This is a genomic window from Thioclava sp. (assembly GCF_048263065.1).
Classification (GTDB): domain Bacteria; phylum Pseudomonadota; class Alphaproteobacteria; order Rhodobacterales; family Rhodobacteraceae; genus Thioclava.
Genome location: NZ_JBLXEM010000003.1, coordinates 281,022 through 337,034, shown reverse-complemented (window position 1 = coordinate 337,034; position 56,013 = coordinate 281,022). Strand labels below are relative to the sequence as shown.

54 protein-coding genes and 1 tRNA gene (2 of these 55 running past the window's edge) are annotated in these 56,013 nt (G+C 61.2%); 31 read left to right on the top strand and 24 right to left on the bottom strand.

Going from position 1 to position 56,013, the window contains the following annotated elements; translation table 11 throughout:
- Positions 1–30: the 3' end of a hypothetical protein gene (locus ACN0SD_RS06990; RefSeq protein ID WP_417807501.1), read on the top strand. It extends 894 nt beyond the left edge of the window; the window shows 30 of its 924 coding nt (coding positions 895–924); the start codon falls outside the window, past its left edge; it ends in the stop codon at positions 28–30.
- Between the two features lie 16 nt (positions 31–46).
- Here the strand turns inward: ACN0SD_RS06990 and ACN0SD_RS06985 are convergent, their stop codons facing one another.
- Genes ACN0SD_RS06985 through atpD form a run of 9 tightly spaced genes read right to left on the bottom strand, consistent with a single transcriptional unit; the run spans position 47 to position 6,558 of the window.
- Positions 47–892: a F0F1 ATP synthase subunit gamma gene (locus tag ACN0SD_RS06985; RefSeq protein WP_417807500.1), complete on the bottom strand. Its 846-nt coding sequence runs from the start codon at positions 890–892 to the stop codon at positions 47–49.
- Positions 889–2,412 (bottom strand): F0F1 ATP synthase subunit alpha, encoded by a 1,524-nt coding sequence (locus tag ACN0SD_RS06980; protein ID WP_417807499.1) that lies wholly within the window; start codon positions 2,410–2,412, stop codon positions 889–891. The genes ACN0SD_RS06985 and ACN0SD_RS06980 overlap by 4 nt, the downstream gene beginning before the upstream one ends.
- Positions 2,402–3,136 (bottom strand): hypothetical protein, encoded by a 735-nt coding sequence (locus tag ACN0SD_RS06975; protein WP_417807498.1) that lies wholly within the window; start codon positions 3,134–3,136, stop codon positions 2,402–2,404. The genes ACN0SD_RS06980 and ACN0SD_RS06975 overlap by 11 nt, the downstream gene beginning before the upstream one ends.
- A gap of 4 nt (positions 3,137–3,140) precedes the next feature.
- Positions 3,141–3,386, bottom strand: coding sequence for a F0F1 ATP synthase subunit C (locus ACN0SD_RS06970; RefSeq protein WP_038132238.1), 246 nt, complete (start codon positions 3,384–3,386; stop codon positions 3,141–3,143).
- Positions 3,386–4,099 carry a F0F1 ATP synthase subunit A gene (locus tag ACN0SD_RS06965; RefSeq protein ID WP_417807497.1) on the bottom strand — a complete coding sequence of 238 codons (714 nt, stop codon included), beginning with the start codon at positions 4,097–4,099 and terminating at the stop codon, positions 3,386–3,388. The genes ACN0SD_RS06970 and ACN0SD_RS06965 overlap by 1 nt, the downstream gene beginning before the upstream one ends.
- Positions 4,096–4,386 carry an ATP synthase subunit I gene (locus tag ACN0SD_RS06960; RefSeq protein WP_417807496.1) on the bottom strand — a complete coding sequence of 97 codons (291 nt, stop codon included), beginning with the start codon at positions 4,384–4,386 and terminating at the stop codon, positions 4,096–4,098. Before ACN0SD_RS06960 ends, ACN0SD_RS06965 begins: the two co-directional genes overlap by 4 nt.
- Positions 4,383–4,691, bottom strand: coding sequence for an AtpZ/AtpI family protein (locus ACN0SD_RS06955; protein WP_417807495.1), 309 nt, complete (start codon positions 4,689–4,691; stop codon positions 4,383–4,385). Before ACN0SD_RS06955 ends, ACN0SD_RS06960 begins: the two co-directional genes overlap by 4 nt.
- A complete protein-coding gene (locus ACN0SD_RS06950; RefSeq protein ID WP_417807494.1) occupies positions 4,688–5,098 on the bottom strand; it encodes a F0F1 ATP synthase subunit epsilon in 411 nt (136 codons plus the stop codon). Before ACN0SD_RS06950 ends, ACN0SD_RS06955 begins: the two co-directional genes overlap by 4 nt.
- Positions 5,095–6,558 (bottom strand): F0F1 ATP synthase subunit beta, encoded by a 1,464-nt coding sequence (atpD, locus tag ACN0SD_RS06945; RefSeq protein ID WP_417807493.1) that lies wholly within the window; start codon positions 6,556–6,558, stop codon positions 5,095–5,097. The genes ACN0SD_RS06950 and atpD overlap by 4 nt, the downstream gene beginning before the upstream one ends.
- A 353-nt stretch (positions 6,559–6,911) precedes the next feature.
- Between atpD and ACN0SD_RS06940 the strand changes: the two genes are divergently transcribed.
- Genes ACN0SD_RS06940 through ACN0SD_RS06930 form a run of 3 tightly spaced genes read left to right on the top strand, consistent with a single transcriptional unit; the run spans position 6,912 to position 9,810 of the window.
- A complete protein-coding gene (locus ACN0SD_RS06940) occupies positions 6,912–7,931 on the top strand; it encodes an efflux RND transporter periplasmic adaptor subunit (protein WP_417807492.1) in 1,020 nt (339 codons plus the stop codon).
- The gene (locus ACN0SD_RS06935; protein WP_417807491.1) at positions 7,931–9,136 is read left to right on the top strand and encodes an ABC transporter permease; all 1,206 of its coding nucleotides are present in this window, start codon (positions 7,931–7,933) and stop codon (positions 9,134–9,136) included. Before ACN0SD_RS06940 ends, ACN0SD_RS06935 begins: the two co-directional genes overlap by 1 nt.
- Positions 9,133–9,810, top strand: a complete 678-nt coding sequence (locus ACN0SD_RS06930; protein WP_417807490.1) for an ABC transporter ATP-binding protein — start codon at positions 9,133–9,135, stop codon at positions 9,808–9,810. Before ACN0SD_RS06935 ends, ACN0SD_RS06930 begins: the two co-directional genes overlap by 4 nt.
- Before the next feature lie 6 nt (positions 9,811–9,816).
- Here ACN0SD_RS06930 and ACN0SD_RS06925 read toward each other — a convergent pair whose 3' ends face one another.
- Positions 9,817–10,668, bottom strand: a complete 852-nt coding sequence (locus ACN0SD_RS06925) for a hypothetical protein (RefSeq protein ID WP_417807489.1) — start codon at positions 10,666–10,668, stop codon at positions 9,817–9,819.
- A 305-nt stretch (positions 10,669–10,973) separates the two neighbouring features.
- Between ACN0SD_RS06925 and ACN0SD_RS06920 the strand changes: the two genes are divergently transcribed.
- Positions 10,974–11,906, top strand: coding sequence for a phosphoadenosine phosphosulfate reductase (locus ACN0SD_RS06920; RefSeq protein WP_417807488.1), 933 nt, complete (start codon positions 10,974–10,976; stop codon positions 11,904–11,906).
- Between the two features lie 30 nt (positions 11,907–11,936).
- Here ACN0SD_RS06920 and ACN0SD_RS06915 read toward each other — a convergent pair whose 3' ends face one another.
- The 3 genes from ACN0SD_RS06915 to ACN0SD_RS06905 form a co-directional block, all read right to left on the bottom strand.
- Positions 11,937–13,877 carry a DEAD/DEAH box helicase gene (locus ACN0SD_RS06915; protein WP_417807487.1) on the bottom strand — a complete coding sequence of 647 codons (1,941 nt, stop codon included), beginning with the start codon at positions 13,875–13,877 and terminating at the stop codon, positions 11,937–11,939.
- Between the two features lie 185 nt (positions 13,878–14,062).
- Positions 14,063–14,989, bottom strand: coding sequence for an MYG1 family protein (locus tag ACN0SD_RS06910; RefSeq protein ID WP_417807486.1), 927 nt, complete (start codon positions 14,987–14,989; stop codon positions 14,063–14,065).
- Between the two features lie 97 nt (positions 14,990–15,086).
- On the bottom strand, positions 15,087–15,398 hold the full coding sequence (locus tag ACN0SD_RS06905) for an ETC complex I subunit (protein WP_417807485.1): 312 nt from the start codon (positions 15,396–15,398) through the stop codon (positions 15,087–15,089).
- A 350-nt stretch (positions 15,399–15,748) separates the two neighbouring features.
- Here ACN0SD_RS06905 and uvrB point away from each other — a divergent pair, with 350 nt between their 5' ends.
- Positions 15,749–17,932: an excinuclease ABC subunit UvrB gene (gene uvrB / locus ACN0SD_RS06900; protein ID WP_417807484.1), complete on the top strand. Its 2,184-nt coding sequence runs from the start codon at positions 15,749–15,751 to the stop codon at positions 17,930–17,932.
- A gap of 82 nt (positions 17,933–18,014) precedes the next feature.
- Here the strand turns inward: uvrB and ACN0SD_RS06895 are convergent, their stop codons facing one another.
- Positions 18,015–18,446 (bottom strand): Fur family transcriptional regulator, encoded by a 432-nt coding sequence (locus ACN0SD_RS06895; protein WP_417807483.1) that lies wholly within the window; start codon positions 18,444–18,446, stop codon positions 18,015–18,017.
- A 183-nt stretch (positions 18,447–18,629) separates the two neighbouring features.
- Between ACN0SD_RS06895 and ACN0SD_RS06890 the strand changes: the two genes are divergently transcribed.
- From ACN0SD_RS06890 to ACN0SD_RS06875, 4 genes are read left to right on the top strand one after another with little or no spacing between them, the layout of a single operon-like run.
- On the top strand, positions 18,630–19,460 hold the full coding sequence (locus ACN0SD_RS06890; RefSeq protein ID WP_417807548.1) for a metal ABC transporter substrate-binding protein: 831 nt from the start codon (positions 18,630–18,632) through the stop codon (positions 19,458–19,460).
- On the top strand, positions 19,457–20,308 hold the full coding sequence (locus tag ACN0SD_RS06885) for a manganese/iron ABC transporter ATP-binding protein (protein WP_417807482.1): 852 nt from the start codon (positions 19,457–19,459) through the stop codon (positions 20,306–20,308). Before ACN0SD_RS06890 ends, ACN0SD_RS06885 begins: the two co-directional genes overlap by 4 nt.
- Positions 20,305–21,162, top strand: a complete 858-nt coding sequence (locus ACN0SD_RS06880; protein ID WP_417807481.1) for a metal ABC transporter permease — start codon at positions 20,305–20,307, stop codon at positions 21,160–21,162. The genes ACN0SD_RS06885 and ACN0SD_RS06880 overlap by 4 nt, the downstream gene beginning before the upstream one ends.
- On the top strand, positions 21,159–21,992 hold the full coding sequence (locus ACN0SD_RS06875; RefSeq protein WP_417807480.1) for a metal ABC transporter permease: 834 nt from the start codon (positions 21,159–21,161) through the stop codon (positions 21,990–21,992). The genes ACN0SD_RS06880 and ACN0SD_RS06875 overlap by 4 nt, the downstream gene beginning before the upstream one ends.
- Positions 21,993–22,176: 184 nt before the next feature.
- On the opposite strand, the gene ACN0SD_RS06870 is transcribed toward ACN0SD_RS06875, so the two are convergent.
- From ACN0SD_RS06870 to pdxH, 6 genes are all read right to left on the bottom strand, one after another.
- On the bottom strand, positions 22,177–22,425 hold the full coding sequence (locus ACN0SD_RS06870; protein WP_417807479.1) for a hypothetical protein: 249 nt from the start codon (positions 22,423–22,425) through the stop codon (positions 22,177–22,179).
- Between the two features lie 78 nt (positions 22,426–22,503).
- Positions 22,504–26,175, bottom strand: coding sequence for a vitamin B12-dependent ribonucleotide reductase (locus tag ACN0SD_RS06865; RefSeq protein ID WP_417807478.1), 3,672 nt, complete (start codon positions 26,173–26,175; stop codon positions 22,504–22,506).
- 515 nt (positions 26,176–26,690) lie between these two features.
- Positions 26,691–26,767: transfer RNA gene (locus tag ACN0SD_RS06860), tRNA-Pro, on the bottom strand.
- A 42-nt stretch (positions 26,768–26,809) separates the two neighbouring features.
- Positions 26,810–27,349: a DUF192 domain-containing protein gene (locus tag ACN0SD_RS06855; RefSeq protein WP_417807477.1), complete on the bottom strand. Its 540-nt coding sequence runs from the start codon at positions 27,347–27,349 to the stop codon at positions 26,810–26,812.
- Entirely contained in the window at positions 27,319–27,873 is a 555-nt protein-coding gene (locus ACN0SD_RS06850; RefSeq protein WP_417807476.1) for a cold-shock protein, read from the bottom strand. The genes ACN0SD_RS06855 and ACN0SD_RS06850 overlap by 31 nt, the downstream gene beginning before the upstream one ends.
- A 116-nt stretch (positions 27,874–27,989) precedes the next feature.
- The gene (gene pdxH / locus ACN0SD_RS06845) at positions 27,990–28,613 is read right to left on the bottom strand and encodes a pyridoxamine 5'-phosphate oxidase (protein WP_417807475.1); all 624 of its coding nucleotides are present in this window, start codon (positions 28,611–28,613) and stop codon (positions 27,990–27,992) included.
- Between the two features lie 138 nt (positions 28,614–28,751).
- Between pdxH and fabI the strand changes: the two genes are divergently transcribed.
- From fabI to trpE, 7 genes are all read left to right on the top strand, one after another.
- Positions 28,752–29,573 carry an enoyl-ACP reductase FabI gene (gene fabI / locus ACN0SD_RS06840; protein WP_417807474.1) on the top strand — a complete coding sequence of 274 codons (822 nt, stop codon included), beginning with the start codon at positions 28,752–28,754 and terminating at the stop codon, positions 29,571–29,573.
- Positions 29,574–29,588: 15 nt separating this feature from the next.
- Positions 29,589–30,206: a LysE family translocator gene (locus ACN0SD_RS06835; protein ID WP_417807473.1), complete on the top strand. Its 618-nt coding sequence runs from the start codon at positions 29,589–29,591 to the stop codon at positions 30,204–30,206.
- A gap of 27 nt (positions 30,207–30,233) precedes the next feature.
- Positions 30,234–30,740 carry a xanthine phosphoribosyltransferase gene (gene gpt / locus ACN0SD_RS06830; protein ID WP_417807472.1) on the top strand — a complete coding sequence of 169 codons (507 nt, stop codon included), beginning with the start codon at positions 30,234–30,236 and terminating at the stop codon, positions 30,738–30,740.
- The gene (locus ACN0SD_RS06825; RefSeq protein ID WP_417807471.1) at positions 30,712–31,257 is read left to right on the top strand and encodes a DUF2127 domain-containing protein; all 546 of its coding nucleotides are present in this window, start codon (positions 30,712–30,714) and stop codon (positions 31,255–31,257) included. The genes gpt and ACN0SD_RS06825 overlap by 29 nt, the downstream gene beginning before the upstream one ends.
- Before the next feature lie 98 nt (positions 31,258–31,355).
- Positions 31,356–32,540, top strand: coding sequence for an aminotransferase (locus ACN0SD_RS06820; RefSeq protein ID WP_417807470.1), 1,185 nt, complete (start codon positions 31,356–31,358; stop codon positions 32,538–32,540).
- Positions 32,541–32,575: 35 nt separating this feature from the next.
- Positions 32,576–34,420 carry a SurA N-terminal domain-containing protein gene (locus tag ACN0SD_RS06815; RefSeq protein ID WP_417807469.1) on the top strand — a complete coding sequence of 615 codons (1,845 nt, stop codon included), beginning with the start codon at positions 32,576–32,578 and terminating at the stop codon, positions 34,418–34,420.
- A 10-nt stretch (positions 34,421–34,430) separates the two neighbouring features.
- Positions 34,431–35,942, top strand: coding sequence for an anthranilate synthase component I (trpE, locus tag ACN0SD_RS06810; RefSeq protein WP_417807468.1), 1,512 nt, complete (start codon positions 34,431–34,433; stop codon positions 35,940–35,942).
- Positions 35,943–35,977: 35 nt separating this feature from the next.
- Here trpE and ACN0SD_RS06805 read toward each other — a convergent pair whose 3' ends face one another.
- Positions 35,978–37,897, bottom strand: coding sequence for a divergent polysaccharide deacetylase family protein (locus tag ACN0SD_RS06805; RefSeq protein ID WP_417807467.1), 1,920 nt, complete (start codon positions 37,895–37,897; stop codon positions 35,978–35,980).
- 195 nt (positions 37,898–38,092) lie between these two features.
- On the opposite strand from ACN0SD_RS06805, the gene ACN0SD_RS06800 reads away from it, so the two are divergent.
- The 6 genes from ACN0SD_RS06800 (at position 38,093) to lexA (ending at position 42,946) form a co-directional block, all read left to right on the top strand.
- The gene (locus ACN0SD_RS06800; protein WP_417807466.1) at positions 38,093–38,686 is read left to right on the top strand and encodes an anthranilate synthase component II; all 594 of its coding nucleotides are present in this window, start codon (positions 38,093–38,095) and stop codon (positions 38,684–38,686) included.
- Entirely contained in the window at positions 38,683–39,705 is a 1,023-nt protein-coding gene (gene trpD, locus ACN0SD_RS06795; RefSeq protein ID WP_417807465.1) for an anthranilate phosphoribosyltransferase, read from the top strand. The genes ACN0SD_RS06800 and trpD overlap by 4 nt, the downstream gene beginning before the upstream one ends.
- Entirely contained in the window at positions 39,702–40,499 is a 798-nt protein-coding gene (trpC, locus tag ACN0SD_RS06790) for an indole-3-glycerol phosphate synthase TrpC (protein ID WP_417807464.1), read from the top strand. The genes trpD and trpC overlap by 4 nt, the downstream gene beginning before the upstream one ends.
- Entirely contained in the window at positions 40,496–40,966 is a 471-nt protein-coding gene (moaC, locus tag ACN0SD_RS06785; protein ID WP_417807463.1) for a cyclic pyranopterin monophosphate synthase MoaC, read from the top strand. Before trpC ends, moaC begins: the two co-directional genes overlap by 4 nt.
- 3 nt (positions 40,967–40,969) lie before the next feature.
- Positions 40,970–42,154 (top strand): gephyrin-like molybdotransferase Glp, encoded by a 1,185-nt coding sequence (gene glp / locus ACN0SD_RS06780; RefSeq protein WP_417807462.1) that lies wholly within the window; start codon positions 40,970–40,972, stop codon positions 42,152–42,154.
- Between the two features lie 90 nt (positions 42,155–42,244).
- Positions 42,245–42,946, top strand: a complete 702-nt coding sequence (gene lexA / locus ACN0SD_RS06775) for a transcriptional repressor LexA (protein ID WP_417807461.1) — start codon at positions 42,245–42,247, stop codon at positions 42,944–42,946.
- A gap of 124 nt (positions 42,947–43,070) precedes the next feature.
- Here lexA and ACN0SD_RS06770 read toward each other — a convergent pair whose 3' ends face one another.
- Positions 43,071–45,185, bottom strand: a complete 2,115-nt coding sequence (locus tag ACN0SD_RS06770; RefSeq protein WP_417807460.1) for a ComEC/Rec2 family competence protein — start codon at positions 45,183–45,185, stop codon at positions 43,071–43,073.
- Positions 45,186–45,296: 111 nt separating this feature from the next.
- Between ACN0SD_RS06770 and gltX the strand changes: the two genes are divergently transcribed.
- The 6 genes from gltX to ACN0SD_RS06740 all read left to right on the top strand — a co-directional run bounded on the left by gltX (position 45,297) and on the right by ACN0SD_RS06740 (position 51,726).
- Positions 45,297–46,712, top strand: a complete 1,416-nt coding sequence (gene gltX, locus ACN0SD_RS06765; RefSeq protein ID WP_417807459.1) for a glutamate--tRNA ligase — start codon at positions 45,297–45,299, stop codon at positions 46,710–46,712.
- An 80-nt stretch (positions 46,713–46,792) separates the two neighbouring features.
- The gene (gene gltA, locus ACN0SD_RS06760) at positions 46,793–48,088 is read left to right on the top strand and encodes a citrate synthase (RefSeq protein WP_417807458.1); all 1,296 of its coding nucleotides are present in this window, start codon (positions 46,793–46,795) and stop codon (positions 48,086–48,088) included.
- Between the two features lie 202 nt (positions 48,089–48,290).
- Positions 48,291–48,953 carry an SDR family NAD(P)-dependent oxidoreductase gene (locus ACN0SD_RS06755; RefSeq protein WP_417807457.1) on the top strand — a complete coding sequence of 221 codons (663 nt, stop codon included), beginning with the start codon at positions 48,291–48,293 and terminating at the stop codon, positions 48,951–48,953.
- Between the two features lie 66 nt (positions 48,954–49,019).
- Positions 49,020–49,805: a 5'/3'-nucleotidase SurE gene (surE, locus tag ACN0SD_RS06750; protein WP_417807456.1), complete on the top strand. Its 786-nt coding sequence runs from the start codon at positions 49,020–49,022 to the stop codon at positions 49,803–49,805.
- Positions 49,802–50,458 (top strand): protein-L-isoaspartate(D-aspartate) O-methyltransferase, encoded by a 657-nt coding sequence (locus ACN0SD_RS06745; RefSeq protein ID WP_417807455.1) that lies wholly within the window; start codon positions 49,802–49,804, stop codon positions 50,456–50,458. Before surE ends, ACN0SD_RS06745 begins: the two co-directional genes overlap by 4 nt.
- 62 nt (positions 50,459–50,520) lie before the next feature.
- On the top strand, positions 50,521–51,726 hold the full coding sequence (locus ACN0SD_RS06740; RefSeq protein ID WP_417807454.1) for a LysM peptidoglycan-binding domain-containing protein: 1,206 nt from the start codon (positions 50,521–50,523) through the stop codon (positions 51,724–51,726).
- Between the two features lie 89 nt (positions 51,727–51,815).
- Here the strand turns inward: ACN0SD_RS06740 and ACN0SD_RS06735 are convergent, their stop codons facing one another.
- Both ACN0SD_RS06735 and gatB read right to left on the bottom strand, forming a co-directional pair.
- On the bottom strand, positions 51,816–52,787 hold the full coding sequence (locus ACN0SD_RS06735; RefSeq protein ID WP_417807453.1) for a DUF808 domain-containing protein: 972 nt from the start codon (positions 52,785–52,787) through the stop codon (positions 51,816–51,818).
- Between the two features lie 114 nt (positions 52,788–52,901).
- Positions 52,902–54,419: an Asp-tRNA(Asn)/Glu-tRNA(Gln) amidotransferase subunit GatB gene (gene gatB, locus ACN0SD_RS06730; protein ID WP_417807452.1), complete on the bottom strand. Its 1,518-nt coding sequence runs from the start codon at positions 54,417–54,419 to the stop codon at positions 52,902–52,904.
- A gap of 319 nt (positions 54,420–54,738) precedes the next feature.
- Between gatB and ACN0SD_RS06725 the strand changes: the two genes are divergently transcribed.
- Both ACN0SD_RS06725 and ACN0SD_RS06720 read left to right on the top strand, forming a co-directional pair.
- Positions 54,739–55,923, top strand: a complete 1,185-nt coding sequence (locus tag ACN0SD_RS06725) for a sugar ABC transporter substrate-binding protein (protein ID WP_417807451.1) — start codon at positions 54,739–54,741, stop codon at positions 55,921–55,923.
- A 6-nt stretch (positions 55,924–55,929) separates the two neighbouring features.
- On the top strand, positions 55,930–56,013 hold the 5' end (the start) of the coding sequence (locus ACN0SD_RS06720; protein WP_417807450.1) for an ATP-binding cassette domain-containing protein. The gene runs 2,007 nt beyond the window's last position; the window shows 84 of its 2,091 coding nt (coding positions 1–84); the start codon lies at positions 55,930–55,932; its stop codon lies beyond the right edge, outside the window.

The following is a 56,013-nucleotide window of genomic DNA, read 5'->3' as shown; positions in this document are numbered from 1 at the left end:
GATTTGTCGGGCTATGACGGGATCGGGTAAACTTAATCATGCCCGCTCAGCTACCCTCGCGCGCGGTGCTCACACCGGTGCCGAGTTCGATGATTTCGGCGGTGATGGCCTCTTGGCGCACGCGGCGCAATGTGGCCTCGAACACGTCAAGTTCGCGCGCGATCTGGGTGGCCGCCGAGGTCATCGCCTCCATGCGCGCCTCGTTTTCGGCGGCAAAGGCATGTAGCGCCGCTTTGCTGATGCGCGCATGAATGTAATCCGCACCCAGACTGGCCAGCAGCGCCGCCGCAGGCAGTTGCGTCAGGGGCGGCGTGGTAGTTGGGGCGTGTATATCTGACAGGTCAATCGGGAACAGCGCGCGGCGAATGATCTGCGTGCGCCCGCCCTCCCAGCGGGCGTAGACAACATCAAGGCGGTTGAACCGCCTTGCATCTAGCCCACGGTAGATCGCCTGCGTGATCGCATCGGCGAGCTTGGGGATGCCGGGCGAATGCGAGGGCATCGGCGCGCTCCAATACGGAGTAATCTCGCGCGAATGGACAATCGACAGCCCGCGCGTTCCGATCACCAATAGATCGGACGTGCCCAGCGCGTCGTGAACGCTTTCCAGCACCCTTTCGCTGAACGCCCCGGCAAAGCCCTGCTCCGCGAGAAACACCAATAGACCGGTGCGCCCTTCCTCCTGAGCCATTGCGGCGGGGCCTGCGGACTCTGCAGGAAGGATGCGCGCCATGGCGGTGCAAATCGTAGCGGCGTAGCTGTCTACCGCCTCCATCTGCGAGCGGGCACTGCGCGCGCGCGCAGCGGCGATGCCCTTCATCGCGTTCACCACCGCGCCCAATTGGCGCACCCCGGCGATTCGCGCGCTGACTTCGGCGAGGCGCTCGGTCATGGGGCAGGCTCGGCAGGGGCCAGCGAGGCAATGAGACGGGTCATCGCGCCGCTCAAAGCGGTTTTTGTCGCGTCATCCAGCGTGCTGCCGCCGGTGATCGCCTGCACGGCTTTGGCCGCGTCGTGATCCAGCGCAGCGGGCAACCTCGTGCGAAACTCTGCCACAATCGGCGCGGGCAGCGCGTCAAGCAGCCCCGTTTGCACTGCCAGCATCAGCGCGACCTCATCGACAAGGCGAAAGGGCTGGTGCTGGGGCTGGCGCAACGCCTCGCGGATGCGCTCTCCGCGTGTCAGTTGCTGGCGCACCCGGTCATCAGGCATACCGCCAAAACGGGTAAAGACCTCAAGCTCCAAGAATTGCGCATAATCCAGACGCAGCGTGCCCGCCGCCTTGCGCAACACCGGGGCCTGCGTTTTGCCCCCGACCCGGCTGACACTCAGCCCGACATCCACGGCGGGTTTCTGGCCCTGATGAAACAGCGCCTGATCCAGCACGATCTGCCCGTCGGTGATCGAGATCAGGTTGGTCGGGATATACGCGGACAGGTTGCCCTGATCGGTCTCGGCAATTGGCAACGCAGTCAGCGAGCCACTGCCGCGTTCAGGAGACAGTTTTGCGGCGCGTTCAAGCAAGCGGGCATGGATGTAGAACACATCGCCCGGATAGGCCTCGCGCCCCGGGGATTGGCGGGTCAGCAGCGCGATCTCACGATGGGTGGCAGCATGTTTGGACAGATCGTCGATCACGATTAGCGCGTGCTGGCCCTTATCGCGGAAATATTCCGCCATCGTCATGCCCGCATACGGCGCGATCCATTGCAGCCCCGGCGCGTCGGACGATCCCGCCACCATCACGATGCAACGCGCGAAATTACCCTGCGCCTGTAAAGCGTCGATGGCGCGGCGCACGCTGGAGGTTTTCTGCCCCACCGCCACGTAGATGCAGATCATGTCGCTGTCGCGCTGTGCGATCAGTGCGTCGATCCCCAGCGTGGTCTTGCCAGTGGAATGATCGCCCACGATCAGCTCGCGTTGCCCGCGACCAAGCGCAAATAGCGTATCCACCACGACGATGCCCGTCTGTACGGGTTCAGTGACAAGATCGCGCTCGATGATCGAGGGCGCGGGGCGCTCAATGGGCCAGTGATCCTGCGCCTCAATCGGGTCTTTGCCATCAAGCGGGCGGCCAAGCGGGTCGACGATCCGCCCCAGCAGCGCCTCGCCCACCGGCACGTTGACCACCTCGCCCGTGCCGCGCACCGTATCGCCCGCCTCGACATCACTCGTGCCATCCAGAAGCACGCAGCCGATCCGGCCTGCATCAAGGACGCGCGCGAACCCGACCTGACCGCCGCCAAAATGCAGCACCTCATCAAGGCGCACGTCGCGCAAGCCCGAGATTAGCGCCACACCGTCGCCGATTTCTTCGACAACGCCCTGATGCTCGGCGCGCGGGCCAAGCTCAGCACGCGCGACCTTGGCGCGCGCGGCGTCCATCCAATCGGGTGCATCAGTCGGCATGGCGAATCTCCTTGAGGATCGCCGCCAGATCCGCTTGCCAGCTATTGTGCAGCACGAAATGATCGCTGTGCAGCTCGTAGCCCGCGATCAGCGCAGGATCTGTGACGAAATTCAGATCCACCGCGTCGCCCAATGCCTGCTGAACGGATTTGGTGATCTGGGTTTTGGCATCTGCGCTTGGATCGGTGGGGCACATCAGACTAACGCCCTTCGCCTCAACCAGCGCCGCGCGATCCTGATCTGGCAATGCACCAATCGCGTCGGTCAGCTTTTGCAGAAACGCGGCTTGGACAGCCTCATCCGGCAGCTCGTTCAGCAGCTTTCGCGCAATATCAACCGCCAACTCACCCGCTTGCGCAGTCATCGCAGCGCGCGCGGTGTCTGCCTCTCGTGCCATATCACTGCGCGCCGCTGCCATGATCGCCTCGGCTTGGGCATGCGCCTCGCTTTGGGCATCCGCCTTGATGGCAAGGGCGGCGTCCTTGGCCTCGGCCAGAACCTTGTCACGCTCTGCCGCGATCCCGGCGCGCGCCGCCGTCAGCTCTGCCAGCGCGGCATCCGCCTTGTCCTGCGTGGCTTTGGCATCACCCAGCAACGCTTGCGCCGCCGCTTGGCGCCGCGTGATGGCCGCCGCAACCGGGCGCCAGAACACCCGCGAGAGCAGCCAGATCAAGATCACGGCATTGAGCGCCTGAAGCCCCAAACCCCAGAAATCGAAATTCATCGGATCACGCCAGCAGCGGGTTGGCGAATAGCAGCAACAACGAGATCACGAGACAGTAAATCGCCGTCGTCTCGATCATCGCAAGCCCGACAAAAAGCGTGCGCGAGATCGTGTTGGCCGCCTCGGGTTGGCGCGCGATTGCATCCATCGCTGCGGCCACGGCGCGGCCCTCGGCCAATGCCGGACCAATTGCACCAAACGACACGGCAAAGGCCGCGCAGACGATACTGGCAATCGAAAGATAATCCATCAGCTATCCTTTTTCTTGGGGGAGGTTTCGGGGTCGGGGTCTGCGGGGCTGTGCGCGCCTTCCTCGACCGTGGCGGCAATGAACACCATCGCCAGCACGGCAAAAATATAGGCCTGCACCAGCCCCGTCAGCAGATCGAGCGCCATCAGCGGGATCGGCACCAACAGCCCCGCCAGCGAGGCGACAATGCCGATAACGAACACGCCGCTCATGACATTGCCAAACAGGCGCACAAACATCGAAAACACCCGCGTCACGCTTTCCAGCATATTGAGCGGGATCATCACCGGATTGGGCATCGCGAAAGAGCGAAGATACCCGCCCACGCCAGCGCCACGCACGCCAAACCAGATCACCGAGAAAAACACGAGCGCCGCCAGCGCTGCATCAGTTTCCAGCTTGGCGGTGGGTGGCTCAACTCCGGGGATCAGCGAGCTCCAATTCGCCACAAGGATGAACACAAACAGCGTGCCGATAAAGCCGCGATAGGGCGCGGGCTCTGCCCCGGTCGTTTCGCGAATTTGCGTATCAATCGTGTCCACCAGCAGCTCCAGCGCGACCTGCCGTTTGCTTGGGTGCAGCGACAGCCTGCGCGTCAGCAGATACGCCCCACCGACCAGCACGGCCATGATCACCCAAGTCGTCACAATCGCTTGCGTGATCGCGACCGGCCCGATTTGAAACACAGTGGCGGATTCGAGCGGCGAGTTCATGGCGTGGCCCTCCGAGCTTGGCGCACCATCAGCGTTTTGGCCACCAGCACCCCGGCCAGCGCCGCCAGCAACGCCAGCCCGCCCAGCAGCACGGCAAGATAAAACCCCGCCCCCAACAGCGCCAGTCGGCCCAGCGTCAGCGCCAGTGCCAGCAGCGGACTGCCACCGCGCACGATCATATCCGCCGTTGCGCGCATCGCAGCGAAATAGGCATAGCCAAGCCCTAACCCGCCCAGAAAACACAAGGCGAGCACGATCGGCAGTGGCATCGCAGACAAGTCACTCATTTCGAATTCATCCATTTCCAAGCCGAGTAGAAGCCGATGCACAAGCCAACCACCATGCACGGTGCGCTCCAGAAGATACCGGTGCCATAGCGCGCATCCAGCCAGCGGCCCAAAAACAGCCCCGCAAGCGTGGGCAGCACAAATATCCAGCCCAGCACGCCGATCTGCGCCAGACGGCGGCCAACCGACATATCACCCTCGCGTAGCCAGCGGTCACGCCGGTCGCGACGCCGCCGCGTCTCAACGATCAGCGGGTCATTCTCAGTGTCGTTTGGCTCGGGGTCTTTTTGATCGGGCGGGGTCATCGGAACTCTCCGCTATCGGGGCGCGGTTGCAAGTGGCTGATCATGTGACGCAGGGCGTTGAGCTGCAGCCGCATACCCTCGACATGTTCGGTACGCTCAACGTCAATATCGGCGCGAAAGCGAGCCAGAACCTCACGATCCAGCGTGGCGAGATCGGTGCCAGTGACGGCCTCGCGGGTGGCTATGGCGATACTGTCCCCGCCCGAGACGGTCAGCACCCCGCCACGCAAGGCGCAGAACCCCTCAACCTCGCCCTTGCGCCAACTGGCAATCGAGATCGCCAGCGCGGTCAGAAACGGCGCATGACCGTTCAGGATGCCAAAGCTGCCGCTGGCATCCTCGGCGCGCAGGCTGTCGATGTCTTGGTCCACGACAACCGAAAGCGGGGTAACGATGCGCAGCCTCATGATGTGGCCTCGGCTTGCGCAGGTGCTGGGGTTTGCGCCGCAGCCTCTTTGCGCCGCGCATCCTCAAGCGTGCCCACCATGTAAAGCGAGCTTTCCGACCAATCGTCGGCTTCCCCATCCAGAATGGCGCGACATCCCGCCAGCGTATCGGCCAGCGCAACGCTTACGCCGGGCGTGCCCGTGAATGCCTCGGTCACCATGAAAGGCTGGGTCAGGAAACGCTGCAAGCGACGCGCGCGTGTCACGATCTGACGGTCAGCAGCGCCCAGTTCCTCAACCCCCAGAAGCGAGATGATATCGCTAAGCTCGCGGAACCGCGCGAGGGTGCGGCGCACCTCTTCCGCGATGTCGTAATGCGCTTGCCCCACCACCAGCGGGTCCAGCAACATCGAGGACGACCCCAGCGGATCAATCGCCGGATAAAACCCCTCAGCGGCCTGCGCGCGCGACAGCACGATCACGCAATCCATATGGCTGGAAATCGTCGTGACAGCAGGGTCGGTAAAATCATCGGCAGGCACATAAACCGCCTGAATCGCTGTGACAGCAGACCCCGCCACGGACGCAATGCGTTCCTGCAAGCCCGCCACCTCGCTGGCGAGCGTCGGCTGATAGCCCACCCGCGACGGCAAGCGGCCCAGCAGGCTGGACACCTCGGCTCCTGCCTGCACAAAGCGAAACACGTTATCCATCAAAAGCAGCACGTTGCGGTGGTTTTGATCGCGAAAATACTCCGACACGGCCAAAGCGGTCATCGGGGCCCGCCAGCGCGCACCGGGGGGTTCGTTCATCTGGCCATAGACCAGAACTGTGCGTTCCAACACGCCCGAACCGCGCATTTCGGTTAGCATCTCGTGGCCTTCGCGAGAGCGCTCGCCAATGCCTGCAAAGACCGAAATGCCTTCGTATTTTTCGACCATGGCGCGGATCAGTTCCATCACCAGAACGGTCTTTCCAACCCCTGCCCCGCCAAACATCGCAGCCTTGCCGCCCTGCGCCATCGGCGTGAGCAGGTCGATCACCTTGATGCCGGTCTCGAAAAGATCGGTGCTGCTGGTCTGGGATTTCAACAGTGGCGGGCGAGCATGGATCGGGCTGCGCGGCGTATCTGCGGGCAAGGCCGGGCCGTTATCTTGCGGCTCGCCGATGCAATCGATCAGGCGGCCCAGAACCGCCTCGCCAACCGGCACCTCAACCGCGCGTCCCGTCGCGCGCACCGCAACGTCACGCGCCAAACCGGCAGTCGATTGAAACGCCACCGCGCGCAGCGTGTGCAGATCAAGATGGCTGTGTACCTCAAGGATGAGCGGCGTCGGACGGTCCCATTGCACCACCAGCGCAGAGTTGATCGCTGGCAGGTCAGCCCCGTCAAAGACGACATCCACCACGGCCCCGCGTACCGCATGCACCCGGCCATCTGGCAAAGAGTTTGCTGGGAGATGGTCGCGTGTTTCAACCATAACTGCTCTGCCTTTCCGTAACGAATCGTGGCTCCCTCCCTGCGCAACCTTACGCCCTGTAGCGCGACGCTCAATTGATTTCGATCACACTGCGCGCTTTGGTCCTGATCCATATCAACGCGCACTGCCCTATCCTATGTAACCAGTTTGGGCGCGCTGATCGGCTTGGCGCGCAGAGAATTTAGCGGAGTGTTGTGACCTTGGACAAGCAGACAGACCACGTGAGGACGGACGAACAGGTGTCCTTGGTGACGACACCCTCAGACTCTGCTGTGCCTGCGCTGCGCCCTGAGACCTCTGCGCCACACCCCGTCGTTACGCGAAGCCGGCGTTGGCTTTGGGCAGCTAGTGGCATGCTGATCATTGGGCTTGGCGTGTTGGCCTATCTGCAACCTTGGGCAAGCAAGGCCACAAGCGTCATCGTCGAACAGGCCACGCTAGCGCCCGTGACGCGTGTGCTTGCCGTAAACGGGCGGATCGCGCCGATTCACTCGGTCGATATTCGCCCGCTTGTCGGGGGCAAGATCGACACGCTCCTCGTGGAGGAAGGCGATGTGGTCAAGGCGGGCCAGGTTTTGGCGCAGATCGACGCGAAAACTCAAAACGCCGTAATCCGTCAGGCGATGGCGGGGCTGGACGCAGCGCTTGTCGCAAAAGAACAGGCGCGCGTGTCTTATGAACGCTCGCTCGCGCTTGGGGGCAATGTGGCGCGCAGCGTGCTGGAAAATGAGGCCCGCGCGCTGCAATCGGCCGAAAACGAGGTCGCGCGCATGACCGCCCTGCTGGATCAGGCGCAGATCGTTTTGCAAAACCACACGATCAGCGCCCCGATTGCGGGCAGCATCGTTGTGCTGAATGTCGATCCCGGTCAAATCGTTGATCCCGCAACGCTTGTTCTGAGCCTTGCCGATCTAAATGATCCGGTGGTCGAGACTGATGTCGATGAGGCCTATGCTCGCCAGATCGCGCTGGACCAGCCCGCCGTGCTGCAACTGGTGGGCGAAACCGCGACCCGCGCAGGCCATGTCAGCTACGTCGCGCCACGCGTGGATGTCACGACGGGCGGCTTAGCGGTGAAGATCGCGTTTGATACCCCCGTCATCGCCCCGCTTGGACTGACGGTTGCGACCAATATTATCGTGGATCAGCGCGACGCGGCGTTGACCGTGCCCCGCAGTGCGATTGTCAGCGATAGCGCGGGCAGTTCAGTGTTCGTGCTGCGCGATGGAATCGCCCATCTGCGCCCCGTCGAAATCGTGGAGTGGCCCGCCGCGCGCCTGATCGTGGCAAAGGGTCTGTCTGCGGGCGATGAAGTGATCGTCGACGCCCAAGGTCTGAAAGACGGCCAAGCCGTCACTGCGGAGCAGCCCTGATGCTCTACGCGCTCAAAATCGCGGCCCGCTACCTGACGGCAAACCTCGCGCAAACCGCGCTACTGGTGACGGGTGTCGCAGTCGGCGTGTTCATTTTCATCTTCATGTCAGCCCTCATCGGGGGCTTGGCCGAATTCATTCTAGCGCGCACCGTGGGCGACATTTCCCACATCACGATTGAGGCCGAGGACGCTGATCCCCCCTTGCTCATATCACCGCAAGGACGGGTGCTGTTCGTCGCCGAACCGGGGCGCACGCGCACCGCCACGCTGGCCGAGGCTGCAACCTGGTTGCCCCTGATCGCGGGCGTGCCGGGCGTCAAGGCAGTTTCGCCCCAGATCACTGGGGCTGGGTTTCTGACACGCGGGGCGCAGGTCAGTCAGGTCAGCGTGAGCGGGATCGAGCCGGGGCGCGAATCCGCGATCCTTGATCTGGATGGCTACATGGTCGACGGCTCGGCACGGCTGGGGTCGGGGCTGATCGTCCTGGGGCGCGAATTGGCCGATGATCTGTCGCTGTCGGTGGGTCAAAGCGTGCGGCTGCAAAGTTCGAACGGGATCACGATGGTGCTAACGCTGAGTGGCATTTTCGAGACTGGCAATGGCAGCATGGACAAGGCGCGCGCCTTTGTCAGCCTGTCGAGCGCGCGCACCCTGTTCGCGATGCCCCAAGGGGTGACACGCATCGAGATCAAGCTGTTTGATTTGAACGCCGCCGATGCGACAGCGCTGCGCATCCGCGCGCTGACGGGGCTAGATGCGGTATCCTGGACAAAAGATGCGGCACAACTGATGGAGGCGCTGAATGCGCAAGCCCAGACCGGCTATTTCCTGAAAGGGTTTGCGCTGCTGACCATCGTGATCGGGGTGGCCTCGGCGCTGCTGCTGTCAACCTATCGCCGCCGCCCCGAGATCGGGATCATGCGCGCAATGGGAGCACCGCGCGGCTTTGTCGTCTTTGTCTTTGTCACGCAAGGCGCGCTGGTCGGATTGTTGGGCGGCATTATGGGGGCCGGGCTTGGTTATCTCGCGTTGCTGCCCTTCCCCCCGCGTGAGGCATTTCGCCCCGGCACCCTGCCCCTTGATATCACGCAAGGCTCGTATGGGCTGGCGATTACGCTGACGGTGATCGGCGCGATTTTAGCCTCGATCTTGCCGGCACGCTCGGCTGCCAAGGTCGATCCGGTCACGGCGATCGGGCAATGAGTGCGCTTCTGGAGGTCAACGATCTGGTCAAGACCTTCGGCACGGGAGAGGCCGCAACGCGCGTGCTGCGCGGTCTTGATCTGACGCTGAACACCGGGGAAATGGCGGCGCTTCTTGGCCCCTCGGGATCGGGCAAAAGCACCTTGCTGACGATCCTTGGCACCCTGATGAAACCGACATCGGGGCGCTACCAGATGCTCGATCATGATCTGATCGCAGCCGGGGATCGCGACCTGACAGAGTTTCGCAACCGCCATATCGGCTTTGTGTTCCAGTTCCACAATCTGCTGCCCGATTTCACGGCGCTGGAAAATGTGATCTTTCCCACTGCCGTGCGCGAGGGGCGTGAAACGCCAGCGGCGCGGGCGCGCGGGGCCGATCTGTTGGTGCGCATGGGGCTGGCCGAGCGCATCCATTTCCCCACGGCCAAACTCTCGGGCGGGCAAAAACAACGCGTCGCGGTGGCGCGCGCGCTAATGAACAGCCCCGAACTGGTGCTGGCTGATGAGCCGACGGGCAACCTTGATCGCGCCTCTGCGCTGCAGGTGATGGAGCTGATCGGGCAGATCAACCGCGAGGAAGGCACGACGTTTCTGATCTCGACCCATGACGACAAAATTGCCGCCGCCTGCCAGCGCCAGATCGTGGTCGCGGATGGGCTGGTGACAGGTTAGCGAACGTTACGGGGCGGCCTCAACGGGCTTAACTTTAGGCGGGATCGGCGCCTCATCGGGGTCAATCCCGTGCTTTATCAGCGCCTTGTGCATGAAACTTCCCCGGCGTGGGCGGTTGTTTTCCGCCTCTTCCAATCGCGGTTTCATCCGGCGCGCCCACATATGCACCGCGTAGGTATCATCCGTTAGGAAATCCGACTCGACATCAAAACGCGACATGATCATCTTGTTGCGGTTCTTGAACGAGATTGGATAAAACGCCTGCTGCGGTAGGGCGTGCTCCCACTCTCCCGATGTTTTCAGGAAATGCGACAGCGCCGCAGGGCCCGTCAGCCCCCATTCCTGTTCGGAAAAATGCACCGGCTCACCACGATCGCGCGCCGCGCGCAATTCGTCTTGCTGCTCGCTTTTCAGCCACGCGCCAATCGCATAAGGATCCGCCACGAAATCTAGCAACCCTTTGAGAGTTTGCGAATTTTTAGGCAGCCGCATCACCGCGTTGCACACCAAATGCGGCTTCTCCAACCCGAACACGAACGCATCGTCAAAGGCAAACGGTTTGACGCATAGCACATCGGCATCGACCCAGATGTAGTCGGTCTTGTTCATCAAATGCAGACGCCACAGATCGGCATGAATCGCGGGACTGCCGGTGCGTTTGTGGCGAATGATCTCGTCACCGGGAAAGATGTCGCGGGCATCGCGCAGCGTAACACCCGAGGGCGCATTCGGGATCAGATTGTAGCAATACAGAAGCGTCTCATGCCCGGCATCGACAAAGGATTTCAGGCTAAGCTGTTCCAACCAAGACAGACGATCCCCGATCCACAAGGTAGCGATGGTGGGCAATTTGGACATGGGGGCCTCAATTGTTTTGGGTCTTGTTTTCGCGTCGGTTTTCAGGCGGCGCTGGGTAGATACACGGCATCCGCAGCGCGCCCCAAGCATAGCCGGAATGACGCGCCAGTCCAGCCATGCCCGAGTGTTGCGCCGCCGATTTTTCAAACGGGTAACGGCCTGTGGTGTTGGCATTAAATCTATGTGAAACTGGGCGCAAATAGAGATGCGACGGGCCGAGCTCGAAATGAAAGTTAGCACGAAACAAGACTGGATGCAGGCTTTGATCTGTGCCTGTCAGCACGCCGCCAAGCAAGGATAATCGCATGACCAACGCCCAACAGATTTCTTGGTCAAACCAACTTGAGCAGATCGGACAGGATCACGGGTTTTATCGCCAGCTCGACGCGGAACATAAGGCGCTGTTTGTTGAGGGTGATGATACGCTGGTCGTGACCTTCGACAATCTCGACGATGCCCGCCAAAGCGTGGAAGAGCGCCTGCCTTGGGGAGTACAATTCATCTCGTCGCAGGGCTGGTCGGCGCTGGGGATCGCGGCGCATGGCTGGACATGGTTCCGCTCTGAAGCAGTGTTTGATTTTTTCGATGAGCTAAGAGAGACCGGCTTTTTCGACCGCTTCAAAAAGGTTGTATTTTACGGCGCATCAATGGCGGGCTATGCAGCAGCAGCCTTTTCCTCGGCGGCGCCCGGTGCGACGGTGATTTCGCTGGTTCCCCAAGCAACATTAGACCGTTCCGTGACCAGCGGTTGGGAAGATCGCTACCACCGCGCTTGGCGGCGCGATTTCAGCGGCCGCTATAGTTACGCCCCAGATGAGGTAAAATCCGCCGAAAAGATGTGGCTGTTTTACGATCCGCTTCGTCGCGAAGATGCCGTGCATGCGGCATTATTTCGCGGCCCCAATGTCAGCTATATTCGTTGCCGCCATTTTGGCCACGGCATCGGAACCTTGATGGGCCGGATGGGTATCCTTAAGACGGTGACGCGGGGGATTGTCTCAGATGAGATCACGGCAGCGGGGGTCTACAAGATCCTGCGTGCGCGGCGCACCCAGCCCAATTATCAAAAGCAGATCTTGAACCATTTGGTCGCAAGCAAGCGTGATGATCTGACCTATCGCTATGCGCGTGCGGTGCTGGATGAATGCTATCCGGCACGGCGACCGCATTTCAAGCGGCAGGTGAACGACATCGCAAAGCGGCGCAACCTGCCGCGCTATAGCCCGCCCGAAACTTAGGGGCGGGCCAGCGCGGCAAAGGTGGTGCGTTTATGCGCCGCTGCCGCGATGTGGTTTGCCCTTACCGCCTGGTTTTCCACTCGGTTTACCACCGGATTTGGCAGTGTATTTGGCTTTTGGTTTTCCGCCCGGCTTACCCTTTGCGCCTTTCGGCTTATCGAATTTGGGTTTGTCGAACTTCGGCTTGGCCGCAGCAGAAGTGTCCGCTTTCCCAGCCATATCAGGCTGCCAAGGCGCTTTTTTTTCGCGCGCGGGCTTTGCGCTGGCATCGCGAGGGGCGTTATGGCTTGGTTTCGGGCCCGTTGGTTTGGGACCGGTGCGCGGTTTGCGCGGGCGGTCGCCCTCGTCAAACGAGCGCGGCCCTTTCGGCGGGCCTCCGCGACCTGCAGGAGCCAGTTGCGGCGGCGCATCCAATTGGCGCGCCTTCACGCCCTCTTCCAGCTCGCCATTTGACCCGAGGGCCGCATTGAAGCCAGCCACATAGGCTTGCGACAGCTCGACAAAGGTCTCCGATTTCTGAACCCGAATTGCGCCGATGCCATCCTTTTCGAGATTGCCCGCACGGCACAAAAGCGGCAGCAGCCAGCGCGCTTCGGCGCGGTCATCATGACCGACCGAAAGGGCATACCAGGTGCTCGGGCCAAAGGGCTTGCGATCGCGGGCCGGTGCCTTGGCATCGGGCGCCATCAGCTCTTCGGGGGCGCATTTTTGCGCACGGTAGAGACGCAAACAAGCAGCGGCGATCTCAATGGGCGAATGCTGAGCCAGCAAACGCTCGGCGAAATCGGCCTGATCGGCAGAGGGCACCGCATCCCAAGCCGGATCGGCCAGTAGGTTGTCCTCATCTCGGCGCAAGATATCTTCGGCGCGCGGCGCAGTGGTCCACTCGGCTTTGATCTTGGCGAATTGCAGCAGACGCTCGGCCTTTTTGGTCGCGCGCGGCGGCACGATCAGCGCCGAAATCCCCTTGCGACCTGCGCGACCGGTGCGGCCCGAACGGTGCAGCAGCCCTTCCGTATTCACTGGCAAATCAGCGTGAATCACGAGGTTCAAATTCGGCAGATCAATTCCGCGCGCCGCCACATCAGTGGCCACGCAAACACGCGCGCGCCCGTCACGCATCGCCTGCAAAGCATGGGTGCGCTCGGTTTGGCTTAGCTCGCCCGACAGGGTCACCACGGCCAAGCCACGGTTGCCCAGACGCGCGGTCAGATGGTTCACGGCAGCGCGGGTATTGGCGAACACAATCGCGCTTTCGCTGTCGTGATAGCGCAGCAGGTTGATGATCGCATGTTCACTATCGGTCGGCCCGACGCGCAGCGCCTGATAGGAAATATCGGCGTGTTGGCTGGTGCCGCCCAGCGTGTTAATACGCTTGGCGTTGCGCTGGAATTTCTCGGCCAGCTTGGCAATGGGCGGCGAAACGGTTGCCGAAAACAGCAGCGTGCGGCGTTCTTGGGGCGCATCGGCAAGGATGAATTCCAGATCCTCGCGAAAGCCCAGATCCAGCATTTCATCGGCCTCATCCAGCACCACGGCTCGCGCATCGCTAAGGTCCAGCGAGCCGCGACGGATGTGATCGCTTAGACGGCCCGGCGTGCCCACGACGATATGAGCGCCGCGTTCCAGCGCGCGGCGTTCGTCGCGCATATCCATACCGCCCACGCAAGACGTGACCCGCGCGCCGGTCTTGGCGTAAAGCCAGCTCAGCTCGCGCATCACCTGAAACGCAAGCTCGCGCGTCGGCGCCACAACCAGCGCCAATGGCAGGGCCGCCGGCCCCATCCGCATCTCGTCGCCCATCAGCGTGCGCGCAATCGCAAGCCCGAAGCCCACGGTTTTCCCCGATCCGGTCTGCGCCGAAACAAGCAGGTCGGACTGCTCCAGAGCCGGGTCTGTCACCGCCTCTTGGACGGGGGTCAATTTGTCATAGCCACGCTCGGCGAGCGCTTCGGAAAGGGGAGAAATCATGATAGGTGGGGTCCGTGGAATTGCGGCAAGGGCGCGTCAGATGCACCGCCGAAGCCGCGCAAGATCAGTCCCAATAAGGGCTGCGCGCGCAAATGTATACAGCCGATTGACGCCGCAGCGACAAAATCGGCAAAATTGCGCAGATATCGTTAAGGTTTCGACGCAAGGGCGCGGGTCACGCCCGATTATTGCGTCACAGCCTCTTGCACGGCAAGTTCGGCCATTTGCACGATCGCATCGCGCGTGCTGGCCACCGCGATAAAGCGCCCGTTATGGCAGAACTTCGCGCCTTTGACGCCAGAGACATCCTCGAGCGCGTTATCCGTCAGCCCCGCCCAAGCCGTAGGCAGGTCGGCGCGGGTGTCGAATGTATCATCGCCGGTGCGGATGGTGGTCAGCGCCCAATCGCTGCCGCGCGGATGGATCACGAACAGCAGATGATCCGCGCCCGCCGCCTCGACCCCGGCGCGAAACGGCATGCCCATTGGCAGGTCAAGAATGCGCCCTGCCCCGGCGGTTTCAATCGCGGCCATGACCATCGCTTCGGCGCGAAACTTGGCCGCCTTGCGCCGGATCTGCGCCTCGACAAAGGCGCGCGCGACCGGAAGGGCCGCCAGAAACGCGCGATCATCGGCGCCCTCCGCGCGATCATCAAACACCGGCTTGAGGCTTTCAAGCAGCACCGGCAGCGTCAGCCCCGCGAATAGCGGCCCCGCCTCGGACGCATTCACCGCGCCATTGTCGAGCAGGTCAATCGGCAGCACAAACCCGCGATCAAACGAGCCGTGGATTGCGTCAAGATCATCGGCAGGCACGTCCATCGCGTGCAGATAATCCCGGCCATACCGCGCCCAAATCAGACCAAACGAACTGTAGGGCTGCCCATCTTCACGCAGCGGATTGGGCCGCTGGTGGTGATCGAAAATCTGCAAATCCGCATCGAACTGACCGCCCACATCATAAATAATGCGGCTTTCATCCGGTGTGATCCACGTTTTGTCACGGCTGCGCATAAGCTGCGCATCGGGGAAAAGACGCGTCAGGATGACCGAGGACAAAAGCTCATCGGCATGAAAGCCACCGGAATGGGTCACGAGATGGGTGATGGTCATGTGGGGGCTTTCAATGAAACGGGCGACCGCTGGGCCGCCCTTGGGACTGGTAGGGTTTGGCGGTTTTTATAAACCGCATCAGGTGGCACGGGCGCGATCAATGCGTCCAGTTTGACCGACGGTCCGAGGAGAAATTTTCCCCGTAACCGCGCACGCGGATGTTTGCGGCACGGCCATGCGGCTCGGTCACGACATAATCGATACCGTTTTCCTTGGCGTAATCTTCAGCCGCCTCGCGGGTTTCAAAGCGCAATCGCACTTGGGCCTGCGTATCATCGGACGAGGTCCAGCCCATCAGCGGATCAATCTCACGCGAGTCGGCGGGCACATAATCAAGAACCCATTTCTTGGTCTTGCCGATGCCTGACTGCATGGCGTTGCGAGCGGGTTGATAGATGCGTGCGCGCATGGGCGAACTCCTGTGCGATGCGTTCCCTTTGTCTTAGTGCATTAAACCGGAATCGCAAGCCCCGGATCGCGGGGCAACTCATGCCACAATCTGGCATCGCGATAAGAAAGAGTGTCTACCGGCCGACTGGGGGAGCGAGGGGTGGGGTGGTGCGTCGGCCGGCAGATCTATGCTGCTTGCTCGAACATAATGCGAACATGATCACAGATTCGCAAGCGAAATATCGTGCTAAGTCATTGCTTTAAAATTACAATTCTAAGCGTTCCATTAACCGCGCGCTAACACCTTTCACAACCCCTTGAATGCGAACGAAAAGAGGACAACTTTAGAGGCAGCCAAAGGATGCAGAAATGCCCCACAATACGACCGACCAGCCAACACAGCGCCCCGAGGTGCTGACGCGTCCCAAGCTTGAGGGCGGAAAACGGTTCGTTTTGCACACGGAATTTTCGGCAGCGGGCGATCAACCCACTGCAATTGCCGAGCTTTCCAAGGGCGTGGAAGAGGGCGAACGCGATCAGGTGCTGCTGGGCGCGACGGGCACGGGCAAGACCTTTACGATGGCCAAGGTGATCGAGCAGACCCAGCGCCCCGCCATCATTCTGGCCCCCAATAAGACGCTGGCGGCGCAATTATACGGCGAATTCAAAAGCTTCTTTCCCGAAAATTCGGTCGAGTATTTCGTCTCATTCTACGACTATTATCAGCCCGAGGCCTATGTCGCGCGCTCGGACACCTATATCGAGAAGGAAAGCCAGATCAACGAGCAGATCGACCGGATGCGCCACTCGGCCACCCGCGCGCTTCTGGAACGCGACGATGTGATTATCGTGGCTTCGGTGAGTTGCATCTACGGGATCGGCTCGGTCGAGACCTATTCGGCGATGACGCAGGACATGAAAGTGGGCGATCTGGTAGAGCAGCGTCAGTTTCTGGCCGAGCTTGTCTCCCAGCAATACAAGCGCCTCGACGCCGCCTTTCAGCGCGGCGCGTTCCGCGTCAAGGGCGACACGGTCGATCTGTGGCCCGCCCACCTTGAGGATCGCGCTTGGCGCTTTAGCTTCTTCGGGGAAGAACTTGAATCCATTACCGAGTTTGATCCCTTAACCGGTCAGAAAACCGACAGCTTTGAGCAGATCAGGATCTACGCGAACAGCCACTATGTAACACCGCGCCCGACTTTGCAGCAGGCCACCAAAAGCATCCGCATCGAGCTGACGCAGCGCCTCAAACAGCTCAATGATGAGGGCAAATTACTAGAGGCGCAGCGCCTTGAACAGCGCACGAATTTCGATATCGAAATGTTGGAGGCAACCGGTGTATGTAACGGGATCGAGAACTATTCGCGCTACCTGACAGGGCGCGCGCCGGGCGAGCCACCGCCGACCCTGTTCGAATTCATTCCCGACAACGCCATTGTTTTTGCAGATGAATCCCATGTCAGCGTGCCCCAGATCGGGGGCATGTATCGCGGCGACTATCGGCGCAAATTCACGCTGGCCGAACATGGTTTCCGTCTGCCCTCCTGCATGGATAACCGCCCGCTGAAGTTCGAGGAATGGGACGCGATGCGCTCACAATCGGTCTTTGTTTCAGCAACCCCGTCGAAATGGGAGTTAGAGCAAACGGGCGGCGTGTTTACCGAGCAGGTAATCCGCCCGACTGGCCTGATCGACCCGATGATTGAGATCCGCCCGGTTGAGACGCAGGTCGACGATGTGCTCGACGAAATCCGCAAGGTTTCGGCCAAGGGGTTTCGCACTTTGGTTACGACTTTGACCAAGCGTATGGCCGAAGATCTTACAGAATATCTACATGAACAGGGGGTGCGGGTGCGCTATATGCATTCCGATATTGACACTATCGAACGTATCGAGATTTTGCGCGATCTGCGGCTCGGGGCGTTCGACGTGCTGATCGGGATCAACCTTCTGCGCGAGGGGTTGGACATTCCCGAATGCGGTTTGGTGGCGATTTTGGATGCCGATAAAGAGGGGTTCTTGCGCTCGGAAACTTCGCTTATTCAGACGATTGGACGGGCTGCGCGCAACTCTGAAGGCCGTGTTATCATGTATGCCGACAAGATCACTGGCAGCATGCAGCGCGCGATAGATGAAACCGACCGCCGCCGCGCCAAGCAGGTCGCTTATAACCTTGAACATGGCATTACGCCCGCAACCGTTAAGAAGAACGTCGAGGATGTTCTGGCCGGGCTGTACAAGGGCGACACGGACATGTCCCGCGTCACCGCAAAAGTTGATAATGTGAAAGTTGGCGCCAATCTTGAGGCCCATTTGCACGATCTTAGGTTGAAAATGCGCAAGGCCGCCGAGAACCTAGAATTTGAAGAGGCCGCCCGTTTGCGCGACGAAGTCAAGCGTCTGGAGGCTGTCGACCTCGCGATCCACGATGACCCGCTCGCGCGCCAATCCGCAGTCGAGGCCGCCAGCGAGGCGGCAGTCAAGGCGAGTGGTCGCTCAACTGCGGGCCGTCCGGGGCAACGGGGCGGCGTTAAGCGGCGCAAGGGACGGTAGATACGTTGCAAATAGTAGCCGGACAACCGCGCCGCAGCTAAAACGTAAACACGCAGATGCGTATTTACCCGCGCAGAGAAACTCAGCCCTGCCCGGTCTTTCGCACATATAGCTCCATCCTGTGATGGACGATTTCGTAGCCTAGTTCGGCGGCGATTTCGGCCTGCAACTTTTCGATCCGCTCATTGCAAAACTCAATCACCTTGCCAGTTTCGACGTCGATCATGTGATCGTGGTGATCGGTCTCTGCGGGTTCGAAGCGGGCGGAGTCGCCCTCAAACCGATGGCGCTGAATAACCCCTTGAAATTCAAGCGTGGACAGCGTGCGATAGACGGTCGAAAGCGAAATTCCGGGCGCAATGGCATTGGCGCGACGATGCAATTCGGGCGCGTCGGGATGATCTTGCGCATTTGCGAGAACCTCCAGAATAGCAGCGCGCTGCCGGGTGACACGGATACCCGCGCGGCGCAGCGCGTCTGTCAGCTTTTCGATATGCTCTCTCGTGTCTTTCATAGGACGGTTCTGCCCGCGCGGCGCAAGCATTTCAAGATATTTCTTGCGAATGAGTCGCAACTGAGTTGACAGATGCAACTCATTCGCATCTGCATGGTGTCACGTAAATAGGAGATTCGCGTGATGTTTCGACGTTTCACAATCGGCTTGGCTACCGCTGTTGCGCTGTGCGGGACGCAGGCGATGGCGCAGGGCGAGAAGCTTAAGGTTGTCACGACCTTCACCGTGATCGCCGACATGGCGCAGAATGTCGCTGGCGACACCGCCGAGGTCGTGAGCATCACCAAGCCCGGCGCCGAGATACACGGCTACCAACCCACGCCGCGTGACCTCGTGCGCGCGCAGGGGGCGGATCTGATTTTGTGGAACGGGCTTAACCTTGAACGCTGGTTCGAGCAGTTCTTGTCCAACCTGCGCGATGTGCCTGCTGCGGTGGTCTCTGAGGGGGTCGATCCGTTGCCGATCGCGGGGGGCGAGTATGACGGCAAGCCCAACCCCCATGGCTGGATGGCGCTCAGTTCGGCGCTGATTTATGTGGACAACATCCGCGATGCGCTCAGTGCCGCGGACCCAGAAAATGCCGCGATCTACGCCGCCAATGCTGATGCCTATAAACGCCAGATTGCGGATGTGATCGGCCCGCTGCGCGATCAAGCGCGCGCCCTGTCCGAGGATCGCCGCTGGCTCGTGACATCGGAAGGTGCGTTTTCCTATCTGGCACGCGATTTCGGACTGCATGAGGTATTTCTCTGGTCGATCAACGCCGATGCGCAGGGCACGCCGCAGCAGGTGCGCAAGGTGATCGACACGGTGCGCGCACATCATATCCCGGTGATTTTCTCGGAATCCACGGTCTCGGACAAGCCCGCCAAACAAGTCGCGCGCGAAACCGGGGCGGCCTATGGCGGGGTACTGTATGTTGACAGCCTTAGCGCGGCGGATGGGCTGGTGCCGACCTATCTCGATTTGCTCCGCGTGACGTCCGAAACCATCGTGGAAGGGCTATCTCAATGAGCGAGGGCATTCGCGCACAAGGACTTACCGTCACCTATCGCAACGGACACACGGCGCTGCGCGATGCCTCGTTCGCGATTCCCACTGGCACGATCACGGCGCTGGTAGGCGTCAATGGCGCGGGTAAATCGACGCTGTTCAAGGCGCTCATGGGCTTTATTCCGGCCTCCAAAGGCACGGTCGAAATCCTCGGCCAGCCGGTGCGCGTCGCGATGAAGGCGCAGGCCGTGGCCTATGTGCCCCAAGCCGAAGAGGTCGACTGGACCTTTCCTGTTCTGGTCGAGGATGTGGTGATGATGGGGCGCTACGGGCATATGGGCTTTTTGCGCCGTCCCCGTGCCGCGGATCGCCAAGCGGTCAGTGATGCCTTGGCCCGCGTGAACATGACCGAGTTTCGCAAGCGTCAGATTGGCGAGTTGTCGGGCGGGCAAAGAAAGCGCGTCTTTCTGGCCCGCGCTTTGGCGCAGGATGCCCGCGTCATTTTGCTGGATGAGCCCTTCACCGGTGTTGATGTAAAGACCGAAGAACAGATCATCGCGCTCTTGGGCGATTTGCGCGCCGAGGGCCGCGTAATGCTGGTCGCCACCCATAATCTGGGGTCTGTCCCCGAGTTCTGCGACCGCGTGGTGCTGGTCAAGGGCACGGTGCTGGCGCATGGCCCCACCGAAGACGTCTTTACACCGGAAAACCTGCGCGAGGCCTTTGGCGGTGTGCTGCGCCACTTCATGCTGGAAGGCGAGCGCCTGCATGACGATGCCGACCCGCGCAAGCTTGAGGTCTTCAGCGATGACGAACGCCCGCTGGTGATCTATGACGAACGCACCCGCACGGTGGAGGGGCGCAAATGAGCGTCCTGCTAGAGCCCTTTTCCTATGGCTACATGACCAATGCGATATGGGTTTCTGCGCTAGTCGGGGCGGTGTGCGCGTTCCTGTCGGCCTATCTGATGCTCAAGGGCTGGTCGCTGATTGGCGATGCGCTCAGCCACTCCATCGTGCCCGGTGTGGCGGGGGCCTATATGCTGGGCCTGCCCTTTGCGCTTGGGGCGTTTTTGTCGGGCGGGTTGGCGGCGCTGGCGATGTTGTTCTTGCGCCAACGCTCGGGGCTAAAGGAAGATGCGGTGATCGGGCTGATCTTTACGTCGTTTTTCGGGCTGGGACTGTTCATGGTTTCGCTCAACCCAATGGCGGTGTCGATCCAGACGATCATCATGGGCAATATCCTAGCGATCACGCCCGCCGATACGCTGCAACTTGTGATCATCGGGGGCGTGTCGCTTGTGATTTTGCTCGCGAAATGGCGCGACCTGCTGGCGGTGTTCTTTGACGAGGCCCATGCGCGCACAATCGGCCTTAATCCCGGCCTGCTGCGGGTTGTGTTCTTTACGCTTCTGGCCGCCTGCACCGTGGCTGCGATGCAAACCGTGGGCGCATTTCTGGTGATCGCGCTGGTCGTGACACCGGGCGCCACCGCCTATCTTTTGACCGACCGCTTCCCGAGGCTGATCGCGCTGTCAGTGGCCATCGGTACGCTGACCTCGGGTTTTGGCGCTTATCTAAGCTACTTTCTGGACGGCGCGACGGGCGGAGTGATTGTCTGCCTGCAAACTGCGCTGTTCCTGCTCGCCTTCGTCTTTGCCCCCACCCACGGCGTCTTGGCCGCCCGTCGCCGCACGCGCCGCGCGCTGGAGAAGATCGCATGATCGAAACGCTTCTATTGCCGCTGCAATTTCCGTTTATGCAAAACGCGCTGCTGATCACCGCCTTGATTGCCCCCGCAGCGGCGATGCTGTCGAGCTTTCTCGTCCTCAAGGGCTGGTCGCTGATGGGCGATGCCACCAGCCACGCGGTGCTGCCGGGCGTGGTGCTGGCCTATCTTGCCGGCATACCGCTGATCATCGGTGCGTTTCTGGCCGGGCTGACCTGCGCGCTGGCGACCGGTTTCATCAAGGACCACTCCCGCGTCAAGCAGGATACAGTGATGGGGGTCGTGTTTTCGGGCATGTTCGGGCTGGGCGTTGTGATCTACACCCAGATCGAAACCGAGGTGCATCTCGATCACATCCTGTTTGGCAATATGTTGGGCGTAGGTTCAGCCGATCTGTGGACGGCGGGGCTGATTGCGGGCGGTGTAGCGCTGATCCTCGCGCTGAAATGGCGAGACATCCTCGCGCATGCCTTTGATCCGGTGCAGGCCCAGATGATCGGATTGAATGTCGGCTGGCTGCATTACGGGCTGCTGGCGATTTTGTCGGCCACGGTCGTGGCGATGCTGTCTTCTGTCGGGATTATCTTGGCGGTGGCCTTCCTGATCGCACCGGGCGCGATTGCCTTTTTGCTCACGCGCACCTTCGCAGGCATGCTGGTGGTGTCGATCATCGCGGCACTGGTGGCGGGGCTGTCAGGGATCTATGCGAGTTTCTGGCTTGATAGCGCCCCTGCCCCGACAATCGTGCTTTTGCTGACGGCCATGTTTCTGATCGCGCTGGCTCATAACAACTTTCGAACGGCACGCGCCTCGGCACAAAGTTAGTGCCAAATCGGACGCGATCCGAGCAGTGCACGCCCCTAAACATAAAAAGACCCCTTCCGAAGGGACGGAAGGGGCCAGTTTCGCCGATCAGGCTCGTTGATTCACCGCCCGAGGTGTTATTGGTTTCGCCTGGGCCTTCTCGGCGTCAGGGGCGAGCGCACCCGCCCCGGATGTCATTCTTCTTTCAGTGCAGCGCCATCGCGCCTTGACTGCGCAGCGTGACCGTGGTCGCAGCGCCCGCCATCCGGATGTCGATGACATCCATACGCTGGCGGTCCAAATCACCGCCGAGCATTTCAATCGAGGCATAGCCCCGAAACGTCGCGTCGATCAGCGAGGTCAGCGCCTCACCGGCCAAATCGGCCTCGATCCCACCGGGGATCTCGCGCAGCGCTTCGGGCGTGACCCGTTTATTTCCGACGATCAGTTCCACTTGCGTCCCTTCCCGATCCCGTCTGAGCGGGCTTGTCAGTCAAGACCCGGCGCCGTGGCACCGGGTCTGTTGTTTTGATCAACTACAGCCGCTGGTCGCGCCGCAGGTGTTGCACTTCATGCAGGTGCCGTTGCGCACGAGCGTATAGTTGCCGCAATCGCCGCAAGCCTCGCCCTCGTAGCCCTGCATCTTGGCCTTGGCGCGCGCATCCATCTGCACGCCGCCAGTCGCCACAGCGGTCGTCGTGGTGACCTTGGCTTGCACGGTTTCGCTGGTCAGAACATCGCCGATTGCGCCCCCGGCCAGCGCGCTAAACCCGCCCCCGCCTTGCAGCACCAACAGTTCCTGCGGCATCCGCTTGCGCAGATAGCCCGTCGAGGAAATCTGACGCAGCACTTCCAGCGATTTGCTGGCTTTTTCCGAGACCGGCTCAATATTGGGTTTGCCCTCGGTCTCGCCGCCGCCCAGATCGTCAAACGTCGCGCCTTGCGGTTTCACATGGGCCAGATCGGTGCGGTCAAGATAGCTCACGGCCAGTTCACGGAACACATAATCCAGGATCGAGGTCGCGTTCTTGATGCTGTCATTGCCCTGCACCATGCCTGCGGGCTCGAACTTTGTGAAGGTGAAGGCGTCGACGAATTCCTCAAGCGGCACGCCATATTGCAGACCAACCGACACAGCGATGGCGAAGTTGTTCATCATCGCACGAAAGCCAGCGCCTTCCTTGTGCATGTCGATGAAGATCTCACCCAGATCGCCATCGTCATATTCGCCAGTGCGCAGGTAAACCTTGTGACCACCGACCACAGCCTTTTGCGTGTAGCCTTTGCGGCGCGAAGGCAGTTTCTCGCGATGGCTGCGCACGACTTCCTTGACGATCACCTTCTCGATAATCTTCTCGGCCAGCACCGCGGCCTTTTCCTGCGCCGAACCGTTGGTCAGGATTTCTTCGGCTTCCTCGTCATCCTCGATAAGGGCCGAGGCGAGCGGCTGGCTGAGTTTCGAGCCGTCACGATACAGCGCATTCGCCTTGATCCCTAGCGACCATGACAGTTCATAAGCCGCCAGCGTTTCGTCAATCGAGGCCGAGTTGGGCATGTTAATCGTTTTCGATATAGCCCCCGAGATAAAGCTTTGTGCCGCCGCCATCATCGTAATGTGGCTTTCCACCGACAGATAGCGCTTGCCAGTTTTGCCGCAGGCATTGGCGCAATCGAACACGCCCAGATGTTCGTCTTTCAGATGCGGCGCGCCTTCCAGCGTCATGCTGCCGCAAACGTGATTATTGGCGGCCTCAATCTGCGCCTTGGTAAAGCCAAGGTGACGCAGCATATCAAAGGTCGGATCGTTCAGCTTTTCAGCCGGGATGCCCAGCGTTTGCGTGCAGAACTCTTCGCCCAAGGTCCACTGATTGAACACGAAACGGATGTCAAAGGCGGTCGGCAGGGCTGCCGCAACCTTTTCGATCTCGCGCGGGCCGAAGCCGTGGCCGATCAGTGTGGTGGTGTTGATGTCGGGGCAGTTGCCAAGGCTGGCGTGTCCCACGGCATGCGCGATCATTTCCTCGATCTGCGCGCTACCATAACCCAGCTTTTCAAGCGCCGCCGGAACCGAGCGGTTGATGATCTTGAAATAGCCACCCCCGGCGAGTTTCTTGAACTTCACCAGCGCGAAGTCAGGCTCGATGCCGGTCGTGTCACAATCCATCACCAAACCAATCGTGCCGGTGGGCGCGATGACCGAGACTTGGGCGTTGCGATAGCCGTACTTCTCGCCAAGGGTTAGCGCCTCGTCCCATGCTTTTTGCGCCAGCTCGATCAGACCCTGATCGGGGCAACCCGCATGATCCAGCGCAACGGGGTTCACGGCAAGCTTTTCATAGCCTTTGGTTTTGCCCTGTGCCGCAGTGCGGTGGTTGCGGATCACGCGCAGCATGTGGGCGGCGTTCTTTTCATAGCCGGGGAACGGCCCCAACTCGCCCGCCATCTCGGCCGAGGTCGCATAGGACACGCCCGTCATCACAGCGGTCAAAGCACCGCACAGCGCGCGGCCCTCATCGCTGTCATAGCCATAGCCCATATTCATCAGCAGACCGCCGATATTGGCATAGCCCAGACCCAGCGTACGGAAGTCATAGGACCGCTGCGCGATCTCTTTGGACGGAAATTGCGCCATCAACACCGAAATTTCCAGCGTCACCGTCCAAAGGCGGGTCGCGTGAACATAGGCTTGCGCGTCAAACTTGCCGTCCTTGTAAAAGGTCAGCAGGTTCATCGAAGCCAAGTTACAGGCCGTGTCATCAAGAAACATATATTCCGAGCACGGGTTCGATCCCCGGATCGCGCCGTCTTCGGGGCAGGTATGCCAGTCATTCACCGTGTCGTGGAACTGGATGCCCGGATCGGCACAGGCCCAAGCGGCGTGACCGACCTGCTCCCACAGCTCACGGGCGCGGATGGTTTTGGCAACCTTGCCATCGGTGCGCCGGATCAGCTCCCACGGGGCGTCGTCCTTGACCGCTTGCAAGAACGCGTTGGTCACGCGCACCGAGTTGTTCGAGTTCTGCCCCGAAACCGAGACATAGGCTTCGCTGTCCCAATCGGTGTCATAGGTCGGGAATTCGATGCTGGCATAGCCCTGACGCGCATATTGCAGCACGCGGTTGATATAGGTTTCAGGGATCATCACGCGCTTGGCGGATTTGATCGCGTCTTTCAGTGCCGGATTGGTCGAGGGATCAACCGAGGTTTCATCCGAGCCGTCACATTCGCGGATTGCCGTGAAAATCTTGTTCAGCTCACGCTCGTGCAGTTTAGACCCGGCAACGAGGCTGGCCACTTTTTGCTCTTCGATCACCTTCCAGTTCACGAATTGCTCGATATCGGGGTGATCCATATCGCAGATCACCATCTTCGCGGCGCGCCGCGTGGTGCCGCCCGACTTGATCGCCCCCGCCGCGCGGTCACCGATTTTCAGAAAGCCCATCAAACCGCTGGATTTTCCGCCACCCGAAAGCGACTCACCCGCAGCGCGCAACGAGCTAAAGTTGGTGCCCGTGCCCGAACCGTATTTGAACAGACGCGCCTCACGCACCCACAGGTCCATGATGCCACCATCGCCGACCAGATCGTCTTTGACCGACTGGATAAAGCAGGCATGGGGCTGGGGATGTTCATAGGCCGAGGCGGATTTCGTCAGCTTGCCCGATGTGTAGTCGACATAGAAATGACCTTGGCCCGGCCCGTCGATGCCATAAGCCCAGTGCAAGCCAGTGTTGAACCATTGCGGCGAGTTGGGCGCGGCCATCTGTTCGGCCAGCATGAAACGCATCTCGTCATAATAGGCGCGTGCATCGGCCTCGGTGGTGAAATAGCCACCCTTCCAGCCCCAGTAGCACCACGCACCCGCCAGACGATCAAACACTTGCTTGGCCGAGGATTCGCCGGTGAAGCGCGCCTCTTCGGGCAGACCCGCCAGCGCGGCCTCATCAGGAACCGAGCGCCACAGAAATTCGGGCACGCCCTTTTCCTTGACCTTTTTCAGCGCCGCCGGGACGCCTGCCTTGCGGAAATATTTCTGCGCCAGCACATCCGAGGCGACTTGGCTCCAGCGCTTGGGCACTTCGACGCTATCGTTGGAAAATACCACCGTGCCATCGGGATTGCGAATCTCCGAGGCCGTCGTCGTGAAGTCCAGTGCGCCATAAGCGCCGGTGTCTTCGGTGGTAAATTTCCGCTCGATCTTCATCTGCCCAATTCCTCATTTCAATGCGCGAGTGAAGCTTAGCAGGCGGCAAAGGCAGATCGACCGCTCGCATTGCTAGAATGCGAGTCGCCGCAACACGGTGGTGCTACGTCCCAACTACTGTCCCTTAGCCCGCTCGCCCCACTACATCTGGTGTTTACGATGCTGACGAACCACAACCTGCCGTAGGTCGAGTGATCCGTCAACGAATCTTTAAGGCTATCGGGAGCGTTTTTTATATTGACCCGCAAGGATTCACGGCTGCCACCTGATTCACCCACACCGTCCCTGTGGATAAGCTTGATCGCGAGAGGGCAAAAAATGCCTGTGATCCTTATGACTTGGCGGTAACGAAGCCGTGAATGTGGGCAATTCATCCACACACCACAATATCTTGTGGACAATATGACAGAGGGATGACGGTTTTTCTGGCGAAATCTCTGGGCGTGACTCTAGGGCCACATCCTAGAACCACCACAAGATGTAGTGGCGAACACAAATCAACCACAAGAGAGGGATGGTCGGGGCGGCGAGAATCGAACTCACGACCTTCTGTACCCAAAACAGACGCGCTACCAGGCTGCGCTACGCCCCGACTGCGCATTTCATAACCGCACCGCGCGGCCAAGGAAAGGGGTCACGGACAGGGAAATGCCGCGCGCGCCTGATCAATCGCGGGGTGGGCAAGCTGACTGCCCTCACTGATGCCCAGACGTGCGGCCAGTCCGCCGTTGATCTCAAGAACATATTGCACCGGCGCACCCGAGGGAATCGGCGTGTCATCATAAGGTTTGGCGTTGCGCGCAATCTTGGCCACCCGACCCGTCGCATCAATATAGAGAATATCGAGCGGCAGCGGCGTGTCATGCATCCAGAACGAGACCTCGCGCGCGTCGGGATAGACAAATAACATCCCTGCACTGCTGGGCAGATGAGTGCGCCCCATCAGCCCCTGCGCGCGCTCGGCGGGGGTCGCGGCGATCTCGACGTTGAATTGGCTGAGCTGCCCGTCATGACGCAAGATCGCCAGATCGTCGCGGCAGTTTGGCGTGGTTTGGGGCGGCGCGGTTTGTGTTTGCGCGCTGGCTATCGAGACGCTCAAAAACAGCGCCATTCCCAAGACCAAAAAATGCGAGAGCGCGGCGCCTAGCGCGATTGGCGCGAACTTGCGTCCCATGCCAATACCTGCGCCGCCATGCGACCGCGTTTGCCCTCGATCACGCGCAGACACACCGCCTCGCCCGGTGCCAGATCGGCAAAACCCGAGCGGCGCAGCACTTCCATATGAATGAACACGTCCTCGTCGCGCTCGAATACATTGGCGAACCCGAAGCCCTTGGTCTTTTCGAACCACTTCACCCGCGCGGGCTCTAGCGGCAGCGCGATGATCTCCTCGGGAGAGTTGTCGCCCAGATCCTCGATCGGCGCGACGATTTCGCCCTCGGGCGGCTCGATCGTCAGCACTTCGACCGCCTGCGACCCTCGCGGAGTGGTCTGCACCTTGACCGAGATCTGCGCATGATCGGCCACCGAGCCCTGCCCAAAATTGCGCAAGACATTGGCATGCAGCAAAATGTCCGGCCCACCACCTTGATCCAGAATAAATCCGAACCCTTTCACAGGATCGAACCACTTTACCTCGCCGGTGATCTCGCTCAGCACTTCGGGGCTTTCGCCTAACATCTTCCATCCCGTCTGCATGTTCGGGCTTTCCTGTTCGCTTATCTTTTCCGCATACAGTGTCGCGCGCCAAGAGATAGATCATCAAGAGAATTCCTCGTGATTCAAGTGAGTTCGCATTTCACGAAGCGTGAAATTCAGGGATTTAGGCGCGTGATTTGCCACGCGGCATCGCCTGATTGGCGCGTCCAGCGGAACCGATCATGCAGACGAAAAGCGCCATCCGCCCAGAATTCGATCTCCAAGGGCTTGATTCTGAACCCTCCCCAGAACTCGGGGCGTTTTGGGTTCGTGCCATGCGTCGCGGTGATCTTTGCAACATCCGCCATTAGGCTCGCGCGCGATGACAGTGGCTCACTTTGTCGCGAGGCCCATGCCCCAAGCCGCGATTTGAGCGAACGCGACGCATAATAGGCATCTGCCTGCGCCCCTTCTTCACGCGTCACCAAGCCGCGCACCCGAATCTGGCGGCGCAGAGATTTCCAATGCATCACGAACGCCGCCTTACCCGCACTTTCGACCTCACGCGCCTTGGCCGAGCCATAATTGGTGTAAAACACGAACGCCCCGCCCGAGGGCATCTCGACCCCCTCGATTTCCTTCAGCAGCACCATGCGCGCGTTCGGCATTCCGTCTTCATCGACACTCGCCAACGCAATCGCATTGGGGTCGTTGATCTCGGCACTTTGCGCCTCATCAAGCCAGCGCTGTGCAATCGCAAACGGGTTTTCGCCCGCGAAAATCCCACTCCGGTCACTCATATCACCCTCCATCAGCGTGACGGCCACCCCCTGCCCCCGCTTGGAATAGGCGTTCGCGCAGGTCAGCGGCCTTGATGCGTCTTCACCTTTCGCCTAAAGCAAACGGACTTACCAGAGCGCAGCGAGGGAAAACCTGACATGTCGAACAACCTGATGGTGGGCAAACGCGGCCTGATTATGGGCCTCGCGAATGATAAATCCATCGCCTGGGGCATCGCCAAGGCGCTAGGAGAGGCTGGCGCAGAGCTGGCATTTTCCTATCAGGGCGAGGCGCTGAAGAAACGCGTGGGGCCATTGGCGGCAACATTGGGGGCCGACACGCTGATCGAATGTGATGTCGCAGATGGCGACTCGATTGATACGCTGTTTGACACGCTCAAGGAAAAATGGGGCAAGCTGGATTTCGTCGTCCATGCGATCGGCTTCTCGGATAAGAACGAGCTGCGCGGGCGTTACGTTGACACCTCGCGCGACAATTTCGCAATGACGATGGATATCTCGGTCTATTCGTTCACCGCTGTTTGCGCGCGCGCCTCGGCCTTGATGGGCGATGGCGGCTCGCTGCTTACGCTCACCTATTACGGCGCTGAACAGGTGATGCCGCATTATAATGTGATGGGCGTGGCCAAGGCGGCCCTTGAGGCATCGGTAAAATATATCGCCGAGGATCTGGGCAAGGACGGCATCCGCTGCAATGCGATTTCCGCCGGCCCGATCAAGACGCTAGCCGCCAGCGGCATCGGCGATTTCCGCTATATCATGAAATGGAACGAGCTGAACTCGCCGCTGCGCCGCAATGTGACGCAGGAAGAGGTCGGCAAGGCTGCGCTGTACCTGTTGTCTGATCTGGGCAGCGGCACCACGGGCGAGACGCTGCACGTTGATGCGGGCTATCACGTCGTGGGCATGAAGGCGGTCGATGCGCCCGATATTGATGTGGTCACCGGTCGCAAAGACTGATCGGGAGCAACCACAATGACCCTCGCGGCCTTTACGGCGATCTACTTTGTGCATCTGGCGGCGGCGATGTCGCCGGGGCCTGCGGTGCTGCTGACGATGCGCACCAGTCTGCGCGAAGGCCTTGCACGCGGCGTCTGGCTGGCAATCGGGATCGGCTTGGGGGCGTGCATTTGGGCAGCGGCGGCGCTGTTTGGGCTGGCGCTAGTGTTTAAAGTGGCCCCGGCCTTGCTGACGCTTCTGAAATTCGCAGGCGCCGCTTACCTGCTTTATATGGCTTATAAGATGTGGCGCCATTCCGGTGACCCGCTGGACGCAGATCTACCCGCATTGCCAAAAGATCGCTCGCCGTTGCGCCTGATCTGGCTAGGCGTCTCGACCCAGCTCGCCAACCCAAAAGCCGCCGTCTTCTTTGGCACGTTTTTCTTAACCTTCATCCCGCCCGCCACCCCGCTTTGGGCTTATGGTGTGATCCTTGGCATCGTGTTTTTCAACGATGCGGGCTGGAATGTGCTCGTCGCGCGCGTGTTTTCGCTGCACAAAACCCGCGCTATCTATCTGAACCTGAAATCCGTGATCGAGCGCGTCTTTGGCGGGTTACTCGCCCTGCTCGGCCTCAAACTCGCCCTAACCTAAAACGCGCTCTGACTTGAGGAGAGACCGATGCCCGAGCTTCTGCCCCATGAAAAAGGCTTTCATGTCAGCTGGGATCAGCTGCATCGCGATGCCCGCGCGCTGGCGTGGCGGCTGGATGGCAAAGGGCCTGACCAAGGCAGCTGGCGTGGCGTTCTCGGGATCACCCGGGGCGGTCTGGTGCCCGCAGCCGTGGTCGCGCGCGAACTTGATATCCGCATGGTCGATACGATCTCGGTGAAAAGCTACAACCATCAAGAACAGCGCGACCCCGAGGTCATCAAACCGCCGCAAGCGTCGTTCATGGAAAACGGCGGCGAAGGTGTGCTGATCGTCGATGATCTGGTCGATACCGGCAAGACGCTGCAACTGGTGCGCGACCTGTTCCCCAAGGCCCATTTCGCCACCTGCTACGCCAAACCCCAAGGCGAGCCGCTGGTCGACACGTTCATCACCGAGGTCAGTCAGGACACTTGGATCTTCTTCCCGTGGGACATGGCGCTGCAATATGTGCAGCCCTATCGCGGCACGGATTAAGCCGATGCGCCTGCGCGCGCCCAATTCTCGCTTTGAACAGTTCCTGCATTGGGCGTTTGAGGCCAGCCTTTTGCTCAAGGGGCTGTTTGCGGCAGCAGAAACGCTCTCGGGGCTGGCTCTGCTTGGGATGCCAGGCAATGCGGTTTTACGCATGGCTCAATGGTTGACCCAGCGCGAGCTAAGCGAAGACCCAAAAGATGTGATCGCCAATGCGTTACTCAATGGCGCGCGCCATTTCTCGATCGAAACGCAAAGCTTTTACGGCTTTTACTTTACCAGCCACGGCGCGCTGAAGCTGCTTGTGGTGATCTTGCTGATGCGCGGCGTGCTGTGGGCCTATCCCGGCGCGATTGTGCTACTCACGGCTTTTGTTACATATCAGCTTTACCTCTGGAGCCTGCATCATGGCACAGCGATGCTACTGCTCAGCGCATTGGATGTGATCGTGATCGCGCTGACCGTGCATGAATGGCGGGCGCGCCACGGCTTTTCGCTGCGCAAGCGTAAACCGGATTAATCTTTCATCTGGCCATAAATACTCCCGCCGGAGGCATCTGCATCTTGCCAATCGCCGCGCCCTCTGGTGATCTCGCGCGATCAGCCAAAGGACGCCCGATGCCCCACCCGCTCAATCCCGCAATTGCCGCCACCTTCGCCCCGCCGGTGATGGAGGCGCAGCGCTGGCTGGAGGGTGTGCGATTCCCGCCCGAGCGCCCGTTGATCAATATCAGCCAAGCCGCGCCGCTTGATCTGCCCCCCGAAGGGCTGCGCCAAGCGATTGCACAGGCCGCGCTACATGACCCGCAAGCCCATCTTTACGGCCCCGTTCTGGGCCTGTCCGAGTTGCGCGCCGAAATCGCAGCGCAATGGAGCCCCCAGTATGGCGGCAGCGTCATGCCCGAGCAGGTCGCGATTACGCAGGGCTGCAATCAGGCGTTTTGCGCGGTGCTGGCCACGCTTGCGGGACCGGGCGACGAGGTGATCCTGCCGACCCCTTGGTATTTCAATCATAAAATGTGGCTTGATATGACGGGCGTGCGCACGGTGCCTCTGGCCCCCGGTGCGGGCTTGCTGCCCGACCCTGACGAGGCGCGCGCCAAGATCACGCCGCGCACCCGCGCCATCGTTCTGGTCAGCCCCAACAATCCCGGCGGCGCGGAATATCCCGCCGAGCTGATCCGCGCGTTTGGCGAACTGGCGCGCGCCCACCGCATCGCGCTGATCGTGGATGAAACCTATCGCGATTTCGACAGCCGCGAGGGCGCCCCCCATGACCTGTTCACCGATCCCGACTGGTCTGACTATTTCATCCAGCTTTACAGCTTCTCCAAAGCCTATCGTCTGACCGGCCACCGCGTGGGCGCGATTGTGGCCAGCGAGGCGCGCCTAGCCGAGGTTGAGAAATTCCTCGACACGGTCGCGATCTGCCCCAACCAGCTTGGCCAGATGGCGGCGCTTTGGGGGATGCGAAATCTTGGCGACTGGCTGGCAGGCGAGCGCGCCGAAATTCTTGCGCGTCGCGCGGCAATGGCGCAGGGGATCAACGCGCTTGAGGGCTGGGAACTGCTCGGCTGTGGTGCCTATTTCGCCTATGCCACCCACCCCGACCCGCGCCCTTCGCCCGAATATGCCCGCGCGCTCGTGCGTGAGGCGGGGGTCTTGATGCTGCCGGGCACCATGTTCATGCCCGAAAACAGCCCGCAAGCGGCGCGTCAGATGCGCATCGCGTTTGCCAATATCGACACCGCCGCCATCGGTGAGGTCATGGCACGCCTTGCAGCCCTGCAACCAAAGCCCTAAACACCGCCAAAAGATACGTCCGAGGAGGATAGCCCATGAAGTTGCGCAGTCACGGCAAGAGCGTGGTCGTCTGGATTTTGCTGGCAATGCTGGTGCTGGGGCTTGGCGGCTTTGGCCTCAGCTCGTTCTCGGGCAATGTGAAATCGGTCGGCTCGGTGGGTGAGACGCAGATTCCGGTCAACGAATACGCCCGCGCGTTACGTCAGGAAATGCAAACCCGCTCGCAGCAACTGGGTCAGCCGGTGACGATGGCGCAGATGCAGGCGGCAGGTCTGGATCAACAAGTTCTGGGCCGTCTGATCGGTGAGGCCAGCTTGGGCGAAGCCGCGCGCTCGCTGGGTGTGTCGGTCGGCGACACCGAGCTGCAAAAGCAGATCATGAATGTGCAAGCATTCCAAAATGCCAGCGGCAAGTTTGATCGTGAAACCTATAAATTCGCGCTGCGCCAACAGGGCTATAGTGAGCCGCAGTTCGAGGCGCAGCTGCGCGGTGACTTGGCGCGTTCGATCATCCAAAGTGCCGTGGGTGGTGGCGTTAAAGCCCCCGAGGCGGTGACCGATGCCTACACGCAATTCGTATCGCAAAGGCGTGGCTTCACTTGGGCCGAAATCACCGAATCCGATCTGGCAACCCCAATTGCCAAGCCCACCGATGAACAGCTTCAGGCCTATTACAAAGATCACATCGCCGATTTCACCGCGCCCGAGACGCGCGACATCACCTATGCGTGGCTCACGCCCGAGATGCTGAAAGATAAGGTCAAGATCGACGACGCGACATTGCAGCAGGAATACCAATCGCGCATCTCCGAGTTCAAGCAGCCCGAAAAGCGCTTGGTCGAGCGGCTGGTCTATCCCGATATGAAAGCAGCCGAGGCCGCCAAGGCCAAGCTGGACGCGGGCAAGGCAAGCTTCGCCGATCTCGCCAAAGAGCGCGGCCTAACCCTGCAAGACGCCGATCTGGGCGATGTCACGCAAGACGAGTTGGGCAAGGCTGGGGCTGCGGTTTTCGCACTTAAATCGCCGGGCGTGGTTGGCCCGATTGAGACCGATCTGGGCCCTGCCCTGCTGTCGATGAACGGCATCATCGCGGCGCAGGAAACATCGTTTGCGGATGCGCGTGAGGAGCTTGCAGGGGAGGCCGAAACCGACGCCGCCCGGCGCGAGATTTCCCAGCAAACCGAAAGCCTGTCCGACAAGCTGGCGGGCGGCGCGACGCTGGAAGACATGGCCAAGGAAACCGATATGGAGCTGGGCCAGATCGCCTTTACCGCCGACAGCAATGATGGCATCGCGGGCTATGACGAGTTCCGCAAAACCGCGCAGGCTGTGACCAAAGACGACTTCCCAGAAATGGGCAATCTTGCCGATGGCGGGGTGTTTGCGCTGCGCCTGAACAAAATCGTGCCGCCCACGCCGATCCCGTTCGATCAGGTGCGCGACAAGGTGGCCAGCGCGTGGCATGACGCGCAAGCGCTGAGCGCCAAGGAAGCGCGCGCCAAGGACGTGCTGGCCGAGATCGCAGGCGGCAAATCACTGGGCGCCACGGGGCTTTTGACCACGACCGTGCCCTCTATCGCGCGCGGCGGCTATTCCGATGATCTCTCGCCTGCCGTGATCGGCAAGGTCTTTGACACCGATCCGGGTAAGGCGGCGCAGGTCAGCGCGGATGACAAGGTTTATATCGTCGTCACTGACAAGATCATGGACGCCGATATGAACGACCCCGACACCAAGTTGATTTCGGGTCAGATCGCGCAGCAACTGTCGCAATCTCTGGCCAATGACATGCTCAATTTCTACGCCACTGCCGTCGAGGGTGAGTCGGGCTTCACGCTTGACAGTCAGGCCGTGACAGCGGTGCAGTCGCAGATCCAATAGGAGGCCTCAGGTGGTCGCTCTTTCGCCGTCGTTCGAGGAATTCGAGGCCAAATGGGCCAAGGGTCAAAACCAGCTTGTCTATGCGCGTCTTGCGGCTGATCTGGACACGCCGGTTTCGCTGATGCTCAAGCTGGCCGAGGCACAGCCCAATTCCTTCATGCTGGAATCGGTGACGGGCGGCGAAGTGCGTGGGCGCTATTCCATCGTGGGAATGAAGCCCGATGTGATCTGGGAATGTCGCGGCACGCAGGCGCGCATCAACCGCGCTGCGCGCTTTGACGAGGCATGGGAAGACCTGCCCGGCCATCCGTTTGAGAGCCTGCGCGCGCTGATTGCTGAAAGCCGCATCGAGATGCCCGAGGGGCTGCCCGCTGCTGCCGCCGGGCTGTTTGGCTATCTGGGCTATGACACGATCCGTCTGGTCGAGCATCTGCCCAACGTGAACCCCGACCCCATCGGCGTGCCCGATGCGATGTTGCTGCGCCCGTCTGTCGTGGCGGTGCTCGATGGGGTGAAGGGCGATGTGATTTTATGCGCGCCCGCGTTTCAGTCCTCGGGTCTGTCGGCACGCGCGGCCTATGCACAAGCGGCTGAGCGGGTGTCGGATGCGCTGCGCGATCTGGACCGCGCGCCCAATGAGGGGCGCAATCTGGGTGAGATGCGTCAGGTCGGCGAGATGCGTTCGAACTTCACCCAAGACAGCTACATGGCCGCCGTCGAGCGCGCCAAGGATTACATCCGCGCGGGCGACATCTTTCAGGTCGTGCCAGCGCAGCGCTGGTCGGCGGATTTCCCGCTTCCGCCGTTTGCGCTTTATCGCAGCTTGCGGCGCACCAACCCTTCGCCGTTCATGTTCTTCCTCAATTTCGGCGGCTTCCAAATTGTCGGCGCCAGCCCCGAAATCCTCGTGCGGCTGCGCGACGGAGAGGTCACCATCCGCCCCATCGCAGGCACCCGCCCGCGCGGGGCAACCCCGGCGCAGGATAAGGCGCTGGAAGAAGACCTGCTGGCGGATAAAAAGGAACTGGCCGAGCATCTGATGCTGCTTGATCTAGGACGCAACGATGTGGGCCGTGTGGCCAAAATCGGTACCGTCCACCCGACCGAGAAATTCATCATCGAGCGCTATAGCCACGTCATGCATATCGTCTCGAACGTCGTGGGCGAGTTGGCCGATGGCGAGGATGCGCTGTCAGCCCTGCTGGCGGGGCTGCCTGCAGGCACGGTTTCGGGGGCACCAAAAGTGCGCGCGATGGAAATCATCGACGAGCTGGAACCCGAAAAACGCGGCATCTATGGCGGGGCCGTGGGCTATTTCGCCGCCAATGGCGAGATGGATATGTGCATCGCGCTGCGCACCGCTTTGGTCAAGGATGAGACGCTGTATATCCAAGCCGGGGGCGGTGTTGTCTATGACAGCGATCCGCTGGCCGAGTATCAGGAAAGCGTGCATAAATCCAACGCCTTGCGCCGCGCCGCCGAGGATGCGGGCCTGTTCGTGCAATCGCGAAACAACAGCTAAATTGCGAACGCTGCGCGCCGCCTGAAAGCGGCGCGTCAGTTGTTCGGCGTGTCGGGTTGCACCGCTTGCAGCGCCACCGCCGAGACCGGGGCGAGATCGTATTTCGCCGCCGCATCGGACGCCCACCCGGTAAGCGCGCTCACAGTCTCGGGCCAGGCCGACATCATCACCACAATTTTGCCGCCGCGATCCGCCTCAAAGCCGGCGCGCGACAGCATCCGCTCGATCACCGGGGCCTTTTCACGATTGCCATCCAGCACCCGCCAGACCTTTGCACGCGGCAAACCCACTGACGATGCGATCTGATTGGCGGAATCAAAACCGCGATCCTGCGTGACCAGCCCCATCCCTTCGCGCCCCAGCGTCGACACCATCTGGCGCGCCAGTTTGCGGGTGTTCTGGAACACCGGCTTGGGGCGCTCGACCACCGCCACCGCTTCGGGGATCACCTGACGCCACGCTTCAAGTGCGACCTCAAGGTCTTCGGGCGTGGCATCGGAGGGCAAATCTGCCGCCAAGATCGCAACCTCATGCCCCGCCGCGCGCAAGGTTTGCGCATCTTGAGCCGCATCGGAACGGGTGGGATCGATCGCGATGGTGACGGGGAAATCAAGCGCGGCAATCGTATCGACATCCAGCCCGCCAGCCGCCGTACCCGGATCAATCAACACCACGGAATAAAGCGATTTGGCATCGTCATGCACGAAGGGCAGCGCGTAACGCTCGATTGGCGGCAAATCGGGGTTATCGGCGGCGGGCGTTTGATCTGCGCCATCACCGTTTCCATCCTCGGGCGTGGCATCGGTCGCAGGCTCGCTAGCCGCGCCAATCTGGGGGAGACGATCAACAACCACATTGGGCGCACTGCGAAAGCCCTGAACCGGCTGCCCCGGCAAGCGGCGCGGTTCATCGCCCAAAGTGATGACGCGCGGCTTGGCTGGCGCGCCCTGTTCTGGGGCGGGTCCAGCCATTCCCGGCGGGCGCGGCTCATCAGGACGCAACTCAGGATTTGGCTGCTCTTGCCCCGTCATTGCGGGCTGTACGGGCGCATCGGCTGCGGGCTTTGGCATCTCAGCTTGCACGACATTGGGAACGGATGGGCCCGGCACCGGCTGGGGCGTAGAAGGGGTGGAAATCGTGGCGCGAACCTGCGGCGCGGGGGCCATGTCGGGCATCGCGCTTTTGGCCACACCGAAATCCTGCACATCGGGCAATGGCGGCATACCCGCTGCCTCTGGCATCGCCGAGCCAGCGCCCCTCACGTGCGCGGACTGCGGATTTTGCGCAATCTGCATCCCCGCATCTCCCAAGGGTTCGGGTGCGCTCCCCTGCTCGAGCGCGCTGCTATCGGGGCTTTCGGGCGGCATCTGCGCGCTTGCATCCGCGGGCGCGTTGGCCCCTGCATCCGGCGCATTCGCGTCCGGCTCGGTCATCGCAATCTGGGCATCCGTCCCCGCCATCGCCTCGTTTGCACCAAGCTCGGGGGTTTGCACCTCGCCGGGCGGGGGAACGGGGATCGGCTGCTCTGGCGCCGGCGCTTGGGCCAACGCGTCTGCTGTCAGCGGCTCTTGGGGCTGGGGCACCGGAGCCCTTGGATCAGCAACCGGGCGCACGCCCGGATCGGTGCCTGCAATCGTCATATCAGCCTGATCGTTATTTGACTGGCTGACAGGCGCGCGCGGTGCGGCATTGGGCGCACTTAACGGCGCGCCTGCCGGATTGGGCATATCGGGCACCCGGTCAGACGGGCCACGCGCGAAATCAGACCCCGCAGGCACATCGACAGGACTGGCGGCGGGGGCTACATCTTGCCCCGCTTGCTTGATTGGTGCGTTAGCGGTTGCGGGCACGGGTTGGGTTGAATTGGGCAAGGGCGCCATAACCGAGGCCGCGCCCAGAGCGAGCACACTCACCCCGGTTCCCAGCGCCACACCTTTGAGCACCGATGCCATCATCTGCCTGCCTCCACTGCCCCACGCGCGTCGTTTTGCGCGCCCTTCATATCGCGCGAGGCCTTGACCCTACCCCGCTGCTAATTGCATCTATAGCCTGACCCGTTCCCCGGTTCACCCCTCTTTTGATGTCAGGCGCAAATTTGCGCACATCTTTTCAAGGGCAAGCCAAGGATCATAAAAACGCGAGGCCCGGCCATGCTGCTGCTCATCGATAATTATGACAGCTTCACCTATAATCTGGTGCATTATTTCGGCGAGCTGGGCGCAGATGTTCAAGTCTGGCGTAACGATGCACTGGACGTTCAGCAGGCCATGGGCATGGGGGCCGAGGCGATCGTGCTATCACCCGGTCCCTGCGATCCCGCGCAGGCGGGGATTTGCCTGCCGCTGACGCTGGCCGCGGCCCAAGCGGACCTGCCGTTGCTGGGCGTCTGTCTGGGCCATCAGGCGATTGGTGAGGCATTCGGCGGCCAAGTCGTGCGCCATAGCGAGATCGTGCATGGCAAGATGGGCGAGATCCTGCATCACGGCAAAGGCGTGTTTTCTGGGCTGCCCTCGCCGCTGTTGGCGACGCGCTATCACTCGCTAGTGGTAGACCGCGAAAGCCTGCCTGATTGTCTAGAAATCACCGCCGAGCTGGCCGATGGCACGATCATGGGGCTGCGCCATCGCGAAAAGCTGATCGAGGGGGTGCAGTTCCACCCCGAATCCATCGCCTCGCAACACGGCCATGCGATGTTGAAAAATTTTCTGACAGAGGCAGGCGTTGACCTGAAGGTGCCCGCATGAGTGATGCGATGAAACCGCTGATTTTTGCGGCCTCCGAAGGCCCGCTCAGCCGCGCGCAGGCCGAGGCCGCGTTTGAGGTGCTGTTCACCGGTGAGGCCACCCCGGCCCAGATCGGCGGCCTGCTGATGGCGATGCGTGCGCGCGGCGAAAGCGTGTCGGAGTATGCTGCTGCGGCGGCAGCGATGCGCGCCAAATGTGTGCCCGTCACCGCCCCCGAGGGCGCGATCGACATCGTGGGCACGGGTGGCGACGGGATGCACACGCTTAATATCTCGACCGCTGCTGCCTTTGTGGTGGCGGGTGCAGGTGTGCCGGTCGCCAAACACGGCAACCGCGCCGCCAGCTCGCGTTCGGGCACGGCGGATGTGCAAAGCGAGTTGGGAATCGACGTGATGGCCGGACCTGCGGCCACCGAGCGCGGTTTGGCCGAGGCCGGGATCGGCTTTATGATGGCGCAAATCCATCATCCGGCGATGAAACATGTCATGCCAGTGCGTCTGGAACTGGGTTGCAAAACGATCTTTAACATCTTGGGGCCGCTGACAAATCCGGCAGGCGTCAAGCGTCAGTTGACCGGTGCATTTGCCCCCGATCTGATCTGGCCGATGGCCGAGACGCTGCAAATGCTGGGCAGTGAGAAGGCGTGGCTTGTGCATGGCTCGGATGGCACGGATGAGATCACGATCACCGGCGTGACCGAGGTCGCCGCGCTGGAAAATGGCAAGGTGACTGGGCGCACGATCCACCCCGAAGATGCGGGGCTGCCCGTGCATCCCTTCCGCGATTTGCTGGGTGGCACGCCTGCTGAAAACGCGACCGCCTTGCGTGCGGTGCTGGCGGGTGAAAAGTCTGCCTATCGCGATGCGACGATTTTGAACGCCGCCGCCGCGCTGGTGGTGGCCGACAAAGTGGGCGATCTGAAATCGGGGGCCGAAATGGCCGCGCACAGCATCGATTCCGGGCGTGCCAAGACCGCGCTGGAAACGCTGGCGCGCATCACGCAAGAGGTCAGCGCATGAGCACGATCCTCGACAAGATCAAGGCCTATAAGCTTGATGAAATTGCCGCTGCCAAAACCGCCCGCCCGCTTGGCAACATTGAGGCCGAGGCACGCGCTCAATCGCCCACGCGCGGCTTTGCCAAGGCGCTGAGTGCCAAGGCGGCTGACGGCTACGGGCTGATCGCGGAAATCAAGAAAGCCTCGCCCTCCAAGGGCTTGATTCGCCCCGATTTCGACCCGCCCGCGCTGGCGCAAGCCTATCAGGCAGGCGGCGCGGCCTGCTTGTCGGTGCTGACCGATACGCCCTCATTTCAGGGCGCGCCCGAGTTCCTGCGCGCCGCCCGCGCCGCCTGCGCCCTGCCCACGTTGCGCAAGGATTTTCTGTATGACACCTATCAGGTCGCCGAGGCGCGCGCTTGGGGAGCCGACTGCATCTTGATTATCATGGCCTCGGTCGAAGATACGCTGGCGGTCGAACTGGAAAATGCCGCAATGGGCTGGGGCATGGATGTGCTGATCGAGGTGCATGACGTCGAGGAACTGGAGCGCGCTCTCACCCATCTGAAATCGCCGCTGCTGGGCGTGAACAACCGCAATCTCAAGACCTTCGAGGTCACGCTGGATGTCACCCGCGAACTGGCCCCTGCGATCTTGGATGCCGGGCGCGATCTGGTCTGTGAAAGCGGTATTTTCACCCGCGAAGACCTCGCCGCGATGGCGCAAGTCGGTGCGCGCCGCTTCCTGATTGGCGAAAGCCTGATGCGGCAAGACGATGTGGCCGCAGCCACCGCCAAATTGCTGGAGGTCGCATGAGCCTGAGCCATTTCGACGAGGCCGGACAGGCGCATATGGTGGATGTCTCGGACAAGGACGTGACCGACCGTATCGCCGTGGCCGAAGGTTGCGTAAAAATGCGCCCCGAAACCCTTGATTTCGTTCTGAAGGGTAGCGCGAAAAAGGGCGACGTTCTGGGCATCGCGCGGATCGCGGGCATCATGGCCGCCAAGAAAACCGCCGATCTGATCCCGCTGTGTCACCCGCTGCCGATCACCAAAGTCACGCTGGAACTGACGTCGGATACCGGCCTACCCGGCGTGCGAATTACGGCCACCGTCAAGACCTCGGGTCAGACCGGCGTCGAGATGGAGGCGCTGAGCGCGGTTTCTGTCGCGGCGCTGACCGTCTATGACATGCTCAAGGCGGTGGAAAAATCGATGACCATCGAAGGCATCCGCGTCGTGCTTAAAGATGGTGGGAAATCCGGACGATACGAGGCCTAGCTTATGCTGTCAGTCGAAGAGGCGCTGGAGAAAGTTCTGGCATTGGTGGCCCCGCTGGGGTGCGAAACCGTGGCGCTGCGCGACGCGCGTGACCGAGTGATGGCCGTGCCCGCGCAGGCGCAGCTGACTCAGCCGCCGTTTTCAGCCTCGGCGATGGATGGCTACTGGCTTGCGGCCCCCGATCACCGCCCCGGCGCGCGCTTACGGGTCGAGGGCGAATCCGCCGCCGGGCGCAGCTATCAGGGGCCGCTGTCCCCCGGTCAGGCCGTGCGCATCTTTACCGGTGCTCCCGTGCCCGGCCCTGATGGCGTCGTCGTGCTGCAGGAGCATGTCACGCGCGAGGATGACGCAATCACGCTGGCGCAAGACCTTGAAACCCATGGCAATATCCGCCCCGAAGGGCAGGATTTCAAACGCGGCGACAGCTTTCACCCAAAACGCCCGCTGAGTGCGCGCGATTTGGGGCTGCTGGCCTCGATGAACGTGGCGGAACTCAGCGTCTATCGCCGCCCCGAAGTCGCAGTGATCGCGACAGGCGATGAGCTGGTGATGCCCGGCGAAACGCCCGGCCCCGATCAGATTATCTGCTCCAATAGTTTTATCGTGACCGCGTTGGCCGAGTCCGCTGGCGCGTGCGTGCGTCTCTTGCCGATCGCGCGCGATGATCGCGACTCCTTGCGCGCGGTGTTCGAGCTGGCCAAGGGGGCCGATTTGGTGGTGACCTCTGGCGGTGCCTCGGTTGGCGCGCATGATCTAGTGGGCGAGGTCGCGGGCGAACTGGGGCTGGAGCGCGCCTTCTGGAAGATCGCGATGCGTCCGGGCAAGCCGCTTATGGCAGGTAAGATGGGCAACGCGGCAATGCTGGGCCTGCCGGGAAACCCGGTATCGGCCACCGTCTGCGCCGAGCTGTTCCTGCGCCCGATGCTGGCGAAATTGCAGGGGCTTGACCCTGCCCCGTGCATCGAATCCGCCGAGTTGGCAGTTGATGTTGCCCCCACTGGCGCGCGCACCCATTACATGCGCGCCACGCTGAGCCCCGGCGATCCGCTACCCCGCGTGACGCCCTTCGCGGCTCAGGATTCTTCGGTTCTGGGGGTGCTTGCCACCGCCGATTGCCTGCTGATCCGGCCCAAGGATGATGGCGCGCGTCAGGCCGGCGCACGCGTCGATATCCTGCGCCTCGATTAAGCTTGATGTGGCGAGAGCGTTGACAATAGGCAAGAACGAGTCTAGAACATAACCCGAACGCCTGACGAAAGTCACGACGGAGGGATTTGAATGCTGACGCGTAAACAGTTGGAACTGCTCGAATTTATTCAGAAACGGATGACCCGCGACGGGGTTCCGCCTTCGTTCGACGAGATGAAAGACGCACTGGATTTGCGCTCCAAATCGGGCATTCACCGTTTGATTACGGCGCTTGAGGAACGCGGGTTTATCCGGCGTCTGGCCCATCGTGCGCGTGCGATCGAAATCGTAAAGCTGCCCGAAGTATTGGAAAAGAAATTCGGCGCGCCCTCTGGCTTTAGCCCTAAAGTGATTGCGGGGGATAAGGTTGATCCGCCGCGCAATGCGATGCCGGTTGAGGCGGTGCATGCGCTGGAATTGCCGGTGATGGGCCGCATTGCCGCCGGTGTCCCGATCGAGGCGATCTCGGAAGTCTCCCATCACGTAGCTGTGCCCGGTGCGATGGTGTCGGGGCGTGGCGATCACTACGCGCTTGAGGTTAAGGGCGATTCGATGATCGAGGCCGGGATCAACGATGGCGATATCGTGGTGATCCGCGAGACCGGCACGGCAGAGAACGGCGATATCGTGGTGGCACTGGTTGAGGGGCATGAGGCCACGCTCAAGCGGTTCTATCGCCGCAATGGCATGATCGCGCTCGAGGCCGCCAACCCGGCCTATGAAACGCGCCTGTTGCGCGACGATCAGGTCAAGGTTCAAGGGCGGCTTGTTGGGTTGATCCGCAGCTATTGAATGGCTCTAACATGCGAAATAACGGGGCGTCTTGCGGGGCGCCCTTTTTTGCGTCTGGCACCCCTTGATCGGTGGTGCGTTCGTGGGGGACGACGCGAGATGAGTATTTTTGGCTAGATGAAAACTAGCGGTTCCACAATCGTGGGCCGGGACGGGCTTGTGACCGGAGGTGGCCCTGCCCGTCCAGCACCACGGCGCCGGTGCGTTTTAGGCGCGTCTGATCCCAGAGATCGCAGCCGGCGGGCACAGTTTTTACCCGTGCGTTGGTCACGATCAGCGCATTGTCGTGGCACAGCAAGGCGAGATTGGATTGCGCGCTCTTTCCGCTCAGATGGATCAGTTTGCGCCCTGCAATTTCCGCCACGCGCGCGGAGTTCGGACCATTGAAGCCTTCGCGTTTCGCGCCCTCCTGCGGGCTAGTCATATCGCCATCAGCTTCAAGCCAACGCGCCCCAACAAACTTTGCAGCAGATTTCGACAGTACGCGACCCTGCGGGGTCATCAACCCGACCAACTCCCCCTCGGGCGCGATTAGAATCGCGGGGCGGCGGGCGGAAGCGTTGAGCCAGAAAAACACGCTTAGACCCATCAGCAGGATCGCGACGCTTCGCCCTGCTCCGCGCGCAAGAACCGCGCCAAGTGCTCCCAGCACCAACAGCGGAATCACCCATGGGCCGGGATCCACCACGGGCACCACCGCCCCCTCAATCGTTGCGAAATACTGTGCCACGGCAAGTATCCAACGCGTACCAAGCCCCATCACCCAGAGCGCGGGCATCGATAACCCGACAAGCGCCAAAATCGCCGCGATCACCCCAGCCGGCATCACCACCATCCCCATCGCAGGCACCGCCAAAAGATTGGCGAAAACGCCATATTCCGATACGCGATGGAATTGTGCCGCCACGATGGGCGCGGTCGCCGCCCCCGCGATCACCGAAGTCGCGATCAGCATCGCCAACGGTCGCAAAAGGCGCGGGATACGACGCGCGACCCGCGCCCACGGGCCGAGCGCGACGATCAGCGCAGTGGTGGCTGCAAAAGACATCTGGAAGCCCGGCGCAATCAGGCTTTCGGGTCGCCAGATCAGCAGAAGGGTCGCCGCTAACGCCACCGTGCGCAGGCTGAGGGCGCGTCGGTCGATCAGTACCGCCAGCAGCATTACCGTCACCATGATCCACGCGCGTTGTGTCGACACAGCGGCCCCCGACAGCCAGAGATACCCGGTTGCCGCCAGCAGCGCGACGATCGCGGCGATCTTTTTGGCCGGCCAGACTAGCGCGCGATTGCCCCATAGCGCCAACCCATAGCGCACCAATGCAAAAACGAAGCCCGCAAGCAGCCCCATATGCAGCCCCGAAATCGCGATCAGATGCGCAAGGTTGGAGCGGCGCATATCCTCTCGCGTGGCCTCGCTGAGCCCTGAGCGATCGCCCGTCAGGATCGCCGCCGCCATCGCGCCCGATTGACCCGAAATGCGCGCCTGAATCGCCTGTGACAAGGTCCGTCGGGCGCGATGCGCGCTGAGGCCCAGATCGCGACGGGCGGGCGGGGCAAAGCGCATCACCGGCACGCTGGTATAGCCGATCGCGCCCAACCCGTTAAACCAAGCGGCGCGGCGAAAATCATAGGCATCCGGCGCGGCGGGCGGCGGCGGGGGCATCAGATGCGCGGTGGTCATCACGAAACTGCCGGGCGGGGGCACATCGCCATCGCCCATATCGCCCAGCGCAATTCGCACGCGTTTGGGCTGGATGCGCGCGTCAATGCGCACCTGATCGAGCGTGATGCGCAGCTTGTCAGAGGCCGCGCGATCAATCCCGATCACCCGCCCCTCGACGGGCCCGTAATAGCGATAGGGTAACACTGGCGCCGCAACGGACTGCGCCCGCCAGCCCGCCAGCACGAACCCCGCGCAGGCCAGCACAAGAATCGCGGCAGGAAAGCGCGCCCATTCCGCACCGCGCAGCCAGACCCATAAAGAAAGCGGCCCGGCTATCCCGACGCAGGCATAAAGCGGCACGCTCGGTTCTGAGGGCGTAGAAAAATACGCCCCGATGCCCAGCGACAAAGCCACGGGCATCCAGAGAAACAGCTTCGCCCTTGCCCGCGTCAGCGCCAGCGCGGGGTTTTCCAATCCGGCGAAAACAGCATGCCACAGCAAGCCCAGAACGCGACGCGCGCGCGGCCCCAGTGGTGCACCCTCACGCGGGCGCGATCCGATCCCTTGCCAAGCCACGCTTGTCTTGCGCCCCGTCCCTGCTTATGCATCCAACCGAGAAAGCCTAAGCGCTTTATGGTTTCCAAAAGATTAACGCGCGCTCAAACCCGCGCGGTAGAAAGGCCCCAGATGTCGCAGCAGCCCGTGACCAAGAAAATCGTCACCCGTTTCGCCCCTTCGCCCACCGGTTACCTGCATATCGGTGGCGCGCGCACGGCCCTGTTTAACTGGCTGTTTGCACGCGGCCATGGCGGGAAATTCTTGCTGCGGATAGAGGACACCGATCACGCGCGCTCGACCCCCGAGGCGACGGCTGCGATCTTGCAAGGGCTTGATTGGCTGGGACTGGATTTCGACGGTGAGGTCGTCAGTCAAGCCGCCGGGGCTGCGCGCCATGCCGAGGTCGCCCATGAGATGCTTGCTTCTGGTCGCGCCTATAAGTGCTTTGCCAGCCAGGAAGAAATCGCTGCGTTTCGCGAAGCCGCGCGCGCCGAGGGCAAATCCACGCTGTTTCAAAGCCCGTGGCGCGACGCTGATCCCGCCACCTACCCCGATGCGCCTTTCGTGATCCGCCTCAAGGCCCCACGCGAGGGCGCGACGGTGATCAAGGATGCAGTGCAAGGCGATGTGACGATCCGCAACGACCAACTGGATGACATGATTTGTTTACGATCCGATGGTACACCCACTTATATGCTCGCGGTTGTCGTGGATGACCACGATATGGGCGTGACCCATGTGATACGCGGCGATGACCACCTGACCAATGCCGCACGCCAGATTCAGGTCTATCAGGCGATGGGTTGGGACGTTCCGGTCTTTGCCCATATTCCGCTGATCCACGGCCCCGATGGCAAGAAACTGTCCAAGCGCCACGGCGCGGTTGGGCTCGAGCAATATCAGGCGATGGGCTATCCGGCCTCGGGGATGCGCAACTACCTGACACGGCTGGGGTGGAGCCATGGCGATGACGAATTTTTTACCGATGCACAGGCGAAGGACTGGTTTGAACTGGACGGTATCGGCAAGTCGCCCGCGCGTCTCGATTTCAAGAAACTCGAGAATATCTGTGGTCAACATATCGCGATCACTGAAGATGCCCAATTGCTAGGCGAAATTGAGGGCTATCTCGCAGCTGCAGAAAAAAATCCCCTCACGGAAACTCAACGTCAATCGTTGCTCTTGGCACTCCCTTTCGTGAAGGTCAGCGCCAAAACTTTAGAGCAGGTTATTGAAAAAGCGCACTTTTCATTGACAAACCGCCCAATCGAAGTTGAGGAAAAAGCCGCTAAGGCGCTTGACGATGTATCCCGTGGTATACTGAAAGAATTGACCTTTGTGCTGCAACGCGCTAATTGGACGCGGGAAGAACTGGAGGCAGCCGTTGGAGAAGTCGCCAGCGCTCATGGGCTTGGACTTGGAAAGGTTGCAGCCCCGATGCGCGCAGCCCTTGCCGGACGCGCCGCCACCCCCAGCGTTTTCGAGATGATGCTTGTTCTTGGCCAAGAGGAAACCTTGGCGAGATTGAGCGACAAGGCGGCCTGAGGCCTGGCCGCCCTTTCCGGGACCGACCCCGGACGTCACCAACCGGCGCGGCCCAGCCGGACGATTGAAAGGGAATATTCATGGCTGAGACCTCCAAGACCGCCACGCTGACGCTTGATGGAAAAACCTATGAGCTGCCGGTGCTGTCGCCCTCTGCCGGCCCCGACGTGGTCGACATTCGCAAGCTGTATGCGCAGGCTGACGTGTTCACCTATGATCCCGGCTTTACCTCCACGGCATCTTGCGAAAGCTCGATTACCTTTATCGACGGTGACAAGGGCGAGCTGCTGTATCGCGGCTACCCGATTGATCAACTGGCCAACGAATCGCACTACCTCGAGGTATGCTACCTACTGCTGAACGGCGAATTGCCGAGCAAAACCGAGCTGGAAGATTTCGAATATCGCATCACGCGCCACACGATGGTGCATGAGCAGATGCACAATTTCTTCCGTGGGTTCCGTCGTGACAGCCACCCGATGGCGACGATGGTGGGCGTGGTTGGCGCGATGTCGGCGTTTTACCATGACAGCCTTGATATCAACGATCCGTGGCAGCGCGAAGTCGCCTCGATGCGCCTGATCGCAAAGCTGCCCACGATTGCCGCGATGGCGTATAAATATTCGATCGGCCAGCCCTTCGTTTATCCGCGCAACGATCTGGGCTATGCCGAGAACTTCCTCAACATGTGTTTCTCGGTGCCTGCCGAGCCTTACAAGGTTGAACCGGCGCTGGCCAAGGCAATGGACCGGATCTTTACGCTGCATGCCGATCACGAGCAGAACGCCTCGACCTCGACCGTGCGTCTGGCCGGCTCGTCGGGGGCCAACCCGTTCGCGTGTATCGCCGCCGGTATCGCCTGTTTGTGGGGCCCGGCACATGGCGGCGCGAACCAAGCCTGTCTGGAAATGCTGCGCGAAATCGGCACCGTGGACAAGATCCCGGAATATATCGCGCGCGCCAAGGATAAGAATGATCCCTTCCGCCTGATGGGCTTTGGTCACCGCGTTTACAAAAACTTCGATCCGCGCGCCAAGGTAATGAAGGAAAGCGCCGATGAGGTGCTGGACCTGCTGGGCGTGCATAACAACGAGACGCTTCAGGTCGCCAAAGAACTGGAACGCATCGCGCTGGAAGATCCCTATTTCGTCGACAAAAAGCTGTATCCGAACGTCGATTTCTATTCCGGCATCATCCTAGAGGCGATGGGATTCCCGACCTCGATGTTCACCCCGATCTTTGCGCTCTCGCGCACCGTGGGCTGGATTTCGCAGTGGAAAGAGATGATCGAGGATCCGACCAACAAAATCGGTCGCCCGCGTCAGCTTTATACCGGCGCGACGATGCGCGATTACGTGGACGTGTCCAAGCGCTAAGCCGGTTGCACAAAGCTTTGCGGGCCGGGGGGAAACCTTCGGCCCGTTTTGCATTTTGACGTCGCGAAGGGGGGCGCTGCCCCCCGGCCTGCGCCCTCCCCCGGGATATTTCGATCAAGAGGAAGAAGGGAGCCGCGCGATTGCGTCGCATCCCTGTGTGCGCTCTTGCAAGGACGCGCGTGCGGTGGCAAAGACTGCCCCCATGAGCACAGATCCGACGCAAGATAAAAAACTCGCCCTTATCACCGGCGCCTCGCGCGGCCTGGGGGCAGCATTGGCCGAGGCGCTGGCTGCGGACGGCTATCACGTCATGGCCGTGGCGCGCACATCCGGCGCGCTTGAAGAGCTTGATGATCGGGTGCAGGCGCTTGGCGGCACCGCCTCGCTTGGGCCGCTCGATGTCAGCGACCCCGATCAAATGGCGCATCTGGCCAATTCGCTGGCCGCGCGCTGGGGTGGGGTCGATCTTTGGGCACATTGCGCGATCCATGCAGCGCCGCTGTCGCCCACAGCGCATATCGACGCCAAGGAGTTGGCGACATCGACCGCCGTCAACCTGACCGCCACGGCGCAGTTGATCGGGCTGATCGAGCCGCTTTTGCTGGCGCGCAAAGGCACGGCGTTGTTTTTCGACGATGACCGCGCGGGGCAAAAATTCTTTGGGATTTACGGCGCGACGAAAGCTGCGCAGATGGCGCTGGTGCGCAGTTGGCAGGCCGAAACCACCAAGCTCGGGCCGCGTGTTGTGATCGCCCAGCCCGCCCCGATGGCCACCGCGCTGCGCGGGCGTTTCTTCCCCGGCGAGGACCGCGAGAAGCTAGCGGATCGCCATACCGAGGCGCGCCGCATTCTGGACGCGCTTTAAGCCCCGCTTTACCCCGCAGCCCACCCGCGTTAAGCAGGGCAGACAGCCAGCATTTTCGGGGGCCACATGCGCATTCTCATTACCAATGACGACGGGATTGAAGCGCCCGGGCTTAAGGTACTTACCGAAATCGCCGCTGAGGTCGCAGGGCCAGATGGCGAGGTCTGGACAGTCGCGCCCGCCTTTGAGCAATCGGGCGTCGGCCATTGCATTTCCTACACCCGCCCGATGATGATTTCCAAGCTCGCAGAGCGCCGCTACGCGACCGAGGGCAGTCCTGCCGATTGCGTGCTGGCCGGGCTGTATGACGTGCTAGAGGGGCAGCGCCCCGATCTGGTATTGTCGGGCGTGAACCGGGGCAATAATTCAGCTGATAACGCGCTTTATTCCGGCACTTTGGGCGGCGCGATGGAGGCGGCTTTGCAAGGTGTGCCTGCGATTGCGCTGTCGCAGTTCTTGGGGCCGCTGGTGTTTGACGCGCCCGACATGTTCGAGGCCGCGCGCGTGCATGGCGCGGCTTTGGTGCGCAGGCTGTGGGCCAATGGTATCTGGGATGATGGTGATTACCGGGTGTTTTACAACGTGAATTTCCCGCCGGTGCTGGCCGCTGACGTCAAGGGCCACAAGGTCGTCGCGCAGGGCTTTCGCAAGGATTGCTATTTTGGCGTCGAACCCCATCACGCGCCCTCGGGGCGGCGGTTCTTGTGGGTCAAGGGTGGCCCGCAGCACACGCCCACCGCGCCGGGCACCGACGCGGAAGCCAATCTGGACGGCTACATATCGGTGACGCCGATGCGCGCCGATCTGACCGCCCATGACGTGCTAAGCGATCTTGAGGCACGTTTGGGATGAGCAAAGAGGCGCAAGAGAACCTGGCAGAGCGTAAGATGCGGTTTCTCTTTGCGCTGCGTTCCAAAGGCGTTACCGATGCGCGCACGCTGAACGCGATGGAGGCCATCGACCGGGGCCGCTTTGTGCGCGGCTTGTTTGCCGAGCGCGCCTATGAGGATATGCCGCTGCCCATCGCATGCGGTCAGACGATCAGCCAGCCCTCGGTGGTGGGGCTGATGACGCAGGCGCTGAAAGTCGGGCCGCGCGATACCGTTCTGGAGATCGGGACCGGCTCGGGCTATCAGGCGGCTGTGCTCAGTCAGCTTGCACGCCGCGTGTACACCGTGGATCGCCATCGCCGTTTGGCGCGCGATTCCGAGGCGCTGTTTGCCGCCATGTCGATCCCCAATATCGTGACGATTGCGGGCGATGGCTCACGCGGGTTACCAGATCAGGCCCCGTTCGATAGAATACTCGTGACCGCCGCCGCCGAAGACCCGCCCGGCCCCCTATTGGCGCAGCTCAAGATCGGCGGTATCATGGTCTTGCCCGTAGGTCAGTCCGACACGGTGCAAAGCCTGATCCGGGTGCAACGCCTTGAGGTCGGGTTTGACTATGAAGAATTGCGCCCGGTGCGCTTTGTTCCTTTGGTTGAGGGCATGGCGAATGATTGACGGGCAGGACGATAGATATGAAAAGGGCCCCCAGAGGCCCGGCAAACAGTGAGGACGAGCGGATGTCATTGAGAAACTCCCGGCTGCGGCTGATCCTTGTGGCAGGGGTTGCCGCAGGCACGCTGGCGGCGTGCGATCAGCAAGGCTTCGACATGGACCTGCGCCGCTTTGGTTCGGGGGGCTTGGATACCACCGACGCCGCGCGTCAGGCCGTGCAAGATCGCCCGCGCCCCGATAGTCGCGGCATCATCACCTATCCTAACTATCAGGTCGTCGTGGCCAATCGCGGAGAGACAGTGACCGCCGTGGCCCAGCGTATCGGCACCGATCCCGGCGCACTGGCACGCTACAACGCGGTGGCCCCCAATGCGGTGCTGAACGCGGGCGAAGTTCTGGCCCTGCCCAGCAAGGTTGGCGGCGGCGCTACTGCGGATGGCACGACAGGCATGGGCACCAACCCCAGCGCGCTAACCGCAGATACGATTGATATCACCTCGCTGGCGTCAAACGCGATCGACAATTCGCAATCGGGCCAAAGCGCGCGCCCCGCCGCCCCGGCAGCAGTAACGGCCACCAGCCCCGAGCCGACCCGCCACAAGGTGGCGCGCGGTGAGACCGCCTATTCGATCGCGCGTTATTACAATGTGCCGGTCAAGGCGCTGGCGCAATGGAACGGGTTACCCAACGATCTGAGCGTGCGCGAGGGTCAGGTTCTGCTGATCCCGGTCGCCTCAAGCCGCCAACCGGCCAAGGTGGAAACCGCAAGCACGACTACTGTTCCCGGCACCGGCTCACCGACCCCGGTTCCGCCTTCGGCGGCCGAGCCCCTGCCCAAAACCGTGCCGCCCAAAGCCTCGGCCCCGGTGGATAAATCCAGCGTGCCCGACATGAGCAATGAACGCACCAGCGCCTCAAGTAGCGCCAAGATGTCGATGCCGGTGTCAGGTGCGATCATTCGCCCGTTCAAGAAGGGCAAAAATGACGGGATCGACATTTCTGCAAGCCCCGGCACTGCTGTCAAAGCCGCGGAGGCAGGCACCGTTCTGTTGATCTCGCAAGACACCGATGATGTGTCGTTCCTTGCGCTCAAACATGCCGATAATCTGGTCACGGTCTATTACAACGTTACCGGCCTGAGCGTGAAGAAAGGTGCCAGCGTCAAGCGCGGTCAGACGATCGCCAAGGTCGCATCGGGCGATCCGGGCTATCTGCATTTCGAGGTGCGCAAGGGAATCGAGTCTATCGACCCGATGCCTTATCTGAACTGACGGAGGGGGCGCTGCCCCCAACTGACAAAGCCAAAACTTTGTCAGCCTCCCCCGGAGTATTTATCGCTAGATGAAAAAGCCGCGTGCGATCAGTGCGCGGCTTTTTTCTTGCCCGTAAGCAGGCGGTAAAGCGGTTGAATGAGGCGAGTTACGACAGGGATCAGCACCAGCCCATAAGCCAGCCCGAAGATGCCATCGAAAAACGCGGTGACGGCCCAGGCGACAAAGCCCTCGGCCTTGCCGACGGCATGGGCGGCGGCCTCGGCCTGATGGTGAATCCAGTCGTAGGGCGTGTGCCAGCCCAGCTCGGCCAGTCCGTGCAGCACGATATTTCCGCCCACCCAGATCATCGCTGCCGTGCCCACCGTCATCAGCACTTTCATCAGCCACGGCATCAGCTTGACGATGCCATGACCAAGCGCGCGGGTGGGCGCGAATTTGCCGTTTTTGCACAGCCATAGCCCCGCATCATCGGCCTTAACGATCAGCGCCACGCTGCCATAAACCACCACCGTCACACCGATCCCGATGATCGCGAGGGCCAGCGCCTCCATCCAGATGTTTTGCGCAGGCGGAAGCGCAGCCAGCCCGATTGTCATGATCTCTGCGGACAGGATGAAATCAGTCTTCACAGCCGCTTTGACACGGGACTCTTCAAGGTGATCGGCGGTTTGCGCCGCGATATGCCCCTCGGCGTCGGGCACATGCGGTTTGAACAGATGATAGACTTTTTCGCCGCCCTCAAAGCACAGGTAAGACCCGCCCAGCATCAACAGCGGCGTGATCGTCCAAGGCGCAAAGGACGACAGCAAAAGCGCCGCTGGCAACAGAAAAATCAGCTTGTTCTTGATCGAACCGAGCGCGATTTTCCCCACGATTGGCAACTCGCGCGCCGGTTCGAACCCGTGAACATATTTCGGCGTTACGGCCGCGTCGTCAATCAGCGCGCCTGCCGCCTTGCCCCCCGCCTGCACCGCTTGGCCTGCCGCATCGTCAATCGAGGTCGCCGCGATCTTGGCAATCCCCGCCACATCGTCAAGCAATGCCAGCAAACCACTCATACTTACAATCCTACTCGTCTCAACTGACTATCGGGGGTCAACCTAGGGTGAGGGGCCAAAGGTGGCAAACGAAAAGGGCGCCCGGAGGCGCCCTGACTGCGAGGGGAATCGCGCTTACAATCCCAGCTTTTGCGCCACCAATTCGTTGACCGCTTTGGGGTTGGCTTTGCCGCCCGAGGCTTTGATAACCTGGCCGACGAACCAGCCCGCCAGTTTCGGGTTGGCGCGGGCTTTTTCGACCTGATCGGGGTTGGCAGCAATCACGGCGTCCACGGCGGCCTCAATCGCGCCGGTGTCGGTCACCTGTTTCATACCGCGCGCCTCGACGATCTGCTCGGGGTCGCCGCCTTCGGTGTAGACGATTTCGAACAGATCCTTGGCGATTTTGCCCGAGATCGCATCGGACTTGATCAGCTTGATGATCGCGCCCAGTTGCTCGGGCGAAACCGGGCTGGCGGTGATCTCGGCGTCGTCCTTTTTCAGACGGCCGAACAGTTCATTGATGACCCAGTTGGCGGCCAGCTTGCCATCACCTGCTTGCGCCACCACGGCCTCAAAATAATTGGCGCTTTCGACATCTGCCGTCAGTACCGAGGCGTCATATTCTGACAGCGCGAATTCCTGAACAAAGCGCGCTTTTTTTCCATCTGGCAGTTCGGGCATCGAAGCTGCGATATCATCGACCCAAGCTTGTTCGATCTCCAACGGCAGCAGATCGGGGCACGGGAAATAGCGGTAATCATGCGCCTCTTCCTTGGAGCGCATCGAGCGCGTCTCGCCCTTATCGGGATCATAGAGGCGGGTTTCCTGCACGACCTTGCCACCGTCTTCGACGATGGCGATTTGGCGGCGGGCTTCATATTCAATGGCTGCCTGAATAAAGCGCATTGAGTTCATATTCTTGATCTCGCAGCGCGTACCGAGATGGACGAAATCTTGCGTTTCCTGATACTTCTCATAGGCACCCGGCTTGCAGATCGAGACGTTCACATCGGCGCGCAGGTTGCCGTTTTGCATGTTGCCATCGCAGGTGCCCAGATAGCGCAGGATCTGGCGCAGCTTGGCGACATAGGCGGCGGCCTCTTCGGGGCCACGAATATCGGGGCGGCTGACGATTTCCATCAGCGCCACACCGGTACGGTTGAGATCGACGAAGGACATGTTCGGGTCCATGTCGTGAATTGATTTACCCGCGTCTTGTTCAAGGTGAATCCGCTCCACGCGAACCTTGCGCGCGACGCCCGGCCCCATATCGACGATGATTTCGCCCTCGCCGACGATGGGATGGTAAAGCTGGGAAATCTGATAGCCCTGCGGCAGATCGGGGTAGAAGTAGTTCTTGCGATCAAAGGCCGAACGCAGATTGATCTCGGCCTTGAGGCCCAGCCCAGTGCGCACTGCTTGCGCCACGCAAAACTCGTTGATCACGGGCAGCATGCCGGGCATCGCGGCATCCACAAAAGCGACGTTGGAATTGGGTTCGGAACCGAAGGTGGTAGAGGCCCCCGAGAACAGTTTCGCATTCGAGGCGACCTGCGCGTGCACCTCAAGCCCGATGACCAATTCCCAATCCGATTGGGCCCCGGCAATGACCTTGGGCTGAGGCGAGGTGAATTCGAGATGATCGAGCATGTCCGCATCCTGTCTGAAAGGCGTGTTTCGCCTTCTAGGACAGGGGCGGCGCGGGGGCAAGAGGGCGCTCTTGCCAAGTGTCTGGACAACGCACCCTCCACTAGATTTAGTCACATGCGGTCCGCTGCAGCGCGGCAACACGAAGTCGTGACCCCGTGTAACCCTTCGCCCTCTTTGCGTGGGCCGAATTTGCGCCATGATATCGCTAACAGGGCGTGCCCCGCCGGGTCACGCGCCCTGCTGCGTTGCGCAGAGCTAGGACTGATCGCGAAATTGCGTCAGGCAGAGGAGGATATGACCCGGTTTCTGGAGGAATTTCATGACCAAACGCACCCCTCTTACGCCGGCTTCGGCATTGATCCGTCTTGCTGGCACTAGCGCGATCGCGCTTGGGCTGTGTGGCATGGCCGCGCAAGCCCAAGACGTCAGCGCATCCGATTTCGGGGCCGATTTCGCAGCGATGGCCAAGCTCAAGGACGTCACCGCCAAGGGCAAGGGCAAGATCGGCGTTTTGCTGCCCGACACGGCCAGCTCGGCGCGCTACACCTCGTTTGACGAGCCCTATCTGAAGAAAGCCTTCGAGATGGCTGGGCTTTCGAGTGATGATCTGATCATCTCGAACGCGCAAGGTTCAGAGGCTGACCAGCTCACCCAAGCGCAGACCGATATTTCGCAAGGCGCGACCGTTTTGCTGCTGGATCCGATCTCGTCGGGCGGCGGCGCTGCGGTTGAACAATACGCCAAGGAACGTGGCGTGGCGGTGATCGACTATGACCGTCTGACCGTTGGCGGCTCGCGCGATTACTATATCAGCTTTGACAACGTCTCGGTGGGCAAGCTGATCGGTCAGGGCATGGAAGAATGTCTGGCCGATTGGAAAGTCGCCGACCCCGATATCCTCGTGATGGCAGGCTCGCCCGACGACAACAACGCCACGCTGTTCAAGCAGGGCTATATGGATGTTCTCAAGCCGAAATTCGACGATGGCACCTATAATAACGCGGGCGAGCCTGCGGGCACTTGGGACCCCTCAGTCGCGCGCACGACGTTTGAGCAGCAATTCACCGCACATGAGAATATCAACGCGGTTGTGACCCCCAATGACGACAACGCAAATGCGGTGATCTCGTATCTCAAGACCCTCAGAGTGCCGCCGAACACCTTCCCGACGACCGGGCAGGATGCGACTGTCACCGGGCTGCAAAACATCCTGACCGGCTATCAATGCGGCACCGTCTACAAGCCAATCTATCTTGAGGCGCAAGCGGCCGCCGCCTTGGCGCTTTATGTGCGTGCGGGCGAAACTCCGCCCGAGGGTTTGATCAACGGTCAAACGATGGACAGTTCGCAAAACAAGGAAGTGCCCTCGATTCTGATGGTGCCGATCTGGGTGACAGCGAAGAACCTTGCTGACACCGTGGTCAAAGACAACTTCGTCGATGTCGCCAAGCTGTGCACCGGTGATGCTGCGGATGCGTGCAAAGCCGCTGGCATCGGGAACTGATAGCCGATGAGCGATTTGGGTAATGGGACCGGGCCCCGCGATGCGATTCTCCGCATCCGGGGCCTGGAAAAGCGTTTCGGCGCGGTGCAG

Excerpts from the sequence above, each read along its gene's own strand:
- ACN0SD_RS06985 (WP_417807500.1), bottom strand. The coding sequence starts at position 892 with ATGACCGAGCGCCTCGCCGAAGTCAGCGCGCGAATCGCCGGGGTGCGC.
- ACN0SD_RS06980 (WP_417807499.1), bottom strand. The coding sequence starts at position 2,412 with ATGCCGACTGATGCACCCGATTGGATGGACGCCGCGCGCGCCAAGGTC.
- ACN0SD_RS06975 (WP_417807498.1), bottom strand. The coding sequence starts at position 3,136 with ATGAATTTCGATTTCTGGGGTTTGGGGCTTCAGGCGCTCAATGCCGTG.
- ACN0SD_RS06970 (WP_038132238.1), bottom strand. The coding sequence starts at position 3,386 with ATGGATTATCTTTCGATTGCCAGTATCGTCTGCGCGGCCTTTGCCGTG.
- ACN0SD_RS06965 (WP_417807497.1), bottom strand. The coding sequence starts at position 4,099 with ATGAACTCGCCGCTCGAATCCGCCACTGTGTTTCAAATCGGGCCGGTC.
- ACN0SD_RS06960 (WP_417807496.1), bottom strand. The coding sequence starts at position 4,386 with ATGAGTGACTTGTCTGCGATGCCACTGCCGATCGTGCTCGCCTTGTGT.
- ACN0SD_RS06955 (WP_417807495.1), bottom strand. The coding sequence starts at position 4,691 with ATGACCCCGCCCGATCAAAAAGACCCCGAGCCAAACGACACTGAGAAT.
- ACN0SD_RS06950 (WP_417807494.1), bottom strand. The coding sequence starts at position 5,098 with ATGAGGCTGCGCATCGTTACCCCGCTTTCGGTTGTCGTGGACCAAGAC.
- atpD (WP_417807493.1), bottom strand. The coding sequence starts at position 6,558 with ATGGTTGAAACACGCGACCATCTCCCAGCAAACTCTTTGCCAGATGGC.
- ACN0SD_RS06940 (WP_417807492.1), top strand. The coding sequence starts at position 6,912 with ATGCTGATCATTGGGCTTGGCGTGTTGGCCTATCTGCAACCTTGGGCA.
- ACN0SD_RS06935 (WP_417807491.1), top strand. The coding sequence starts at position 7,931 with ATGCTCTACGCGCTCAAAATCGCGGCCCGCTACCTGACGGCAAACCTC.
- ACN0SD_RS06930 (WP_417807490.1), top strand. The coding sequence starts at position 9,133 with ATGAGTGCGCTTCTGGAGGTCAACGATCTGGTCAAGACCTTCGGCACG.
- ACN0SD_RS06925 (WP_417807489.1), bottom strand. The coding sequence starts at position 10,668 with ATGTCCAAATTGCCCACCATCGCTACCTTGTGGATCGGGGATCGTCTG.
- ACN0SD_RS06920 (WP_417807488.1), top strand. The coding sequence starts at position 10,974 with ATGACCAACGCCCAACAGATTTCTTGGTCAAACCAACTTGAGCAGATC.
- ACN0SD_RS06915 (WP_417807487.1), bottom strand. The coding sequence starts at position 13,877 with ATGATTTCTCCCCTTTCCGAAGCGCTCGCCGAGCGTGGCTATGACAAA.
- ACN0SD_RS06910 (WP_417807486.1), bottom strand. The coding sequence starts at position 14,989 with ATGACCATCACCCATCTCGTGACCCATTCCGGTGGCTTTCATGCCGAT.
- ACN0SD_RS06905 (WP_417807485.1), bottom strand. The coding sequence starts at position 15,398 with ATGCGCGCACGCATCTATCAACCCGCTCGCAACGCCATGCAGTCAGGC.
- uvrB (WP_417807484.1), top strand. The coding sequence starts at position 15,749 with ATGCCCCACAATACGACCGACCAGCCAACACAGCGCCCCGAGGTGCTG.
- ACN0SD_RS06895 (WP_417807483.1), bottom strand. The coding sequence starts at position 18,446 with ATGAAAGACACGAGAGAGCATATCGAAAAGCTGACAGACGCGCTGCGC.
- ACN0SD_RS06890 (WP_417807548.1), top strand. The coding sequence starts at position 18,630 with ATGGCGCAGGGCGAGAAGCTTAAGGTTGTCACGACCTTCACCGTGATC.
- ACN0SD_RS06885 (WP_417807482.1), top strand. The coding sequence starts at position 19,457 with ATGAGCGAGGGCATTCGCGCACAAGGACTTACCGTCACCTATCGCAAC.
- ACN0SD_RS06880 (WP_417807481.1), top strand. The coding sequence starts at position 20,305 with ATGAGCGTCCTGCTAGAGCCCTTTTCCTATGGCTACATGACCAATGCG.
- ACN0SD_RS06875 (WP_417807480.1), top strand. The coding sequence starts at position 21,159 with ATGATCGAAACGCTTCTATTGCCGCTGCAATTTCCGTTTATGCAAAAC.
- ACN0SD_RS06865 (WP_417807478.1), bottom strand. The coding sequence starts at position 26,175 with ATGAAGATCGAGCGGAAATTTACCACCGAAGACACCGGCGCTTATGGC.
- ACN0SD_RS06855 (WP_417807477.1), bottom strand. The coding sequence starts at position 27,349 with ATGGGACGCAAGTTCGCGCCAATCGCGCTAGGCGCCGCGCTCTCGCAT.
- ACN0SD_RS06850 (WP_417807476.1), bottom strand. The coding sequence starts at position 27,873 with ATGCAGACGGGATGGAAGATGTTAGGCGAAAGCCCCGAAGTGCTGAGC.
- pdxH (WP_417807475.1), bottom strand. The coding sequence starts at position 28,613 with ATGAGTGACCGGAGTGGGATTTTCGCGGGCGAAAACCCGTTTGCGATT.
- fabI (WP_417807474.1), top strand. The coding sequence starts at position 28,752 with ATGTCGAACAACCTGATGGTGGGCAAACGCGGCCTGATTATGGGCCTC.
- ACN0SD_RS06835 (WP_417807473.1), top strand. The coding sequence starts at position 29,589 with ATGACCCTCGCGGCCTTTACGGCGATCTACTTTGTGCATCTGGCGGCG.
- gpt (WP_417807472.1), top strand. The coding sequence starts at position 30,234 with ATGCCCGAGCTTCTGCCCCATGAAAAAGGCTTTCATGTCAGCTGGGAT.
- ACN0SD_RS06825 (WP_417807471.1), top strand. The coding sequence starts at position 30,712 with ATGTGCAGCCCTATCGCGGCACGGATTAAGCCGATGCGCCTGCGCGCG.
- ACN0SD_RS06820 (WP_417807470.1), top strand. The coding sequence starts at position 31,356 with ATGCCCCACCCGCTCAATCCCGCAATTGCCGCCACCTTCGCCCCGCCG.
- ACN0SD_RS06815 (WP_417807469.1), top strand. The coding sequence starts at position 32,576 with ATGAAGTTGCGCAGTCACGGCAAGAGCGTGGTCGTCTGGATTTTGCTG.
- ACN0SD_RS06805 (WP_417807467.1), bottom strand. The coding sequence starts at position 37,897 with ATGATGGCATCGGTGCTCAAAGGTGTGGCGCTGGGAACCGGGGTGAGT.
- ACN0SD_RS06800 (WP_417807466.1), top strand. The coding sequence starts at position 38,093 with ATGCTGCTGCTCATCGATAATTATGACAGCTTCACCTATAATCTGGTG.
- trpD (WP_417807465.1), top strand. The coding sequence starts at position 38,683 with ATGAGTGATGCGATGAAACCGCTGATTTTTGCGGCCTCCGAAGGCCCG.
- trpC (WP_417807464.1), top strand. The coding sequence starts at position 39,702 with ATGAGCACGATCCTCGACAAGATCAAGGCCTATAAGCTTGATGAAATT.
- moaC (WP_417807463.1), top strand. The coding sequence starts at position 40,496 with ATGAGCCTGAGCCATTTCGACGAGGCCGGACAGGCGCATATGGTGGAT.
- glp (WP_417807462.1), top strand. The coding sequence starts at position 40,970 with ATGCTGTCAGTCGAAGAGGCGCTGGAGAAAGTTCTGGCATTGGTGGCC.
- lexA (WP_417807461.1), top strand. The coding sequence starts at position 42,245 with ATGCTGACGCGTAAACAGTTGGAACTGCTCGAATTTATTCAGAAACGG.
- gltX (WP_417807459.1), top strand. The coding sequence starts at position 45,297 with ATGTCGCAGCAGCCCGTGACCAAGAAAATCGTCACCCGTTTCGCCCCT.
- gltA (WP_417807458.1), top strand. The coding sequence starts at position 46,793 with ATGGCTGAGACCTCCAAGACCGCCACGCTGACGCTTGATGGAAAAACC.
- ACN0SD_RS06755 (WP_417807457.1), top strand. The coding sequence starts at position 48,291 with ATGAGCACAGATCCGACGCAAGATAAAAAACTCGCCCTTATCACCGGC.
- surE (WP_417807456.1), top strand. The coding sequence starts at position 49,020 with ATGCGCATTCTCATTACCAATGACGACGGGATTGAAGCGCCCGGGCTT.
- ACN0SD_RS06745 (WP_417807455.1), top strand. The coding sequence starts at position 49,802 with ATGAGCAAAGAGGCGCAAGAGAACCTGGCAGAGCGTAAGATGCGGTTT.
- ACN0SD_RS06740 (WP_417807454.1), top strand. The coding sequence starts at position 50,521 with ATGTCATTGAGAAACTCCCGGCTGCGGCTGATCCTTGTGGCAGGGGTT.
- ACN0SD_RS06735 (WP_417807453.1), bottom strand. The coding sequence starts at position 52,787 with ATGAGTGGTTTGCTGGCATTGCTTGACGATGTGGCGGGGATTGCCAAG.
- gatB (WP_417807452.1), bottom strand. The coding sequence starts at position 54,419 with ATGCTCGATCATCTCGAATTCACCTCGCCTCAGCCCAAGGTCATTGCC.
- ACN0SD_RS06725 (WP_417807451.1), top strand. The coding sequence starts at position 54,739 with ATGACCAAACGCACCCCTCTTACGCCGGCTTCGGCATTGATCCGTCTT.